General features: G+C 38.1%; 61 protein-coding genes (1 of these 61 only partly in view). 27 read left to right on the top strand and 34 right to left on the bottom strand.

From position 1 onward, the window contains the following. A protein-coding gene (locus ABS766_RS02680; protein ID WP_408083563.1) for an endonuclease III domain-containing protein crosses the window boundary here: on the bottom strand, nucleotides 1–136 show its 5' portion. 530 nt of this gene lie to the left of the window's left edge; 136 of the gene's 666 nt are visible here — the first part of the coding sequence; the start codon lies at nucleotides 134–136; its stop codon lies beyond the left edge, outside the window. Nucleotides 137–170: 34 nt separating this feature from the next. Between ABS766_RS02680 and bcp the strand changes: the two genes are divergently transcribed. Together bcp and ABS766_RS02670 are read left to right on the top strand one after the other, a co-directional pair. Then, nucleotides 171–623: a thioredoxin-dependent thiol peroxidase gene (gene bcp / locus ABS766_RS02675; RefSeq protein WP_408083562.1), complete on the top strand. Its 453-nt coding sequence runs from the start codon at nucleotides 171–173 to the stop codon at nucleotides 621–623. Nucleotides 624–705: 82 nt separating this feature from the next. After that, nucleotides 706–1509, top strand: coding sequence for a DUF1206 domain-containing protein (locus tag ABS766_RS02670; RefSeq protein ID WP_408083561.1), 804 nt, complete (start codon nucleotides 706–708; stop codon nucleotides 1507–1509). Nucleotide 1510: 1 nt separating this feature from the next. Here ABS766_RS02670 and ABS766_RS02665 read toward each other — a convergent pair whose 3' ends face one another. From ABS766_RS02665 to ABS766_RS02655, 3 genes are all read right to left on the bottom strand, one after another. Beyond that, nucleotides 1511–2080 carry a hypothetical protein gene (locus ABS766_RS02665; RefSeq protein WP_408083559.1) on the bottom strand — a complete coding sequence of 190 codons (570 nt, stop codon included), beginning with the start codon at nucleotides 2078–2080 and terminating at the stop codon, nucleotides 1511–1513. Nucleotide 2081: 1 nt separating this feature from the next. Then, nucleotides 2082–2546: a carboxypeptidase-like regulatory domain-containing protein gene (locus tag ABS766_RS02660; protein ID WP_408083558.1), complete on the bottom strand. Its 465-nt coding sequence runs from the start codon at nucleotides 2544–2546 to the stop codon at nucleotides 2082–2084. Nucleotides 2547–2634: 88 nt separating this feature from the next. Beyond that, nucleotides 2635–4110 carry a TonB-dependent receptor gene (locus ABS766_RS02655; protein WP_408083557.1) on the bottom strand — a complete coding sequence of 492 codons (1476 nt, stop codon included), beginning with the start codon at nucleotides 4108–4110 and terminating at the stop codon, nucleotides 2635–2637. 86 nt (nucleotides 4111–4196) lie between these two features. Here ABS766_RS02655 and ABS766_RS02650 point away from each other — a divergent pair, with 86 nt between their 5' ends. The 3 genes from ABS766_RS02650 to ABS766_RS02640 are packed head-to-tail and all read left to right on the top strand — an operon-like array spanning nucleotide 4197 to nucleotide 6001. Further along, on the top strand, nucleotides 4197–4961 hold the full coding sequence (locus ABS766_RS02650) for an MBL fold metallo-hydrolase (protein WP_408083556.1): 765 nt from the start codon (nucleotides 4197–4199) through the stop codon (nucleotides 4959–4961). A gap of 14 nt (nucleotides 4962–4975) precedes the next feature. After that, nucleotides 4976–5476, top strand: a complete 501-nt coding sequence (locus ABS766_RS02645) for a hypothetical protein (protein WP_408083555.1) — start codon at nucleotides 4976–4978, stop codon at nucleotides 5474–5476. Nucleotides 5477–5512: 36 nt separating this feature from the next. Beyond that, nucleotides 5513–6001 carry a hypothetical protein gene (locus tag ABS766_RS02640; RefSeq protein ID WP_408083554.1) on the top strand — a complete coding sequence of 163 codons (489 nt, stop codon included), beginning with the start codon at nucleotides 5513–5515 and terminating at the stop codon, nucleotides 5999–6001. 1 nt (nucleotide 6002) lies between these two features. Here the strand turns inward: ABS766_RS02640 and ABS766_RS02635 are convergent, their stop codons facing one another. Genes ABS766_RS02635 through ABS766_RS02610 form a run of 6 tightly spaced genes read right to left on the bottom strand, consistent with a single transcriptional unit; the run spans nucleotide 6003 to nucleotide 11381 of the window. Further along, nucleotides 6003–6647: an alpha/beta hydrolase gene (locus ABS766_RS02635; protein WP_408083552.1), complete on the bottom strand. Its 645-nt coding sequence runs from the start codon at nucleotides 6645–6647 to the stop codon at nucleotides 6003–6005. Nucleotides 6648–6653: 6 nt separating this feature from the next. After that, nucleotides 6654–6974, bottom strand: a complete 321-nt coding sequence (locus tag ABS766_RS02630; RefSeq protein ID WP_408083551.1) for a DUF4870 domain-containing protein — start codon at nucleotides 6972–6974, stop codon at nucleotides 6654–6656. 2 nt (nucleotides 6975–6976) lie between these two features. Continuing rightward, nucleotides 6977–7735 (bottom strand): NYN domain-containing protein, encoded by a 759-nt coding sequence (locus ABS766_RS02625; protein ID WP_408083550.1) that lies wholly within the window; start codon nucleotides 7733–7735, stop codon nucleotides 6977–6979. A gap of 21 nt (nucleotides 7736–7756) precedes the next feature. Beyond that, the gene (locus ABS766_RS02620; RefSeq protein WP_408083549.1) at nucleotides 7757–8206 is read right to left on the bottom strand and encodes a hypothetical protein; all 450 of its coding nucleotides are present in this window, start codon (nucleotides 8204–8206) and stop codon (nucleotides 7757–7759) included. Beyond that, nucleotides 8203–9462, bottom strand: a complete 1260-nt coding sequence (locus tag ABS766_RS02615; protein WP_408083548.1) for a dihydroorotase — start codon at nucleotides 9460–9462, stop codon at nucleotides 8203–8205. Before ABS766_RS02615 ends, ABS766_RS02620 begins: the two co-directional genes overlap by 4 nt. Beyond that, nucleotides 9459–11381, bottom strand: coding sequence for a BatA domain-containing protein (locus ABS766_RS02610; protein ID WP_408083547.1), 1923 nt, complete (start codon nucleotides 11379–11381; stop codon nucleotides 9459–9461). The genes ABS766_RS02615 and ABS766_RS02610 overlap by 4 nt, the downstream gene beginning before the upstream one ends. 118 nt (nucleotides 11382–11499) lie before the next feature. Here ABS766_RS02610 and ABS766_RS02605 point away from each other — a divergent pair, with 118 nt between their 5' ends. Beyond that, on the top strand, nucleotides 11500–12609 hold the full coding sequence (locus ABS766_RS02605; RefSeq protein ID WP_408083546.1) for a lactonase family protein: 1110 nt from the start codon (nucleotides 11500–11502) through the stop codon (nucleotides 12607–12609). Nucleotides 12610–12658: 49 nt separating this feature from the next. On the opposite strand, the gene ABS766_RS02600 is transcribed toward ABS766_RS02605, so the two are convergent. Continuing rightward, a complete protein-coding gene (locus ABS766_RS02600; protein WP_408083545.1) occupies nucleotides 12659–14005 on the bottom strand; it encodes a DEAD/DEAH box helicase in 1347 nt (448 codons plus the stop codon). A gap of 112 nt (nucleotides 14006–14117) precedes the next feature. Here ABS766_RS02600 and ABS766_RS02595 point away from each other — a divergent pair, with 112 nt between their 5' ends. The 5 genes from ABS766_RS02595 to ABS766_RS02575 all read left to right on the top strand — a co-directional run bounded on the left by ABS766_RS02595 (nucleotide 14118) and on the right by ABS766_RS02575 (nucleotide 16394). Beyond that, a complete protein-coding gene (locus ABS766_RS02595) occupies nucleotides 14118–14462 on the top strand; it encodes a DUF1622 domain-containing protein (protein ID WP_408083544.1) in 345 nt (114 codons plus the stop codon). Nucleotides 14463–14527: 65 nt separating this feature from the next. Then, nucleotides 14528–14782, top strand: coding sequence for a hypothetical protein (locus tag ABS766_RS02590; protein WP_408083543.1), 255 nt, complete (start codon nucleotides 14528–14530; stop codon nucleotides 14780–14782). A 337-nt stretch (nucleotides 14783–15119) separates the two neighbouring features. Then, entirely contained in the window at nucleotides 15120–15503 is a 384-nt protein-coding gene (locus ABS766_RS02585) for a helix-turn-helix domain-containing protein (protein ID WP_408083542.1), read from the top strand. 112 nt (nucleotides 15504–15615) lie between these two features. Continuing rightward, nucleotides 15616–15888: a hypothetical protein gene (locus tag ABS766_RS02580; protein ID WP_408083541.1), complete on the top strand. Its 273-nt coding sequence runs from the start codon at nucleotides 15616–15618 to the stop codon at nucleotides 15886–15888. An 11-nt stretch (nucleotides 15889–15899) separates the two neighbouring features. Further along, nucleotides 15900–16394 (top strand): hypothetical protein, encoded by a 495-nt coding sequence (locus ABS766_RS02575; RefSeq protein WP_408083540.1) that lies wholly within the window; start codon nucleotides 15900–15902, stop codon nucleotides 16392–16394. Nucleotides 16395–16688: 294 nt separating this feature from the next. On the opposite strand, the gene ABS766_RS02570 is transcribed toward ABS766_RS02575, so the two are convergent. Next, nucleotides 16689–17714, bottom strand: coding sequence for a M28 family metallopeptidase (locus ABS766_RS02570; RefSeq protein WP_408083539.1), 1026 nt, complete (start codon nucleotides 17712–17714; stop codon nucleotides 16689–16691). A 90-nt stretch (nucleotides 17715–17804) separates the two neighbouring features. Continuing rightward, a complete protein-coding gene (locus tag ABS766_RS02565) occupies nucleotides 17805–18566 on the bottom strand; it encodes a dienelactone hydrolase family protein (protein WP_408083538.1) in 762 nt (253 codons plus the stop codon). A 294-nt stretch (nucleotides 18567–18860) separates the two neighbouring features. Here ABS766_RS02565 and ABS766_RS02560 point away from each other — a divergent pair, with 294 nt between their 5' ends. Beyond that, nucleotides 18861–20348, top strand: coding sequence for a T9SS type A sorting domain-containing protein (locus ABS766_RS02560; RefSeq protein ID WP_408083537.1), 1488 nt, complete (start codon nucleotides 18861–18863; stop codon nucleotides 20346–20348). A gap of 78 nt (nucleotides 20349–20426) precedes the next feature. Here ABS766_RS02560 and ABS766_RS02555 read toward each other — a convergent pair whose 3' ends face one another. Further along, entirely contained in the window at nucleotides 20427–21485 is a 1059-nt protein-coding gene (locus ABS766_RS02555; protein ID WP_408083536.1) for a class I fructose-bisphosphate aldolase, read from the bottom strand. 181 nt (nucleotides 21486–21666) lie between these two features. Between ABS766_RS02555 and pyrR the strand changes: the two genes are divergently transcribed. The 4 genes from pyrR to ABS766_RS02535 all read left to right on the top strand — a co-directional run bounded on the left by pyrR (nucleotide 21667) and on the right by ABS766_RS02535 (nucleotide 24493). Further along, entirely contained in the window at nucleotides 21667–22203 is a 537-nt protein-coding gene (gene pyrR, locus ABS766_RS02550) for a bifunctional pyr operon transcriptional regulator/uracil phosphoribosyltransferase PyrR (RefSeq protein ID WP_408083535.1), read from the top strand. A 20-nt stretch (nucleotides 22204–22223) separates the two neighbouring features. Further along, nucleotides 22224–23153, top strand: coding sequence for an aspartate carbamoyltransferase catalytic subunit (locus ABS766_RS02545; protein WP_408083534.1), 930 nt, complete (start codon nucleotides 22224–22226; stop codon nucleotides 23151–23153). A gap of 77 nt (nucleotides 23154–23230) precedes the next feature. Further along, complete coding sequence (locus ABS766_RS02540; RefSeq protein WP_408083533.1) at nucleotides 23231–23563, top strand: ribonuclease Z; 333 nt, start codon at nucleotides 23231–23233, stop codon at nucleotides 23561–23563. Between the two features lie 24 nt (nucleotides 23564–23587). Beyond that, nucleotides 23588–24493, top strand: a complete 906-nt coding sequence (locus tag ABS766_RS02535) for a ribonuclease Z (protein WP_408083532.1) — start codon at nucleotides 23588–23590, stop codon at nucleotides 24491–24493. A 1-nt stretch (nucleotide 24494) separates the two neighbouring features. Here ABS766_RS02535 and ABS766_RS02530 read toward each other — a convergent pair whose 3' ends face one another. Genes ABS766_RS02530 through ABS766_RS02520 form a run of 3 tightly spaced genes read right to left on the bottom strand, consistent with a single transcriptional unit; the run spans nucleotide 24495 to nucleotide 28024 of the window. Then, complete coding sequence (locus ABS766_RS02530) at nucleotides 24495–25385, bottom strand: Ppx/GppA phosphatase family protein (RefSeq protein ID WP_408083531.1); 891 nt, start codon at nucleotides 25383–25385, stop codon at nucleotides 24495–24497. Nucleotides 25386–25413: 28 nt separating this feature from the next. Next, on the bottom strand, nucleotides 25414–27537 hold the full coding sequence (ppk1, locus tag ABS766_RS02525) for a polyphosphate kinase 1 (protein ID WP_408083530.1): 2124 nt from the start codon (nucleotides 27535–27537) through the stop codon (nucleotides 25414–25416). Next, nucleotides 27503–28024 (bottom strand): SixA phosphatase family protein, encoded by a 522-nt coding sequence (locus ABS766_RS02520; RefSeq protein WP_408083529.1) that lies wholly within the window; start codon nucleotides 28022–28024, stop codon nucleotides 27503–27505. The genes ppk1 and ABS766_RS02520 overlap by 35 nt, the downstream gene beginning before the upstream one ends. Nucleotides 28025–28172: 148 nt before the next feature. Here ABS766_RS02520 and ABS766_RS02515 point away from each other — a divergent pair, with 148 nt between their 5' ends. After that, on the top strand, nucleotides 28173–28607 hold the full coding sequence (locus tag ABS766_RS02515) for a hypothetical protein (protein ID WP_408083528.1): 435 nt from the start codon (nucleotides 28173–28175) through the stop codon (nucleotides 28605–28607). A gap of 87 nt (nucleotides 28608–28694) precedes the next feature. On the opposite strand, the gene pdxH is transcribed toward ABS766_RS02515, so the two are convergent. Together pdxH and ABS766_RS02505 are read right to left on the bottom strand one after the other, a co-directional pair. After that, the gene (pdxH, locus tag ABS766_RS02510) at nucleotides 28695–29342 is read right to left on the bottom strand and encodes a pyridoxamine 5'-phosphate oxidase (protein WP_408083527.1); all 648 of its coding nucleotides are present in this window, start codon (nucleotides 29340–29342) and stop codon (nucleotides 28695–28697) included. Between the two features lie 84 nt (nucleotides 29343–29426). Further along, nucleotides 29427–31601: a S9 family peptidase gene (locus ABS766_RS02505; RefSeq protein ID WP_408083525.1), complete on the bottom strand. Its 2175-nt coding sequence runs from the start codon at nucleotides 31599–31601 to the stop codon at nucleotides 29427–29429. A gap of 106 nt (nucleotides 31602–31707) precedes the next feature. On the opposite strand from ABS766_RS02505, the gene ABS766_RS02500 reads away from it, so the two are divergent. Then, nucleotides 31708–32088 carry a YidH family protein gene (locus tag ABS766_RS02500; RefSeq protein WP_408083524.1) on the top strand — a complete coding sequence of 127 codons (381 nt, stop codon included), beginning with the start codon at nucleotides 31708–31710 and terminating at the stop codon, nucleotides 32086–32088. On the opposite strand, the gene ABS766_RS02495 is transcribed toward ABS766_RS02500, so the two are convergent. Next, nucleotides 32081–33286 (bottom strand): aminotransferase class I/II-fold pyridoxal phosphate-dependent enzyme, encoded by a 1206-nt coding sequence (locus tag ABS766_RS02495; protein WP_408083523.1) that lies wholly within the window; start codon nucleotides 33284–33286, stop codon nucleotides 32081–32083. The genes ABS766_RS02500 and ABS766_RS02495 overlap by 8 nt on opposite strands. Nucleotides 33287–33441: 155 nt before the next feature. On the opposite strand from ABS766_RS02495, the gene ABS766_RS02490 reads away from it, so the two are divergent. The 6 genes from ABS766_RS02490 to ABS766_RS02465 all read left to right on the top strand — a co-directional run bounded on the left by ABS766_RS02490 (nucleotide 33442) and on the right by ABS766_RS02465 (nucleotide 41828). Next, nucleotides 33442–33900, top strand: a complete 459-nt coding sequence (locus ABS766_RS02490) for an Lrp/AsnC family transcriptional regulator (RefSeq protein ID WP_408083522.1) — start codon at nucleotides 33442–33444, stop codon at nucleotides 33898–33900. A 49-nt stretch (nucleotides 33901–33949) separates the two neighbouring features. Continuing rightward, on the top strand, nucleotides 33950–35590 hold the full coding sequence (locus tag ABS766_RS02485) for a carboxylesterase/lipase family protein (protein ID WP_408083521.1): 1641 nt from the start codon (nucleotides 33950–33952) through the stop codon (nucleotides 35588–35590). Between the two features lie 117 nt (nucleotides 35591–35707). After that, a complete protein-coding gene (gene lpdA, locus ABS766_RS02480) occupies nucleotides 35708–37114 on the top strand; it encodes a dihydrolipoyl dehydrogenase (protein WP_408083520.1) in 1407 nt (468 codons plus the stop codon). A gap of 83 nt (nucleotides 37115–37197) precedes the next feature. Beyond that, a complete protein-coding gene (locus ABS766_RS02475; RefSeq protein ID WP_408083519.1) occupies nucleotides 37198–38499 on the top strand; it encodes an anthranilate synthase component I family protein in 1302 nt (433 codons plus the stop codon). Nucleotides 38500–38520: 21 nt separating this feature from the next. Then, nucleotides 38521–39834: a tRNA lysidine(34) synthetase TilS gene (gene tilS / locus ABS766_RS02470; RefSeq protein ID WP_408083518.1), complete on the top strand. Its 1314-nt coding sequence runs from the start codon at nucleotides 38521–38523 to the stop codon at nucleotides 39832–39834. Beyond that, complete coding sequence (locus ABS766_RS02465; protein WP_408083517.1) at nucleotides 39831–41828, top strand: protein-disulfide reductase DsbD family protein; 1998 nt, start codon at nucleotides 39831–39833, stop codon at nucleotides 41826–41828. The genes tilS and ABS766_RS02465 overlap by 4 nt, the downstream gene beginning before the upstream one ends. Before the next feature lie 38 nt (nucleotides 41829–41866). On the opposite strand, the gene ABS766_RS02460 is transcribed toward ABS766_RS02465, so the two are convergent. From ABS766_RS02460 to ABS766_RS02450, 3 genes are read right to left on the bottom strand one after another with little or no spacing between them, the layout of a single operon-like run. Then, nucleotides 41867–42337 (bottom strand): hypothetical protein, encoded by a 471-nt coding sequence (locus tag ABS766_RS02460; RefSeq protein WP_408083516.1) that lies wholly within the window; start codon nucleotides 42335–42337, stop codon nucleotides 41867–41869. Nucleotides 42338–42384: 47 nt separating this feature from the next. After that, entirely contained in the window at nucleotides 42385–43749 is a 1365-nt protein-coding gene (locus ABS766_RS02455; RefSeq protein WP_408083515.1) for an FAD-dependent oxidoreductase, read from the bottom strand. Beyond that, entirely contained in the window at nucleotides 43733–44983 is a 1251-nt protein-coding gene (locus tag ABS766_RS02450) for a cation:proton antiporter (protein ID WP_408083514.1), read from the bottom strand. Before ABS766_RS02450 ends, ABS766_RS02455 begins: the two co-directional genes overlap by 17 nt. A 189-nt stretch (nucleotides 44984–45172) precedes the next feature. On the opposite strand from ABS766_RS02450, the gene ABS766_RS02445 reads away from it, so the two are divergent. Together ABS766_RS02445 and ABS766_RS02440 are read left to right on the top strand one after the other, a co-directional pair. Then, nucleotides 45173–46708: a YifB family Mg chelatase-like AAA ATPase gene (locus tag ABS766_RS02445; RefSeq protein WP_408083513.1), complete on the top strand. Its 1536-nt coding sequence runs from the start codon at nucleotides 45173–45175 to the stop codon at nucleotides 46706–46708. 21 nt (nucleotides 46709–46729) lie between these two features. Beyond that, nucleotides 46730–46960, top strand: a complete 231-nt coding sequence (locus ABS766_RS02440) for a hypothetical protein (protein WP_408083512.1) — start codon at nucleotides 46730–46732, stop codon at nucleotides 46958–46960. Here ABS766_RS02440 and ypfJ read toward each other — a convergent pair. The 11 genes from ypfJ to ABS766_RS02385 form a co-directional block, all read right to left on the bottom strand. Then, nucleotides 46957–47820 (bottom strand): KPN_02809 family neutral zinc metallopeptidase, encoded by an 864-nt coding sequence (ypfJ, locus tag ABS766_RS02435; protein WP_408083511.1) that lies wholly within the window; start codon nucleotides 47818–47820, stop codon nucleotides 46957–46959. The genes ABS766_RS02440 and ypfJ overlap by 4 nt on opposite strands. 81 nt (nucleotides 47821–47901) lie before the next feature. Next, nucleotides 47902–49245 (bottom strand): hypothetical protein, encoded by a 1344-nt coding sequence (locus ABS766_RS02430; protein WP_408083510.1) that lies wholly within the window; start codon nucleotides 49243–49245, stop codon nucleotides 47902–47904. Nucleotides 49246–49358: 113 nt separating this feature from the next. Beyond that, nucleotides 49359–50054, bottom strand: a complete 696-nt coding sequence (locus ABS766_RS02425; RefSeq protein ID WP_408083509.1) for an RluA family pseudouridine synthase — start codon at nucleotides 50052–50054, stop codon at nucleotides 49359–49361. 101 nt (nucleotides 50055–50155) lie between these two features. Continuing rightward, nucleotides 50156–50974 carry a 3-methyl-2-oxobutanoate hydroxymethyltransferase gene (gene panB / locus ABS766_RS02420; protein ID WP_408083508.1) on the bottom strand — a complete coding sequence of 273 codons (819 nt, stop codon included), beginning with the start codon at nucleotides 50972–50974 and terminating at the stop codon, nucleotides 50156–50158. Between the two features lie 151 nt (nucleotides 50975–51125). Further along, nucleotides 51126–51902, bottom strand: coding sequence for a TerC family protein (locus ABS766_RS02415; RefSeq protein ID WP_408083507.1), 777 nt, complete (start codon nucleotides 51900–51902; stop codon nucleotides 51126–51128). A 6-nt stretch (nucleotides 51903–51908) separates the two neighbouring features. Beyond that, nucleotides 51909–52283, bottom strand: a complete 375-nt coding sequence (locus ABS766_RS02410) for a DNA topoisomerase IV (RefSeq protein ID WP_408083506.1) — start codon at nucleotides 52281–52283, stop codon at nucleotides 51909–51911. Next, nucleotides 52283–52876, bottom strand: coding sequence for a DUF1572 family protein (locus ABS766_RS02405; protein ID WP_408083505.1), 594 nt, complete (start codon nucleotides 52874–52876; stop codon nucleotides 52283–52285). Before ABS766_RS02405 ends, ABS766_RS02410 begins: the two co-directional genes overlap by 1 nt. A gap of 10 nt (nucleotides 52877–52886) precedes the next feature. Continuing rightward, nucleotides 52887–53105 carry a DUF6095 family protein gene (locus tag ABS766_RS02400; protein WP_408083503.1) on the bottom strand — a complete coding sequence of 73 codons (219 nt, stop codon included), beginning with the start codon at nucleotides 53103–53105 and terminating at the stop codon, nucleotides 52887–52889. Next, complete coding sequence (gene murQ / locus ABS766_RS02395; protein WP_408083502.1) at nucleotides 53092–53907, bottom strand: N-acetylmuramic acid 6-phosphate etherase; 816 nt, start codon at nucleotides 53905–53907, stop codon at nucleotides 53092–53094. The genes ABS766_RS02400 and murQ overlap by 14 nt, the downstream gene beginning before the upstream one ends. Nucleotides 53908–53930: 23 nt before the next feature. Beyond that, nucleotides 53931–54665, bottom strand: a complete 735-nt coding sequence (locus ABS766_RS02390) for a ZIP family metal transporter (protein WP_408083501.1) — start codon at nucleotides 54663–54665, stop codon at nucleotides 53931–53933. A gap of 2 nt (nucleotides 54666–54667) precedes the next feature. Continuing rightward, nucleotides 54668–55399 (bottom strand): class I SAM-dependent methyltransferase, encoded by a 732-nt coding sequence (locus ABS766_RS02385; protein WP_408083500.1) that lies wholly within the window; start codon nucleotides 55397–55399, stop codon nucleotides 54668–54670. 197 nt (nucleotides 55400–55596) lie between these two features. Between ABS766_RS02385 and ABS766_RS02380 the strand changes: the two genes are divergently transcribed. Beyond that, entirely contained in the window at nucleotides 55597–56085 is a 489-nt protein-coding gene (locus ABS766_RS02380) for a hypothetical protein (RefSeq protein ID WP_408083499.1), read from the top strand. The last annotated feature ends 102 nt before the right edge of the window (nucleotides 56086–56187 follow it).

Raw genomic sequence — 56187 nt, 5'->3', positions numbered from 1 at the left:
CATCGGTGCTTTGTGCGCTCATTAATACCGCTATAAGCAGGGTATAAGGGTCTTTATGGTCTAATGGTATAGGTATAGTTGGGTATATATCATTTAAGGTTTTTATAACAAACCCTGCCTTTTCTGCCTTGGTCATTTTAACTAAATTTACAGTAAACAAATATACACTTATGAATACATTAAAAAAAGGAGACAAAGCACCCGATTTTACAGCGGTAGATGAAAAAGGTGAAGCACACAAACTATCTGATTATGCCGGAAAAAAACTGGTAGTATATTTTTACCCTAAAGCCAGTACACCCGGTTGTACTGCAGAGGCCTGTAACCTGCGCGATAATTATGAACGCTTTTTAGCCCAGGGGTATGAAATATTGGGTGTTAGCGCCGATGCCCCTAAAAAACTGCAAAATTTTAAAGAAAAGTACAACCTGCCTTTTACTCTTATTTCAGATGAGGACAAAAAAGTAATAAATGCTTTTGGCGTATGGGGGCCTAAAAAATTTATGGGCCGTGAATTTGATGGTATACACCGTACTACATTTATAATTAATGAAAAGGGAATTATAGAAGATGTAATCACTAAAGTTAATACCAAAGAGCATACTTCTCAGATACTGCAATAAGAAAATTTTAGGTTTTAATTATGCTTTTATATAGGCAGTACTTAATTACAGGCACTTAACTTAGAGGGTCTAAACTTTTATAATGGTATCAGTAAAAAAAAAGCATAAAAAACATTTTGCCCAGGTGGGGCTTGTAGCCAAGGGACTTATTTATTGTCTGTTAGGCTTACTTACTTTTATGGCAGGTTTTAATATTAACGGACAGTCTACAGAGAATGCCGATAAGTCTGGCGTGTTTGATTTTATTTATAAGCAATGGGGAGGGCAAATTATATTGGCGGTGCTGGTAGTGGGCCTGGTGTGTTATTGTATATGGCGGCTGCTAAAAGTTTTTGAAAAGCAGGATGATGGCGATGATAAAAAGAAAATTATAGGTAAAAAGATATACTATTTTTTCAGTGTTTCTGTATATGGTTCTTTAGCATACAGCATTGTTAAAAAATTGATTTATAGCGTGTCAGATTCAGGTGATAGTAAACAACATTTAGCGCAAACCCTTCTTAATAAGCCTTTTGGGCAGGTGCTGGCCATCTTAGCGGCACTTATATTTGCAGGTGTAGGTATATACCAGTTTTATTATTCCTTGTCTGAGAAATATAAAAAGCATGTTGATAAACAAGTAGGAAATGAAAAGGGCAGAAAAGCGGTAATGGCAGCTGGTAAAACCGGCTATATTGCCCGTGGCATAGTGTGGATGCTTATTGCCTTTTTGTTTTTGAAAGCCGCATTAAACAAAAATTCATCAAGTGCGGGTAATTCCTCCAAGGCTTTTGCTTTTTTAAGCGAGCAGGCATACGGAACATATTTGCTTGCCGCTATTGGCCTTGGGCTGGTTTGCTACGGTACCTTTAATTTTATAAGGGCGCGTTATGAAAATCTGATATAATTTATTCCGTTTTACTTTTCTCTTTAAATTGTTTCACAGAATCTCGTAACCATTTGTAAAAATCTTCGTGAAAAATACCTCCGATTAGACTCAAGAAAACAATTGATATTGGTTTTAAAGTAACCTCCTCATTTGTTAATATAGTAGGTATCGCATAAGAAATACCTAAAATAATAAACCCTATGCATGCACCCTGTATGAGCAAAAGTAATAAATTAGTTACATCTGCTATTTTAGTGTTATTTGTAATGCAATAATTTATAGTTTTTGCAAAAGTGCCTATAATACCAAATGAAATTGCAGTAATGATAAAATTTAAAAAAGTAGGTATATATACTACATAAGGATATATAGCCTCGGCAAGAAATTGATCTTTGGCTATTTCCGCAATTTTTTTATTATTAAAAGGAATGTTATTAATTACTACCGATTTTCCATCTGAAACTTTTTTATTTTTAACTGCTTCAGACTGGGCGTCTGAATATCGTTTTTCGAGCTCAAGGTAAATAAGTCCTCCAGTACCAAAGTATAAGGATCCTAAAATAAGAAGTATTGTAGCTGCTATTTTCATTTTAGTTAAAAATACATCCTTTAGTTTCTGCTAGTTCCTGTAATTCACTTCTTTTACTGGAGCAATGTATTTTTGTGTGATTTGTGCAGCAAAAAGTAATAATTCTTTGTTCAATATTTATTTTGGCATTTGAAGCTTCTTCAGCATTTAAAGAAAAGTTATCATACCCTAAATTGTTTATAGATATTTCAGAATCTTTAGGCACTAATAATTCAAATTTACCATTTATGTCGGTAATTACAGCTTCATCTGTACTCTCATCCATCAGTGTTACTCCGGGAACAGGCGCCCCTTCATTGTCTATAATGGTACCCCTAAAAGTTACAAATTCCTGTTCACCCGTACTGCTTTCACCTTGAGGGATACTGTCTGCTTGAGAGTCGCTTGTTTCTGCCTCTTTATTAGAACCACAGCTAACCAGTGCAAGCAGTAATTGTAGTGCTATTAATGTAATTATACTTCTCATATTAAAAGTTTTCTTAAAGGTAAACACTTTTAATAAAGTATAACATACCCAATATTAGGTAATTAAAATCTTTTAAAAAATAAGTTTTTTATTCCTGGTTTTGTTCTGCCAGTTGTTTTTTAGGGTCATACCCAAATAAATGATTTTGCTTGATAATTTCAGCAATACCTGCCGGCAGCATGGGTTCCCAGCCGCTTTTTCCTTTATTAATCATTTTAAGCACTTCACGAGAGAAAATATTAAGGTTGCTTTCATCAACATTTGGTATATCAACCACCTTGCCATTAAATTTAAAGAACTTATACAGCTCTTTCATACGTGGGTGTACCTTAAGGTTTTCAGAGTCTATTACTTCACCATTCTCATCTTTCATTGGATATAAAAACACTTTAAGGTCCCTGAAGAAGAGTTTACCAAAAGCCTCTAATATACCGCCACTCAGGTGTCTGTAGTATTTTTCGTCAAAAATATCAATCAGGTTGCTAACTCCCATGGCCAGCCCCATACGGGCCTTGGTATAGCTCGAAAAATATTCAACCACCTTATAATATTCCTGGAAATTAGATATCATTACATTTTGTCCCAGTGCACAAAGCAATTCGGCACGGTCTAAAAAGTCACGTTCGTTAATCTCACCTTCAGAGCGCAAGTTGCTAAGCGTTATTTCAAAAACTACCAGTGTTTTATCTTTGTCCACTTTGTTTTCCTCAATAAACATCTGGTAAGATTTCTCGTAAATATCAATATTTACCTTAGTAACCGGCCTAAAGCTACCACGTAGTGCCAGTATATTTTTTTTGTATAGTACAGCAGCGGGTAAAACATTGTGCCCGGACGGGTCAAACATTACCGCATCGGTCATGCCGTTTTTAACCAGTTGCAGGCTCATCAGCCTGTTATCAACGTCGGCAAAGCGTGGACCACTAAAATTAATGGTGTCTATTTCAATCTGGTCTTTATCCAGGTGGTCATACAGGTAACGCAGTATCTTTTTAGGGTCGTTATACTTATAAAAAGCGCCGTATACAAGGTTAACCCCCAGTATACCTAATGTTTCCTGCTGTAACCGGGCATCATTTTCCTTAAAGCGTATATGCAGTATAATTTCATTATAGTCTTCATCCGGCTCTACCTGGTATTTTATACCTACCCAGCCATGGCCTTTAAACTGTTTGGCAAAATCTATAGTAGCAACAGTATTGGCATAGCTAAAAAACAGTTTATTAGGATGTTTATCACGCTTCAGCCGTTCTTCGGTAATCTTTACTTCATGAGAAAGCATTTTTTTTAGCCTGCTTTCAGTTACATACCTTCCGTCATGTTCAACACCGTATATGGCATCACTAAAATCCTTATCATAGGCAGACATTGCTTTTGCTATAGTACCGGACGATCCTCCGGCCCGAAAAAAATGGCGAACAGTTTCCTGCCCGGCGCCAATTTCAGAAAAAGTGCCGTATATATTTTCATTCAGGTTAATGCGTAGTGTCTTATCTTTTATAGAGGGAACGTGCGCAATTATTTTGTCACCTTTTAATTTTATATCTTCTTCTGTTAATTTCATGAGGATAAATAATATACTGCAAAGTTAGGAAAACACTAATCTTTATAAAACAAATATTGCCTATTTTTGTCTAAAAATAAGGTATTTTGAAGGTTTGGTTTTTAGGCACAGGTACATCGCAGGGTATTCCCGTAATAGGGAGCACACATCCTGTTTGCCTTAGTAATGATGTAAGGGATAAGCGCCTTAGGGTATCGGTATGGGTACACTGGGAAGGCCATTCTTATGTAATAGACTGTGGCCCTGATTTCAGGCAGCAAATGCTTACCTGTGGCTGCACTAAAATAGATGGCATTTTATATACCCACGAACATGCCGACCACACTAATGGGTTGGATGATATTCGCCCATTTTTTTTCAGGCAGGGAGATATCCCTATATACGGGCATAAAAGGGTAATAAAAAATCTTAAGAAACGTTTTGATTATATTTTTGAGTCAGAAAACAAATATCCGGGGGCACCATCGGTAATTGTAAATGAAGTTACTGAAAATGATGTAATTAAATTGGGTAATATAAATGTAATACCCATTAAGGTGTACCATGGCGACCTTGAAATATTTGGCTACAGGATGGGTGATTTTGCTTATTTTACCGATGTAAAAACCATACCCGAGGATGAAATGCATAAGCTGAAAGATGTAAAGGTTTTGGTTGTAAATGCATTGCGTATTGAGCCGCACCGCAGCCACTTTAACCTTGAAGAAGCTGTTGCATTTATTAATACCGTAGCCCCGGAGCGGGCTTATATAACACATATAAGCCATTTACTAGGGTTTCATGCCGAAGTACAGGCGCAATTACCGGAGAATATTTTTCTTGCATACGACAATCTGGAAATAACTATATAAGAATAATTTATAAAATGAAAAAAAACATATACCTGTACCTGTTCATATTTTCGTTACTCATAAACATTTTTACCTATGTATATTTTACAAAAAAAGATGCCTTTACTACCAATACAATAACAAAACTGCAGGAAAAACAACAGGTGTTAAAAGACAGCCTTTTTACAACTAATTATAACCTTAAAAATTCAGATTATTTTTCACTGGAACATGATCCTGATGCTATAGCTTATTTTGAAACTGCCGATATACAGCCTATAGCCATAAAAATAAGGGATGGCATTTTTGCCAAAAATATAGAGCCTAATGGTAACCCACTGGTACAGTATCCGCCTATGGAAGGCAAGCCTTTTACCATAAGCAAAATAAAAATACTGAATAACCGTTGGGTAATTGCTGACTTTTATAACGGTACCCGCAGGGGGCAAGCGCTTATTCGCTATTTTATTGAAGAGAATGGTACCGTTACGTATGAAACGATGGAAACAACACTTTATAAGTTTATTCCATATTAATTTTTTGTATTTTAGCATTCTTTCAAATTATCTCATATGAGACCAGTAGTGTATCTTGCCTTTATGGCTATATGCCTTAGCTCCTGCAATTTTATCCTTAAGGAAAGGGCAGAAAAAGAGCCGGAGGTTAAACCTGATAAAAAGGTGGTTTTGGGTACTGATCAAGACTCACACGGGTGTGTTGCTTCTGCCGGATACAGATGGTGTGCCATGCGTAATGAATGCGTGCGTATTTTTGAGGAAGGCTACAGGTTAAACCCTGTTACAGAGCCACAGGAAGAGGGCATTGCAGAAAGTGCTTTTGTAATTTTTGAAGAAAATGGCGACCGCGCAGAACTCTACCTGCCGGACAGTATAAACAGTATTACTTTAAAACGCACCACCAAAGATGGCCCTTTTATAAGCGATCATTGGACATTGCATCCTGAAAATGGATACACGCTTAAAAAAGACGGTCAAACTGCTTTTGTTGCCGCAAAAATTGAGGAAAATAAAGTTACCGGAGATTACAATCAGCAAAGCTGATTTACTTTTGCAGCCAGCTTAGCAGGTCATAAAAATTTTGTGGCGCCACGCCATGCCCTACAGGGTATTCATGGTATTCCTGCTGTAAGCCCAACTCTTTTATAAATTCCGGCGCTTTACGCGCCCATTCAACAGGTATAACCTGGTCTGCTGTGCCGTGCGATATAAAATACTTCAGGTGCTTACTCTTTTCAGCCGCTATATTTTCAGGAACAATAGGGTAGTGCAGGTAGCCGCTAAGCGCGGCCACACGTACAATTTTCTCTGGGTAAGTTAATGATACCGCATAACTCAATATAGCGCCCTGGCTAAAGCCTATAAGCGTAATGTTTTCTTTATCAATAGGGTAGGCTGCTATGGCCTCATCAATAAAGGCAGCCACCAAATCACGTGATTGGGTAGCCTGTGCATCATCGGTAAATTTATTCATGCCGGCATCAAAATTAATAGTGTACCATGCAAAACCATATCCGGGTAATGTATAAGGCGCACGTACCGATATAATAAAATATTCATCAGGCAGTTGTTCAGCAAAACTAAATAAATCCTCTTCATTACTGCCATACCCGTGAAGGAGTAATAAAAGCGGGTTTTTATCTTTTTTATGTTTGGGTTCGCGTACTAAGTGGTGTAGAGATAATTCCATATTATATTACAGGCTTTTAAAAACTTTTTGAAACAGTGGCCCTAAAACAGGGATAAGATTTTTTTGCCCTGAAACCGCGCCAATAAATCCATATATCCACAATATAAAGAAAAAAAGGTAAAATGCCGATGAAACCATCCAACTGTCAAAATATCCAACGGGATATCCTAATGCTATAAATAAACAGATAAGCCCCAAGGCTTGGCGTATATGGAAAGAAGCAAAGTCATTTTTTCTTTCATTATTAAGTATTAATGCAATAATTGCCCCAATAAAGGTAAGGTAACTTATAATAGCGTGTGTTTTTCCTTCTTCAACGGTATTCATGGTTAATTTCTAATTTTAACGTAAATGTGTTTAATGTGTTTGTTTTCAACATTGCGCTCGTCAACCTCAAAATATTTCTGAAGCGATTTTATTAACGGTGTAAGTTTCAGGAAGCCGTAGTTCCTGGGGTCAAAGTCAGGCCGCTTTTTAATCAACAGGCTCCCAACTTCTGCCAGAAATGCCCATCCGTCATCATCCGCAAGGTCGTCAATAGTAATTTTTATAAGGTTGATAAGCTTTTTATCAATAGGGTCTGCCTGATTGGTTTCCGGCAGGGAATTTTTAGCAGGCTCATTTTTCTTTTCAATATTTTTTTCTGCTACTCCTATAATTTCAATATATATGAATTTATCACAGGCAACAATAAAAGGGTTGGGTGTCTTTTTTTGTCCCATGCCAATAACTAACATGCCCGATTCCCTTAATCTTATGGCCAGCCGCGTAAAATCGCTGTCGCTGGATATCAGGCAAAAGCCATCAACCTTTTCGCTATGCAATACATCCATAGCATCTATAATCATTGCAGAGTCAGTAGCATTTTTACCGGAAGTATAGCTGTATTGTTGTATAGGGGTAATGGCATGTTCTAAAAGCGCAGGTTTCCACCCCGAAACTGTGGGTTTTGTCCAGTCGCCATATATTCTTTTTATGGTGGGTATGCCAAATTTTGCAATTTCATCCAGCATCCCTTTTATGTTAGAGTAGGGTATATTATCGGCATCTATTAATACCGCCAGTTTTAAATCGTTATTTTTCTTCATGTGCGATATTAATCAGGTTCATTACTTAATTTCTATAGTACTTTTTACTTCAATATTTGTGCGCTCATTAAACAATACGTCATAATAATGAGCTTCGCCTGCTTTTGCGGTTACGGCTAATTGCTGCCTGCCAAATTCAAGCCCCTTTTTATCTTTTACCAAAAAAGTAAGGGTATCATTTAGTGGCTTATCGGTAATAAGGTATATAGTCAGTTTGTTGTTATTGCCTTTTTCACCATTGGCAATGTAATATTTACCCCTGTCAAGGCCTTTTTGTTTAAGCCTGTCAGAAATAACAATATTACAATCCAGCGTGCGTTCAACGCCTTCCGAAACACCCTCGGCAAATTCGGTAGCCATTTCACCCACAGCTTCGCCACCCTTGTTTAGGGTTTCTTTGGTTTTATCCTTTACTTTATTGCAGGACATGATAATTAAAGCTATAAAAATGGCTACTGTAAAGCGTTTCATTTGGCGGTATTTAAAATTAGTTTATCACGGTTATATATACCATAAGCCCTGCCGGTAAGTTCCTGCCCTAAAAATGCCGAATTTTTTGATTTTGAAAGTATATCACGGCGGGAAAAAGTCCAGTTCCCCCCGGGGTTAAACAGTGTAAAAGAAGCATTGACACCTTCGGTAATAGTATTACCGGCAAAGCCAAATACAGGGCCGGCAGCAGTAAGTTTATCTACTATAACCTCTAAAGGCAGCATTTTCATTAAAGCGCCAAAAGCGCTTTCAAAACCAAGTGTACCGTCTTTGGCTAAATCAAACTCCAGTTTTTTGTTTTCTATATCAACAGGATAATGGTCTGTAGTAATTATATCAATAGTGCCATCTAAAACGCCGTCAACTAAAGCTTTACGTTCAGCCTTAGTACGCAGGGGCGGGGCTACCTTATAGCGGCTGTCAAATTCTTCCAAAACATCGTCCGTCAGTAACAGGTTATGCACTGCAACGCTACAGGTTACAGTAAGCCCTTTTTGCTTTGCCTCTTTTATTAATTGTACAGACCGCGCTGTGCTTATGGTAGGTATGTGCAGTTTGCCGCCCGTATATTCCAACAGATACAGGTTTCGTGCAATCTGAAGCTCTTCGGCAAGTGCAGGTATGCCTTTTAACCCTAAACGGGTACTAACAATACCCTCATGCACTACGCCTTTGCCTTTTATTTTTTCATCTTGGGAAAAAGCAATTACCAGCCCGTCAAAATCCTGAACGTATTGCAGGGCAATTTTCATAAGGTTGGCATCGGCAAGCGGCTTATTGTAGTCGCCAAATGCTATTGCACCGGCATTTTTCATATCATATAATTCTGCCAGGTCTTTCCCGGCGCTTTCTTTGGTAAGTGCGCCAATAGGGTGCAGGGCAGTAGCAGTATGTTGTGCCTTATTTACTAAAAAAGCAATATCGGCCTGTTTATCGGCAACAGGGTTTGCTGTGGGCTGAAGGGCAACATCGGTAAAGCCGCTTTTAGCAGCCACATCAAGCCCGTTGGCTATGGTTTCACGGTCTTCATATCCCGGTTCTCCAAAATTTACAGAGCTGTCAAACCAGCCGGTTGATATATGAAGGTTGTTTAAGGATATTACCTCATAACCCACATCATTTATAACCGTATCAATTTTTTTAATAATGCCGTTTTCAACCTGAATGTCTTTTGCCTGCATGTTATACGGGCTGTTTTTATCTACAATAACGGCGTTTTTAAATATCAGGTTCATTTTACAAATTTTTGAATAAAAAGTTCAAGTAATAAAAATATCAGCGTACCAATAATAAACCATTTCCAAAGCTGCCCTGCAGTGCGTACAGAGGCAATATCATTATATACGGTGTCTATAGATGATGCTTTTGTATAGTCATCAAGTACATTTTTATTTTGTGCAGTAAGGTCACTTTCTGTACGGGCATAATTAAAGCTTATATTTTTCAGGTTTTCATTATCCTGGTATATACCATAGTTTCCGGCAGTTTCAGGATATTGCCCAAAAGAAATTTTTACTTTATCATTTAAAATCTGCTGCATGGGTATAAAGTCGCCCTCATTATTTTTTACGGTGATAACCTCGTCTTTAGAAAGAGCCGCATTTAGCAGTATACTCTGGTTTTGCCCAATATTTATGGCGTTTATACCTGTTTTATTACTGTTAAGGCCTATGCCATAAAATGTAGGCACTACCAGGTCTAAGTTTTGTTTAAAGTTGGATTTGGTTAACGGCGCAGCAAAAATATAGGCATTTCCTGCGTTGTTGTTTAATGAAGCAAGAAACGGCGTGCCGTCATCATACGTAAGCATTGGCAGTGCCATACCGGAAAGGGTATATGAGGCTGTAGCTTCCGGATACTGGAAGTTATCTACTTTTTTCTCAAAAATTTCCTGATATAACGGGTGGCTAAATGAAATTTTGTTGATTAGCCTTTTGGTTTGCGTTAGAGGTTTATACACTTCATTGCCAAGGCTGCCCAAAAGGTTATTAAGGTTTTGCAGCCCGCTAGTTTCGCCGGGTATAATAATAAGGTTCCCTCCGCGGGTATAAAAATCTTTAAGTGTGGCTACCAGTGCCTGAGATATTTCGGCAGGTTCGTTAAGTATAATAATGTCCTGCTTTTGCAGGCTGTTATAATCAAGGTTGCTTAAAGTGGTATTTATAAAGTTAAACTCATTATCAGTATAAATGCGTGACAGAAATTTATTATTCTCTTCTGTACCCACAGCAATAACATTTACCTTTTCAGGTTGTGATATACTAAAATAATAATAATTGTCATACGGCAGGCTGTTATCTTCTATAGCCACATATCCGTTAAATTCTTTTTTTGCAATGGTAAATGTAGCGCTCTGGCTTGCGGTAGTAAACTTAATTACTGATTTTGCTGTAAGGTTGCCATTATCATATAGGGCTACAGGTACATCATTATTAAAACTACCATATGTCTGTATATGAGCCTTAATTTCATAAAAATTGTCCATTACCTGAGAAATATACACACTGTCTACAGCAATATTATGGATGTTCTCCGCTTGTGGTATTATGGCATATACCGGCGTTTCAGGTTTAAAATTTATGTCCTTGGTTTCAAGGTTAACGGCATCGGTTATCAATACAATATCCTTGCCTTGCCCCGGGCTTTTGGCTTCTGCTTTGGTAAGCAAAAATTCCGGACGGAAAGGCGCATCGGTATACGTAATATTTTGGAGGTCTTTCTGTACCGATTTAATATCCGTATGCCACCAGGCATTAGTGTTTGTAATGAGCGAAAATTGCTTTTCATCTGGTATGTTTTCCAGCAGGTCCTGCACCGCACGTTTAAGTAGCTCGCCACGGTTGCCTTTAGCCTGCATAGAAAAAGAATTATCCAGTAAAATAACCATTTCATTAGCCGTATGCTCACTGTCTTCAGCTTTAAAAAAAGGCTGAGCAAAAGCTATTATAAGGCAGGCGAGTAAAAAAAGGCGGGTAAACAGCAGCAGCCATTTTTTTAATTGGGAGCTTTTGCGTGTTTGTATGCTGAGTTCTCTTAAAAAGCGTACGTTGGTAAAATATTCTTTTTTAAAACGGCGCAATTGAAACAAATGGACCAGGACAGGAATTACCAAAAGAAAAAGAAAGTAGAGAATTTCCGGGTGTTTAAACTGCATTCGTTTGAAAGTTTGTCAAAAATACTAATTTTTATTTTAAAGCAATGTGTTATTACAAGGTATAAATTTCACATAATATTTAAAAACTTTACCTTTGCCTACATTAAATTATACCTCAATGAAAATAATAAAAGCAGTATTGCTACTTGTATTTATGAATGCCGCAGCACAAACAAATTATAACCTTGTAATAGGTACCTATACCAATGCCTGCGAAAGTAAAGGTATATATGTATATGATTTTAATATAAATACGCTTGATTTTAAAGAGAAAGCAGCTACTACAGGCAATATAGTAAACCCAAGCTATGTAAGCGTTTCTGCCGATAATAAATTTCTTTATGCCGTAAACGAAGACGGTAAAAAAAGCACGGTTAGCGCTTTTGAATATAATGCAGATAAGGGCAAACTGAGCCTGCTTAATAAAAAAGATGCTGAAGGTGCAGACCCTTGTTATATTATTAATGACGATAAAAATGTCATAACTGCTAATTATAGCAGTGGCAGCATTACCGTTTTTGAGAAAAAAGCTGATGGAAGCCTGGGCGAGGTAAAGCAGGTTATAAAGCATACCGGCAGCGGCCCCGATAAAAGCAGGCAGGAGGCACCACATGTACACATGGTGCACTTTTCTCCCGACAAAAAATATGTATTTGTAAACGATTTGGGTACCGATAAAATGTACCGCTATACCTACGATGCCAACAACAAGAAAGAGGTGCTGAAACTTAAAGATGCCACAAGCGTAAAAGCCGGTAGCGGTCCACGCCATTTGGTGTTTAACCCCAATGGAGTGTTTGTGTATGTGTTACAAGAGTTAGACGGTACGTTAACAGCATTTAATTATGGAAACGATAAGCTTGAAAAAATACAAGAAGCTACCGTAGCGCCTGAAGATTTTAATGGTAAAAACGGTTCGGCAGATATACATTTTAGCAAAGACGGTAAATTTTTATATGCTACCAACCGTATGGATGCTAATACTATTTCGGTTTTTAAGGTGCATGCCAACGGCATGTTAGAAGCTGTGCAGCAAATAAGCACCCAGGGTGCTGGGCCACGCAATTTTACTATTGACCCTACTGATAACTATATTTTAGTGGCCAACCAAAACACTAACAATATTACGATTTTTAAAAGGGATAAAACTACAGGCATGCTGACCTATACCGGTAAAGAAATAAAACTTTGTTCTCCTGTTTGTCTGGTATTTACCCCAAATAAATAATGACAGAATAATTATCGCCTGCTTAGAAGTAAGGCATTTTGCATAATTACTATTTACCCCGTTTTCTTTTGGCAGCCTTTTTCTTTTCGGCACCACGGTTGCGGGGTTCTGTTTTTCTGGGTTTACGTTTACCGGGGCCACCCAGGTTTAACTTTTTGTTTTTATCTTTCTTTTCGTGAAACGCACTCCCGCCTTCCTGTTTAGGTTTTTTAAGCAGGACCTTAACTTTTTTACGGTCTTTTTCAAATTCCAGTTTACGCTCTTCTATAACAACATCTTCGGGTATTGGGCGTATTTCCAATTCTTTTTCCATAAGCACTTCGGCGCCAAACTGAATTTCTTCCTCATCCTTTGTTATAAAGCTAAGGGCAATACCGCTTTTATCGGCCCGTCCGGTACGGCCAATACGGTGCACATACTGCTCCGGTATTTCAGGAAATTCCATGTTTATAACGTGGCTTATATCTCTAATATCAAGCCCGCGTGCCATAATATCGGTAGTAACAATACCCCTAAGTTCGCCGTTTTGAAAAGCCGCCATGGTATTTAGCCTGTAATTTTGCGATTTGTTGGAGTGTATCACCCCAAACTGGTCATCAAAATTTTCTTCCAGGGCTTCAGCTACAAGATCAGCTGTTTTTTTATTATTGGTAAAAATAAGTATGCGTTCCAGTTTTTCATCCTGCAACAGGTTTTTCAACAGGTTTATTTTAGTAAGAAAGTTAGGAACATTATAACCTATCTGCGTTATTTTTTCTAAAGGTGTGCCGCTTGGCGCCAATGATACTTCTTCAGGAAAATCAAAAAAATCATTCAGCATTTCATCCACATCATCCGTCATAGTGGCAGAAAACAAAATGTTTTGCTTTTTTTCTTTCATCATAGAAAGAATAGAAGTTATTTGGAAACGAAAGCCCATATTGAGTATTTCATCAAATTCATCAATAATAAGCTTTTGCAGTGCATCAAAACGTACTACATTATCTAAAGCAAGGTCCATAAGCCTGCCGGGCGTGCCTACCAATATATCAACCCCCTCATATACTTGGTTCTTTTGGGTGTTAATATTAACACCGCCATAAACACCCAGCACGCGTACTGACATGTATTTTGTGAGCTTTTCTGCCTCTTCGGCTACCTGTACCACAAGTTCACGTGTTGGTACAATAATAACCACCCGGGGTGTTTCGGTAGCGGCAAACTTCCATTGCTTTAAAACAGGAAGCAGGTAGGCAAAGGTTTTTCCGGTACCTGTTTGGGCTATGCCTAAAACATCGCGCCCGGAAAGTACTACCGGCATGGCACGTTCCTGTATAGGGGTTGGGGTTTCAAAACCAAGGTCGTCTAACGCTTTTTGTAAAGATTTAGGCAGGTTAAAATCAGTAAATGTTGGCATAGCGCATTATTTGCTGCAAAGATACACATTTATGTAGTAGCATAGGTATGCGCACATTTAACCTTATTTTTAATGTAAAATTAAAGGGTAATTGTAACTTTATAATTAATTTATGGACGATATACGATTTTATATAGATTATGTAGCCCGTATTATTGAGGCTACCGGTATTGCAGCAATTCTTATTGGCACTGCATTGGCATTAACCAGGTTTATTTTTACAAAGCAGGGCATGACACCCCGGTCTTACCGTACTTTAAGGCAGGAATTAGGTAAAGCCATATTGCTTGGTCTGGAAATACTGGTAGCGGGAGACATAATATCAACCGTGGTAACAGAGCCAACTATGCAAAAGGTTTTAATTTTAGCAGTAATTGTTCTTATCCGTACTTTTTTAAGCATCTCAATAGAAGTTGAAATTGAAGGCCGGTTTCCATGGCAAAAGAAAAAAGACTGATTTAACAAAAGTTTTGATAAAAGCAATTTTGAGGATTTTACCTTCGTAATATAAATAAAAGTGTTATGTCAGAATTTGTATCAATAGGTTCCAAAATAACTGTAGCAAGCATTAGGGAATATCTTTTTGCAAACAAAATTGAAAAAGGGGATAGCCTTATAGTAAGCCCGGCTGATTATGAACATTTAATTGAAGATAGTAAACGTTCCGGGGAGCCTGTACAGGTGCCCTTAAATATATTAGGTGTTTTGCTGGTTAAAGATAATACAGGCAATGTACCGGTTGGTAAGCTCCGGATTGTTAAAAATGAGAAAATCTGAAGTTTAGTACTATGCTACTACTAGGTATGAGTAAGTCTATTTATTTTTTTTAAGGGGGCTGTTTGAGTATTTTTTATTATAAAGTATTTGTTCAATCGTTGAAACAGAAAGATTATTAAACTCACTGCTTATAATTTTTTTAGCATCTCTGGAGGCTATTTTTTGCGATTTAAGTTCGTGATATCGCGAAACGATTTTTAAATTTCTGTATTTTAAGAAATCACTTACATTCATTTTCTTATATCTTTACCAAAAAATCTTTATATTTATAAATATAAAGATACAAAATATTTTTGTAAAAACAATAATTATTACAACAAAAGCGATAATTTCTTATATGAAAAATTATATTGGATTAAATATTAAATATTTATGTGAAAATAATTTTTTATCGCAGGACGAATTTGGTGCAAAATTTGGACTTAAAAAAAGTGTTGTAGGCACTTATGTACGGGGTATATCTAATCCTAAAATAGAAGTTATTCAAAAAATTTGTACTGAATATAATCTTTCAATAGATGAATTTATTAATCATGATTTATATTTAAAAAACAAAGGCTATACAGCAGGCAAAACAGCGTCTGATGATATAAAAACATTAGCAGAGCCAGACACATTTTCTTATGAAGTAGAGAAAGATGCTTTACGAAAAACCATCGAGGCACAGCAGCAAACTATTGAGGCCATGAAGCTTACGATTGATACGCTGATGAAGAAATAAATATTAGGCTTTTTTTATGACCGGCTTTAAAAATATTGTAATACTTTGGAGTAAAGTTTTTAAAGCTTAAAAACTGGTACATTAACGCATTACTGCCGGAACTAAAACAGCTATGGATACAAAATATAAAATTATAAAAGATGCTTTTGAGCGTGAAGGGATAAAATATTCTAATGCCGAATTTAGCATTACCCAATATTCTTTAAATACTCCACTAAGTTTTAAATTTCAAAGTGCCGGGGATTTATTTGATTTTCTCAATATTACTCCTGATAAAGACAAAGATAAAACCGAGAACGTTAATGCCATGATAATGGATGCAGGCTTAGACCCAGAAAATTTTTTCTTTGTGAATTTTTATAAATCTAAAGTTGCAGAACTTTAACCCTCTTTTTTATGGACTTAAAAAGCTTAATAAACCGTATTGATGTTAGGGCAGAACATGATGATTTTGAAAAAAAATATGAGTATAAAAAAAAGGAAATTAAAAAAGCTGAAGTAAAAAATATTTTTGAAACCTTTAAAAAGTTTTTTAAAGAAAGCAAGCAATTTAAATTTAAGGAAAATGAGCATAGCATAACTGCTATGTACCGCAACCATACTATAAAGCTTGATATGGATATTTATAAAAATCTGGATAATCCTTCTTTTGAGCTTAATGGTATTATAAAAATGTTTGATCAAAAAATATACGATTTTACTGCAAAGGGCGTTTATACGGCAGAGCTTCCGTTACCCGAACAAGATACTGGTGAGTATGAACGTATAGTGCATGATACTACTTTTTTTAAAGATTTTATAAGTGGGAGTATATCATATTCTTTTGTATATATACTTGCCGGAAGTGACATTAAATATAATGACATGAAAAGTTTGTTAATGGCATTATAATACAGACTAACGTTTAATAACAAATAAAAGGATGAAGCTTTTTTCCTTAGTAATATCAATAATCGTTTTCTTTATTTCATTATATTATTTAGTACTTAAATTACCGGCTATTATAACTCTTGATGATACAATATATGTATGTTTATTAGTTATACTTATGGGTATATGTACCTGTGGTATTTTAATAAATGTTGATTTTTTCAAAAGAAAAAAAGGAGCAGTGTTTTTTAGCACAAATTCATTTTCTAAAAGAGTAAATAAAAAATAAGAGCTCCAGTAAGGAGCTCTTATTTTTTATTTACCGTCTTTATCAACTAAGGGGCGTTCTGCGCCGTTGGCCAGTTCCCAGGCTGTGGCAAATACAAGCTGTGCGCGTTTTGCCATCAGGCCATACTCAATTTTATCAGGCGTGTCGGTAGGCATATGGTAATCAGCATGTACCCCGTTAAAATAAAATATAATAGGTATTCCTTTCTTCGCAAAATTATAATGATCGCTCCTAAAGTAAAACTGGTTAGGATCGTTCCTGTCATTATAGGTATAATCCAAATCCAGGTGTGTATATTTTGCATTAGCCTGTTCATTAATATTATGCAGGTCGGTACTCAAACGGTCAGACCCTATAACATATATATAGTTCTCACTATTGGCATGCTCTTTATCGCGGCGTCCAACCATGTCAATATTAAGATCGGCAATAGTGCTGTCAATAGGGTATAGGGGGTGTTCAGAATAGTAGCGAGATCCGTGCAGGCCATGTTCCTCGCCTGTTACATGCAAAAATAATATAGAACGCTTAGGCCCATAGCCATCTTTCTTAGCCTTCATAAACGCTTCTGCTATTTGCAATACCGAAACCGTTCCGGAGCCATCATCATCCGCGCCATTATATACTTCACCATTTTTCATGCCTACATGGTCATAATGTGCCGAAATTATAAGTATTTCTTCTGGTTTTTCCTCGCCTTCTATAAAAGCCCATATATTTTCAGAATCATTAAGCTTTGGGCTAAAGGGGCGTACCATAAATTCTGATGGAACAGTCTGGTACCAGCCATCAGCCGCAGGCGGATAAGAAATACCATTAGCTTTATACTGGCTTATAAGGTAGCGGCCTGCCTTTTTTTGTCCTTCAGTACCGGTATCCCGCCCCTGCATAGAGTCAGATGCTATAATATAAAGGTTCTTTTGCAGGCTGGCCGGTGTAATGGTATTCAGGTATTTAGTAATATCTGCTGTGGCAGGGTCCTTACGTACATTTTTTGAGGGACCACAGGCAATAAAAAGGCTTAGAGCCGAAATAATTAATATCTTCTTCATCTAAACGGAATACAATTATATATGTGATATAGAAAACCTTGCTACTTTTTTTAAGAGTATAAAGCTATTAAAAAATAATAAAAGTCAGTGCTAAAATATTTCATCCAGAAAAAGTATAAAATGCTGCCATGAGCGTTTATCAGCTTTTTCATTATAAGCAGCCCCTTTACTGTTATCATTTCCTGCTTCTTTCTCGGTAAATGCATGTACAGCGTTGCCATAGTAAATCATCTGCCAGTCGGCTTTGCCGTCTTTCATTTCTTTTTGTACCGATTTTATATCGGCTTCCGGTGCGTATGGGTCATCTGCACCGTGCAATATTAATACTTTCGGAACTATCTTGTCATTTGGCCTTGAAGCATCTTTACCCAATCCACCGTGAAAAGATACTACACCTTTTACATTCATATTAGCACGGGCAGCCTCTAGTGCACCCGTACCTCCAAAACAATAACCAATAACTACAATATTATTTGCATCGGCACCAGCTTTAATAAGCTGGTCAAGCGCTGCCTGTATGCGTTTTTGATATTCTTTGTAGTTGTTTTTGTAATATCCGGCCTGTGTACCGGCCTCTTTAGTGTTTGTTGGATATTTACCTTCACCGTATATATCGGCTACAAACGCATAATACCCTTCATGTGCTAATTTTTCTGCTACTTCTTTAGAGTGGTTATTTATTCCCATCCAGGCAGGTAATATTAAAATACCGGCTTTTTGTTTTATAGGCTTGGCGGGTATGGCTGCAAAGCCGTTTAATTTTTGTCCGCCTTCGGTATACGATACCGGTTTTAACTGGGCATTGAGTTGTATAGAAGATACAATTACTAAAATTGAAAATATTTTTTTCATAAAATAAGTATTGATTAGCGCATATAAAGATACGCCTTAAACCTTACAAAATAAATAAATACTTGTTTCAAATATTTCAATTCTGTACATGTTTCAAAAACAATAAATACAGTAAAAATAATGCGCTTTGTACAATCATAAAACCATAATTGTAAGAATAATTCAAACATTTACAAGTATTTGGCTATAAATTTTGATGTTTAAATTCAATTCAATAGATTTGGTTACATCATTATTTTAGCTTGATTTTATCAGGTTTTTATTTACAAACCCCTTTTTAATAATCAACTTACAATGAAAAGAAAATTATTCCTAATACTTTCTGCTATAAGTTTTTCGGTTAGTGCCCAGATACCTATTGATGGCCTGGCTCCTGATTTTACAGCTACAGATATTGATGGCAACCAACACCATTTACAAGAGTATCTTAATGAGGGAAAAACGGTTATACTTGATTTTTTTGCCACTTGGTGCACCCCTTGTTGGGGCTACCACTCTTCACACGTTTTTTCTGATATGTATCAGGCTTATGGCCCTGATGGTTCTGATGAGCTTATAATACTAATGATTGAATGTGATCCGCAAACTAATATGGATGATTTAAAAGGGTTAACTGAAGTAAGCCGGGGAAACTGGCTTAAAGGCACGCCATATCCTGTTATTGATGATCATACTATAAAATATAATTTCCCTGTAAGCGGATATCCTGAATGGATTAAAATATGCCCGGATGGGTCTCAGTTCTACATTCAGGGGTCGGCATCAAATCCTGATGTCTATGGGCATTATACCAATCAAATGTCAGGCTGCAACGGACCGCTGACAGGAATTGAGAATCATGCGGAAATATCAGGCAGCAATATAAGAGTTTGTTCAGGTTCCGGAATAAATGATATTGATTTTGAAGTAATAAACTATGGTACTAATGATATGCAGAGTGTAACAGTGGCACTCAAAAAAAATGGTACGGTTATCCACTCAGAAACGTATGCCGATGAAACTTTTGAAATGTATTCCCGTTTTTCTGCTACACTCAGCAACATAGCATTTAATTCAGGTTATGAATATACCATCGAAGTAACTGAAATAAATGGCCAGCCTGCTTTTAACGGGGCTTTAGAGAGTAATATTATTACTATTGACCCTACACCGCAATCTGGTGGCGATTTAACCATTAAGGTATATACCGACTATTATCCTGCTGAAATAAGCTGGGACATTACCGATACAGAAGGTAATGTACTTATTGGCGATGGCCCTTATCAGGCAGGTAATGATAACATATCAGGCGGGGGTGGCCCCGACGGGCTGGCAGTAAAAAGCTATACGCTAACATTGCCCGAAGATTTGCAGGAATGTTACCATGTAAACCTTTATGATGAATTTGGGGATGGTTGGAACACTGTTCTCGAGTCAGATATTCATACCGGCCTGGAAATTATTTCGAATGGTAACCAGGTACTTTTTATAGACGGTATGACTATTGGCGAGGGAGTAAATGAAAAATATGCCTTTCAGGTTAATGGTAACTTAAGTGCTACCCAAACAATTGAAACTAATCCATTGGTTATTTATCCAAACCCGTCACAGGGTATTTTTAATTTTACTACCCAAAATCCTGTAAGCATCACCGTTATAGATGTTACAGGAAAAGTTGTTTATACTGCTTCAGGTATTAATAATAACGATGCTATTAACTTAAGTTCCCTGCAAAAAGGTATATATATTGCGAGAGTTAAGGGAACCGATAGCGAAAAGATTCAAAAACTGGTAATTAATTAATCTAGCTATATTTATTTAAAACAAAATCAGCGGGAATTCCCGCTGATTTTGTTGATATAAGCGGCAATAGAAATACTATTAAGCAATAGTAACTTCTTTTGATAAATATACATCCTGAATACCATTAAGCAATTGTATGCCTTCTTCAAACGGGCGTTGAAAAGCTTTGCGACCCAGTATCAGCCCGGTGCCGCCGGCACGTTTATTAATAACGGATGTTTTTATGGCATCGGCAAAATCTGATGCGCCTTTAGATTCTCCACCCGAATTTATAAGCCCGGCACGCCCGGCATAGCAGTTTAATACCTGATAGCGGCATAGGTCAACCGGGTGGTCAGATGATAATTCACTGTACATCTTTGGGTCGCTTTTTGCAAATTTAATGGCAGTAAAGCCACCGTTATTCACGGCCAGTTTTTGTTTAATAATATCCGCCTGTATGGTAACGCCCAAATGGTTAGCCTGTCCAGTAACATCTGCCGCAGTTTCATAATTTACGCTGTCTTTGGTATAATCGCTGTTACGGGTATAGCACCATAAAATAGTAGCCATACCCAGTTGATGGGCGCGTTCAAAAGCTTTAGCTACTTCAACAATCTGGCGGTTAGAGTTTTCAGAACCAAAATATATGGTGGCACCCACAGCCGTTGCCCCAAGGTTCCACGCATCATCTACACTGCCATACATAATCTGGTCATATTTGGTTGGGTAGGTAAGTAACTCATTGTGGTTTATCTTTACAATAAAAGGAATTTTGTGGGCATATTTTCTTGAAAGAAAGGCCAGCCCCCCAAAAGTGGTAGCTACAGCATTGCAACCGCCTTCAATAGCAAGTTTTATAATATTTTCGGGGTCAAAATAAATAGGGTTTGCTGCAAAGGCACTTCCGGCAGTATGTTCAATACCCTGATCAACCGGCAGTATAGAAATATATCCTGAACCTGCCAGCCTGCCGTGGTTATATAATGAGCTCAGGCTGCGCAGTACCTGCGGGCTGCGGTTACTCTGTGCAAATATATCGTCAATAAAGGTAGGTGAGGGGGTATGCAGTAAATCTTTGGGTATTTTGGGGCTGTTAAAACCCAACAGGCTTTCTGCTTCATTGCCCAAAGCCTGTTCTATATCTTTATAAGTCATCTTGTAAGTATTTAATTTACTATAAAGTTACGCATTAACTGCTAAAATAACTTTAAGCACATGTTAAACCTGTTGCATATACCATACTATAATCCGTAAATTTTAAAGGGTTTTTATTGCACGGCTCTTTTACTGCTATGCTTTTTTTCTGTATTTTTACACTCCAAACCAAATACGCATTATGAGCCAGAAAATATTGCTCACTTCAGGGGAAGTCAATATCATTTTACACCGTTTGGCCTGCCAGTTAATAGAAAAACACCTTGATTTTTCTGATACAGTACTTATTGGCCTTCAGCCCCGCGGACGCTTTTTGGCTGAACGCATTAAAGAAATACTGGAGAAAGAATATAATGTGAAGGAAGTAAAACTTGGGTTTTTAGATATCACATTTTTCAGGGATGATTTTCGCCGCGGCGATAAACCGCTTGAAGCCAATAAAACCGAAATTAATTTTTTGGTTGAAGGTAAAAAAGCGGTATTTATAGATGATGTATTGTACACCGGCCGCAGCATACGTGCCGCACTTACAGCCATACAATCATTCGGAAGGCCTTCATTAATAGAGTTAATGGTGTTGATAGACAGGCGTTTTAGCCGCCACCTGCCCATACAGCCCGATTATAGGGGGCGGCAGGTAGATGCCATTAATAACGAAAAGGTAAAGGTGCAGTGGCAGGGCCATGACGGAGAAGAAGACAGCGTATTTTTAGTATAAGAGTTTACAATTAAACACCAATGAAGCAACTAAGCGTTAATCACTTATTAGGCATAAAGTATATCAATAAAGAGGATATAGACCTTATATTTGAAACAGCCGACCAGTTTAAGGAGGTTATTAACCGGCCTATTAAAAAAGTTCCATCGCTGCGCGATATTACCATAGCAAATATATTTTTTGAGAACAGTACCCGTACACGCCTTTCTTTTGAGCTTGCACAAAAAAGGCTTTCAGCCGATGTGATAAGCTTTTCAGCAGCGCAATCGTCAGTTAAAAAAGGCGAAACACTTATAGATACAGTAAATAACATACTTTCTATGAAGGTAGATATGGTTGTAATGCGGCATGAAAAGCCGGGTGCTGCCCATTTTCTTTCTAAAAATGTAAATGCAAGTATAGTAAATGCGGGTGATGGTGCCCATGAACACCCTACGCAGGCTCTGTTGGACTCGTTTACAATAAGGCAGTCATTAGGCGGCGTTGAAGGAAAAAAAGTAGTTATAGTGGGAGATATATTACACTCACGCGTAGCGCTTTCTAATATATTTGCCTTACAGATGCAGGGCGCAGAAGTAAGGGTTTGCGGCCCTAAAACATTAATTCCGCGCTATATAGAATCGCTTGGGGTAAAGGTAGAACCCAATCTGCGCAAAGCAATGGAGTGGGCCGATGTAGCCAATATGCTAAGGGTACAAAATGAACGGCTTGATGTAAATTATTTTCCGTCAACCAGAGAATATACCCAGCAGTATGGCGTAGATAAAGCCTTTTTAGATTCGCTGGATAAAGAAATTGTAATTATGCACCCCGGCCCTATAAACCGCGGCGTAGAAATAACCAGTGATGTGGCCGACTCTCAGCAATCGGTAATTTTGGAGCAGGTAGAAAATGGTGTGGCAGTACGTATGGCTGTAATTTACCTTTTGGCATCAAAAATAAAACAATAAGTTTCCGTTCCTAATAAAAGCCATTGCTGGTTAACTTCCGGGTTAGTAATGCAGCATTAGCCTCTAAAAATAATTGTATGAAAGTTGATAAAAAAGGAGATACAGTAATACTCAGGCATACTAAAGGAGATGTACATTCCTTTTCAGAAAAGATAACCGGAGAATATAACTCATTTAAAGAAAGCCATATTATAATAGACCTTACGCATGATACAAGTGTGGGCCTTAGTGATGTGCTTTTATTCCTTACCCTTTCCAATAAGCACCGCAAGGCAAAAAAATCATTTGTTATTGTAGTAAATGACTTTGATTTTGATGAGGCACCGGAAGAAATGGTGCTGGTACCTACTTTGCTGGAAGCACATGATATTATACAAATGGAGGAGATTGAGAGAGACCTGGGCTTTTAACCCGTTAATGGATAATTACTTATAATGAAACTTACTATACTGGGCTGTTATGCGGCAACCCCGCGTTCTATGACAAATCCTACATCGCAGGTACTTGAAATTAAAAATAAAATGTTTTTGATTGATTGCGGCGAAGGTACACAGGTACAGCTCAGGAAAAACAAACTCAAGTTCTCCAAAATAAGCCATATTTTTATTTCGCACCTGCATGGCGACCATTTTTTCGGGCTTATTGGGCTTATATCCACATTTTCTTTATTAGGGCACCAGAAAGACCTGCACATATACGGTCCCAAAGGAATTAAAGAAGTCACGCTGCTGCAGTTAAAACTTTCTGCTTCCTGGACCAGCTATAACCTTTATTTTCATGAATTAGAATCACGCATGCCAGAAGTGGTGTATGAAGACAGTAAAGTAAAAGTAACCACTATACCCCTGAAACACCGGATATATACTAACGGCTACTTATTTGAGGAAAAACCCGCCGAACGAAAATTAAATATCGACGCAGCGCAGGAGTATGAGATAGATACCTGTTATTTTCAGAAAATAAAAAATGGTGCCGATATTACGCTTGATGATGGCCGGGTTATATCCAACAGCACACTTACTTTTGATCCTCCGGCACCACTTAGTTATGCTTTTTGTAGTGATACCCAGTATCTGGAAGATATTGTGCCACAATTACGCAATGTAGATGTGCTGTACCATGAAAGTACATTTTTAGAAAAAGAGGGGCATTTATGTGAGCGTACCATGCACAGCACTGCACAGCAAGCAGCAACCATTGCCAAACTGGCAAATGCCGGAAAACTAATCTTAGGGCATTTTTCTACCCGATATGAGGGTATAGAACCATTTAAAAGTGAAGCCATTGAGATATTTGCCAATACAGAACTGGCAGATGACGGCAAAGTTTTTGAATTTTAACCTATATTTTACCGTAATACATAGCCTTAACTATACCATCTGCAAGGCCAATTTTAGGTACATATATATGCCGTGCGCCGCTCCATTTCATGGCGTTAAGATAAATACGTGTTGCATATATAATCACATCGGCCCTGTCAGGGTTTAGCCCAAGGTCCGCCACGCGCTGCTCATAGGTCATGTTGTTGAGCATCTGGTACTGTGAGTTTACATAGAAATAGGTGAGAGGCTTATCCTGCTTTTTGCCGGAAAGCTTAAACAATTTATTAATGTTACCGCCAGACCCTATAAGGGTAATACCATCATAAGGCTCTGTTACCGTTTTTATCCATTTTTCTATTTCCAGCCACACCACATTGTTTACCATATTATTTAACAGGCGCACAGTACCGTTTTTAAATGATTTTGAAGCAACAATTTTACCTTTAGAAAATAAGGAGAACTCTGTACTGCCGCCACCAACATCTACAAATAAATAATTATGGTCTGGTTTAATAAATTCATGTAGGTCAGTCTCCGCAATAATCGAAGCTTCTTTTTTGCCGTCAATAATTTCAATCTTAATATCGGCTTCCTGTTGTATAATATCTATTATTTCCTTGCTGTTATAAGCCTCGCGCATTGCTGATGTGGCACAACCCATATACCTTTCTACTTTATGCACTTTCATCAGCAGCTTGTATGCTTTCATAGCATCAACCATGCGCTGTATATTTTCTTCGGTTATTTCTCCCACCGTAAAGGCATCCTGGCCCAGCCTTATAGGTACACGTACCAATGAACTTTTACTAAAATGGGTTTCTTTACCTTCCTGCTCAACAATATTAGTAACCAATAACCTTACAGCATTAGAGCCTATATCTATAGCAGCATATTTTTTTATATTAATCATTTATACATTTTACAGTATTCAAAAAAAATTATAGTTCCTCATAAATTACCTCCAGCTTATCCCGGTAGTAATTATAAGTTTCCAGTTGCGCCCGGAATACTTTTGCGTCCGATTTTTTACGGTATTTGTTTTCAAGGTTTTCAGAGTGCAGCCTTGCTTTTACATTTCCTTTCCACCCAATTTCAAAAGTATCAATAAGCTCCTGCTTTATTTCTTTATCATATATAGGGCAGGTTACCTCTACGCGGGAGTCAAGGTTACGGGTCATAAAATCAGCTGAAGATATAAATACATCCGGTTCTCCGCTGTTTGCAAAAATATATATACGTGAATGTTCAAGATAATTGTCAACAATACTTATAGCTTCTATATTTTCACTCATATCTTTTACCCCCGGTATAAGGCAGCACATACCTCTTATAATTAACTGAATCTGTACACCTTCGCGGCTTGCCTCATACAATTTATCAATCATTTTAAAATCGGTAAGGCTATTCATTTTCAGCTTGATATACGCTTCTTTTCCGGCTATGGCGTTGAGTATTTCCCTGTCTATAAGTTTATAAAATTTATTACGGGTATAATGGGGAGATACAAAAAGGTGTTTATAGCGATATACTTTATAATTTACATCAAAAAAGTCAAAAACACGGCTAATGTCTTTCATAATCTGCTGGTGGGCGGTAAGGAGCGTAACATCGGTATATATCTTGGCGGTAGACTCATTAAAGTTTCCAGTAGAAATAAAACCGTAGCGTTTAACCTTTCCGCTTTCAAGCCGTTCTACCAGGCAGATTTTACTGTGAATTTTAAGTCCCTTAATACCAAATATAAGGTTTATACCCTCCGTCTGCATCAGTTCGGAGTAATGAATGTTGCTGGCTTCATCAAAACGGGCCTGCAGCTCTATTTGTACGGTAACTTTTTTACCGTTTTTAGCAGCATTAATAAGCGAGCTTACAATTTGTGAATTGCGAGCCAGCCTGTACAGCGTAATTTTAATGGATATAACTTTGGGGTCCAGTGCAGCCTCCCGTAAAAACTTTATTACGTAGGAGAATGACTGGTAAGGTGCATATATTAGATAATCTTTTTTCTTTATTTTTTGTAATACGCTACCCTCTAAAGATAAACCTGTAACGGGTAGGGCTACATTATGCTCATAAAGCAAATCATACCGCCCAAGCGTTGGGAAACCCATGTAATCCCTGCGATTGTGGTAGCGCCCGCCGGGTATAATACTATCACTGGAATCTATTTGCAAATTGGTAAGAAAGTAATCAACCATTTCCTGCTCCATATCCTGGTCATACACAAAACGTACCGGCTCTCCAATACGGCGGTCTTTTACACTAAGCGATATTTTTTCCATAAGGCTTTTGCTTTGGTCTGTATCAAGTTCAAGCTGGGCATCACGGGTAATTTTAATCATGTAGGCGCTAATGCTTTCATAATTAAATATATTAAATATCTGGTGTAGGTTAAGCCTTATAACATCATCTAAAAGAATTACATACTGTTTTTTGTCTGTTGAAGGAAGTATTAAAAAACGGCTTACCGTTTTAGGCATTTCTATAATAGCATAGCGCTTAGGCTTAGATGAGAATAGTATGCTTTTATTACTGCTTTTTTCTGGTGCCTTTGTTTTCATTTCCAGTTTCACAGCCAAGTAACCTGAGGTATCTTTTAAAAGCGGAAATTCTTTAAGCTCATCAAGCATTATAGTTAACAGTTCCGGGGCAACCTTTTGTATAAAAAAATCTTTAACAAACAATTCCTGCTCTTTATTAAGCTCGGTTTCGTTTACCATAAAAATGTTTTCTTTTTCGAGTTCCCGCTCAATATTGCTTAATATCCTAAGGCTTTCAGATTGCTGCTCTATGGCTATATCTGTAATTTCCTTTAGCAATTCCTGCGCAGAGTTAGCTCTGGGGAGTTCTTCGCTTATAATGCCATCAAGTGCCTGCCTACGTATTGCAGCATAGCGCACCCTGAAAAATTCATCAAAATTGTTTGAAAATATACCTAAAAAGCGCAGCCTGTCTAATAATGGTACATTGGTATCGGCTGCTTCCTGAAGTACCCTGGCATTAAATGCCAGCCAGCTTTTTTCTCTGTCAATATACCTGTTTACCGGTGAGTGGTGGATCATATTTTTTTAAGTCACTTGGAAATAATACTTTTTCTGTCTTACCTCTGTTTATGGACTTCCAATCTTTTACATCAAAAGAAAGGTGTACAAAACCTGCCGTGGGCACATTTTTTAGGGCACGGCTCCCAAAGATATTAACAAAATTAGTAATAGCGTCATTATGTCCAAAAAGAATTAAGTTATCAAATTGGTCGTTACAGTTTCTTATTACTTTTTCCAGTGCTTTTTCATCAAAAGTATATAAGTCATCTTTTAGTATAATGCTTTCTGTAGGTATTAAAAGATTTTCTGCAAAAATATAAGCCGTATTTTTAGCTCTTAGCGCAGTACTGCTCCATACTATATAAGAAGCAGGCAGTTCCTCTTCTATATTTGCCGCCATTAAATGCGCATCGTTAATTCCCCTTGTAGAAAGGGGTCTTTCTTTATCGTTAACCGGTGCATCCCAGCTTGATTTTGCATGGCGGATGAGGATTAAATTTTTCATACCTTGAGATTTAATATTCCTGAAATTTAAATATCATAAAAAATAAGTCACAACGGTTTATAAAAAATGTTAATTTGGTATTAAAATTATATTTCGCCATTGGATTTTACTCTAAAGATATTAAGATAAGTAACCCTAATTAGAAAATATGAGCATTGAATTACAATGGACTATTGCCGGAGTATTAATTCCTATTATATTTTATCTTGTCGATAAATACCTTAATGCTAGTACAAGAGCTGCAAAAAAATATTTAATTTATAAATGGCTTGAAAATAAAAAGATAAATAAGAAACTTCAAAATACCATTTATGAATTTGCCATGAAATATGACGGATGGAATTATAAATCATTTACAGACTCAAATCTTACCTACAAAGATTTCTATAATAATCTTAAAGAAAAGTATGATTTAGAATATTCAGACGTGGCATATTCTGTATTAAAAAAGATGAAGTTGACTAAATATCAAATAGATGAGTTTATAGCTAAGCTTAAAATTCAAGAAGATAACTTAAACCTTTTACAAAACAGTATAGATGTAATCATTAAGAAATATGAACAGGAAAATACTCTTAAATAAATCTTAAAATAAAAAACTACCAAAAATTGATAGATTTATATTTATAAAAAACTATTGGTACAAAATTTCTATAGCTAATTAAAATTATCAGGGTGCCAGTCTTTCTGCTTTCCATGATAGATCTTCATTGACGGTATAGCGTATACGGTCGTGCAGGCGGTTGGGGCGTCCTTGCCAAAATTCCATTTCAACAGGCTTTACAATATAGCCTCCCCAGTGGGCAGGGCGGGGTACTTCTTTACCTTCATATTCATTTTCAAGTTGAGCGAGCTTTTCGTTAAGGTATTGACGTGACGGAATTACTTCACTTTGTGGGGAAACTACTGCACCAAGCTGGCTGCCGTGCGGGCGGCTCTCAAAATAACCGTCTGAATTGTTTTCAGTTACTTTTTCGGCTTTACCTTTTATAATAACCTGCCGCTCGGTTTCATACCAGAAAAAAGACAGGCACACATTGGGGTTGGCAGCAATAGCCCTTCCTTTTTCAGAATTATAATTGGTATAAAAAATAAAGCCTTCATAGGTAAATTGTTTAAGCAATACCACTCTTGATTTTGGATAACCATCAAGCCCTATTGTAGCAACAGTCATTGCGTTTACCTCGCTCGCACTTCCGTAAGCTTCGGTTTCTATAAACCAGTTCCTGAAAAGTGTTATAGGGTCTTCGGGAAGATTTTCTTCGGTAAGCTCACTTTTTTCATATACCCTTCGGTAATTACTTAAATCATTGTCCATAATAAATTGTATAAAAACAAAGTTACATATTGGGGCATATATTCCCTAATAAAAAAGAGGCTTACAAAGCCTCTTTTACAAATTTTACTTTTTTAAGTATGTATTAAAATATTCTGCTATTTTTTTATTGAGATGGTACCTGTCTTTACCACGCACATTATGCTCATGGGTTGGGTATAAAAAGTAATCTACCTGCTTGCCATTGGCAATACACGCCTGTATAAACTCCATACTATGCTGCTGAACCACCACGTTATCCTGTGCGCCATGTATTACCAGCAAATGGCCCTGTAATTTTGGTGCTTTATCAATTACGTTTGTTTCAGCATAGCCTTCAGGGTTTTCCTGAGGCATATCCATATAGCGTTCACCGTACATTACTTCATAATACTTCCAGTCACATACAGGGCCACCGGCCACACCAACTTTAAATGTATCGGCATGATCTAACATTAGGGAAGTTGTCATAAAACCACCAAAGCTCCAGCCATACACACCAATACGGTCAGCATCAACAAAAGATTTTGACTTAAGGAAATCAATACCCTTCATTTGGTCGGCCATTTCGTTAACCCCAAGCCTACGGTGTACTACATGCTCAAAATCACGTCCTCGTGCATCACTGCCGCGGTTATCAAGCGTAAATACCACATAACCGTTTTGAGCCATGTAATAATCAAAAAGGCGCGCACCGCCCAGCCAGTCGTTTGTAACAAGCTGTGCATGTGGGCCGCCATATACATATACCATAACCGGATATTTTTTTGACGCATCAAAATCTGCCGGATATATAATCCTGCCGTTTAGCGGTGTTTTACCATCAGCCGCCGTAAGGCTTACCAATTCCATTTTTGGCAGGTTTGTTTGTCCTGTAAAAGGGTTTTCTGCTTTAAAAAGGGTAGTGGCCTTGCCGTTTTTAGTAGTGATAATGCTTACATCATTTGGCGTAGTGGTATTACTAAAGCTGTCCTGTGCCAGTTCTCCGTCGCTGCTCACAATGTCGGTATGTGTGCCAGAGGTGGTAGTGATTTGTGTGGTTTTACCCGTCTTTAAATTTACTTTATACAACTGCCTGTCGAGTCCTGTATTGGCAGTGCCTGTATAAAACACATTTTTAGCATCTTTATCAAAGCTATGCAGGTTGATAATAACCACATTGCCAAACCCCAGGTTTTTTAAAAGTTTTCCATCTGTATTATAAAGATAAAGCTGCTCATAACCATCTTTTTCGCTACGATATAAAAACTGGTCGTTATGGCCGGGTACAAAAGTTAGGTCGTGTAACGGCTCAACATACGTTTTAGATTCTTCCTCAAAAAGCGTTCTAATAAAGTTGCCTGTAGCGGCATCATATTTATTTAATTTAAGATGATTTTGCTCCCGGTTTAGCACCCCAACATAAACATTTTTGCTGTCGGGCGACCATGTTACGCAGGTTAAAAATTGCTCTTTAGGCCCTTCGGTTTTAAGGGTAGTTTTTTGCTGAGTGGCTATATTATAAACAACCAGTGTAACTTCCTCGCTTTTCATACCTGCCATAGGGTATTTAATATCTTTAACTTCGGCAATGCGGGTATCCCACTGCACTAATGGGAAATCGGCTACCATAGTTTCAGCCTTGCGGTAATAGAGCAGGTTTTTACTGTCAGGGCTCCACCACATCCCTTTATCAATACCAAACTCCTGGCGATGTACATAATCGCTGCCGTTTACAATGCCTTTATCAGCATCATTGGTAACTTTAATGTCTTTTCCAGCATCGGCCGTAATAACAATATTGTTTTCCTGTAGCCAAGCCAGGTTTTTACCATCAGGTGATATATAATTTTGGGAATCTGAAACGTGGGCAAAAGCGTTTATAACAGTCTTAGTTCCAACATCAAAAAGCACAGCATAACTATTATCTTCTGAATCAGCTTCAAAAACAATGGTATTTTTATCTTTCCAGGAATAGCCATAAGGAAATATCTGTAACGCAAACTTTGTATTCGGATATTTTACCTTTAAGGCATTACCCAGGTCTTCCTTTGTTAAAAATGTCTTTTCTTCCCAATTTCCATTTTCACTGCGCCCTATTAATTTTTGGTATGTATCGTCAAGATAGGTCAGCGTATGGGTATCGGGCCTCCATTGTGGCGAAACAAGGCTTTTTGGTGCATATTGCTGATATTGTCCATAAGTGGCCTCTTCTATAGTAAGGTTGTGTTGTGCGGTAGCTGCTGCACCTGATAAAAGGAACAGCCATAAAAATTTTTTCATTATATCTGTATTGTTTCAACCGCTAAAATACAAATAACTGTTTTGTTTTAAAGCGGGTTTTTTAAACATCCTTTTTTAACGTACTTTGCAATAATAAAATCTGGTTATGGAAAAACAAAATGACCCTGAACTTTTAAGGGAGCACCTTGCAAATGAGCGTACCTTTTTGGCATGGTTACGCACCTCTATAGGTATTATGGCCTTTGGTTTTGTAGTGGTTAAATTTTCTCTTTTTGTAAAACAGATAGCTTTTAGCCTGGGTACCGATGCCGTAGTGCCCAACCGGGGCTATTCTGCCGCTATTGGTATATTGCTGGTTAGCGTAGGGGCATTAATGTGTTTGTTTTCTTTTATAAGATACAAACGTACCGAGAAACTTATACGTAACAGGGCATACCGCCACAATTCTGCTTTATTAATTGTAATAACGGCAGCGGTATTGCTCATGAGCGTTGCCCTGATATTGTATCTGATAGAAACTACTTAATAATCCCGAGTTCTGCCATGCACTGCCGCATCATACTATAGGTGCGCTCAATATCATTATCAAGCCCTATAGAAAAACGTATCAGTCCATCACTAAGGCCCATTTGTTTTTGTTCCTCTGCGGGTATTTCACTTGAGGTAGAGCTTCCGGGCGCGCTGAATAATGTTTTATAAAAACCGAGGCTCACGGCAAGGTAACCCAAATTGCGGTGCTGCATCAGCTCCATAAGCTCATTGGCTTTATCCAGGCTGCCTACATCTATGGTAAGTAAACCGCCAAAACCATATTCAGGGTTAATCATTCCCTTATATTTGTTATGTCCCCTGTGGCTTTCAAGGCCGGGGTAAACTACGGTAAGCCCATCCTGTTCAAAATGTTGTGCAAGGTGCAGTGCATTATAACTATGCTGTTTTATACGTATGTGCAGGGTACGCAGGTTTTTTAGTATACTGGCGGCCCGAAGGCTATCCATAGTAGGGCCAAGCAACATAGCAGCGCCTGCATTTACATTTCGAAGGTCATCAATAAACTGCTGAGTACCGCATATAACACCGCCAACGGTATCACTACTGCCGTTAATAAACTTGGTAAGGCTGTGTATTACCACATCTGCCCCCAGTTTGTATGGTGAAACCGACAGTGGAGAAAAAGTATTGTCAACCACCAGTGCCAGGTTGTGTTTTTTAGCAATACCAGCAAGTGTTTCAATATCGGCAATCTCTAACAGTGGATTGCTCACGGTTTCACAATATAATACTTTAGATGTGGGCGTTATGGCCGCTTCAACCGCTTCAGGGTTGGTAATATCCACAAAAGATGTGCTTATACCAAATCCCGGTAGAAAATTCTTCATAAAAGCATACGTGCCTCCATATACCGTTCGGCTGCTAATAATACTATCGCCGCCTTTGCAAAGCTGTAATAAAACAGAGGTTATAGCCCCCATGCCGGATGCTGTTACATTAGCAGCCTCAGTACCTTCCATAGCAGCCAGTGCCTGACCTAAATACAAGTTACTGGGCGAAGAGTGCCGCGAGTACAAGTAACAGCCTTCGGCGTTACCTTCAAATGTATCAAACATGGTTTTGGCAGAAAGAAAGGTATAGGTGGAAGAATCTGATATGGATGGGTTTACGCCTCCAAATTCGCCAAAATATTGTAAATCCTGAATGTTATCTGCGGGATTAAATTCTTTCATAATGTGTGTGTTTATTTATTACAAAATGATGTATTTTGGGCTGTATTATCAATAGTATGTATTTATAATAGTTTATTATACTATATTATAGTATAATTGTAGTTTTTTATTCTGTATTACTAGTTATGGTTTAATATTTAAAGAAAATTTTTCATATGGAATTAGACAGCACCGATAAAAAAATATTACAGTACTTGCAGGAAGACAGCACGCCCACCACAAAGGCTTTATCTCTAAAGCTGGACTTATCGGTTACTGCCGTTTATGAGCGCATAAAAAAACTGGAACGCAACGGTATTATTGATAAATATGTTGCTGTGCTTAATCCGGCCAAGGCAGGCAAAGGGTTTTTAGTATTTTGCCATCTTAAATTACTACAGCATACACGGGATTATTTGACTAAATTTGAAAAAGAAGTTATAAAGCTTGAAGAGGTATTGGAGTGTTATCATGTAAGTGGTGATTATGACTATATTTTAAAAATTGTAGTAGCTGATATGACAGCTTATCGCGAATTTATGGTAACAAAACTCACCACCCTGCAACATATAGGGAGCACCCACAGCACTTTTGTTATAAATGAAGTAAAAAACACAAACATCATTGTTTTATAATGAAGCAATAAAAAATAGTATATTTGATTTAATTAAAAACATTATAGTTATGAAAAAAACCAACCTGATTATGGTTTTATTGTTACAACTCACTATAAATGCTTTTGCCCAAAAAGCGCCACAAACCAAAGTAGCACAGGGCATTTTAGAGGGTATGGTGTTGCCTACGGGCATAGAAAACTATAGAGGTATACCCTTTGCACAGCCACCTGTAGGTAACCTGCGCTGGAAGGCTCCGCAACCACCACAAAATTGGGATGGAGTACGCAAGGCTACAACATTTGGCGCCAGCCCTATGCAAAAGCCCGTATATGGGGATATGATGTTTAGGGCACCAAAAATGAGCGAGGATTGCCTGTACCTTAATGTATGGACACCCGCTAAGAAAGCAAATGAAAAATTACCGGTATTGGTTTATTTTTATGGCGGGGGCTTTGTAGCAGGAGACGGATCTGAATATCGTTATGATGGTGAAAGCCTTGCGCAAAAAGGCATCGTAACTGTAACACTTAATTACAGGTTAGGTATATTTGGTTTTTTCAGTCACCCCGGGCTTACAAAAGAATCGCCCAACCACGCTTCGGGCAATTACGGTTTATTAGACCAGAATGCTGCACTAAAATGGGTAAAAGAAAACATAGCCTCCTTTGGTGGAGATCCCGATAAAATTACTATTGCCGGGGAGTCTGCCGGGTCTATTTCGGTGTGTGCCCAAATGGCTTCACCACTATCAAAAGGTTTATTTACACAGGCCATAGGGCAAAGCGGTGGTATGATTTCTCCAACTTTTGTACCAGTAGCCATGAAAGATAATGAAAAGCGGGGCGAAACTTTTGCTGAAAAAGCAGGAGTTTCCTCTTTAGAAGCGCTCAGGGCTATCCCCGCAGAAACATTACTTGATGAGGCATCTAAATGGGGGGCTTTCAACACTTCGGTTGTGATTGATGGCTATTTTTTACCAAAACCCCCGGAAGAGGTGTTTGCTGCGGGAGAGCAGGAAAAAGTGCCGCTGCTGGCAGGATGGACAAATGCAGAAATGCCTTATCAGGCCTTTATGATGGGGCAGTACCCTAATCCCGAAAATTATACAAAAATTGTTCAGGAACGCTTTGGTAAAGATCAGGCAGAAATCGTATTTGAGCTTTACCCAGGAGGTAATGAGCAAGAGGTAATACAATCGGCCACTGCACTGGCAAGTGATGGTTTTATAGTGCTGAGTACCTGGAAATGGCTCAACCTGCACCGCAAAACATCTGGAGAGCCTGTTTATGCCTATACCTTTAGTAAAGCAAGGCCACCAATGAGAGCCGAAATGGGAAATGCCAAAACCGGGCTTGCGGGTGGTATTATAAAAGATGACGGGGAGAAAAAAGAAGAAAATAAAATGCCGGAGGCCTTAAAGGGCGCTTCACATGCCAGTGATATTGAATATTTACTGGGAAACTTAGCTACAAATAAAGTATTTAGCTGGACGGAAGATGATTATACGGTTTCTAAATTTGGTGAAGAATACTTTGCTAATTTTATAAAAACAGGTAATCCTAATGGTAAAAAGCTTCCGGTTTGGCCTGCAAGCAGTGCAACCGGGCTTATGAATATTATGGATATTAATGTAGCTCCAAAAGCAGCTCCGGATGAAAATGAAAGCAGGTATTTATTTCTGGATAAATTTTATAAGTCAAAAAAATAGTTGTTTTGTTTGGTATTGAAAACGGGAAGAGGAATGTAAATTCCTCTTTTTTATTTGGGGCAATCTGAATGTTATTAACTAACTTTGCTTTACAAAATTAAAAACCATCATTACACTATGAGTTCATTTGACGTTGTCGTTATAGGCTCGGGTCCGGGCGGTTATGTGGCTGCCATCCGCGCTGCACAATTAGGCTTCAATACTGCAATTATAGAAAAATACCCAACCCTTGGCGGCACCTGCCTTAATGTAGGCTGTATTCCCAGCAAAGCGTTGTTAGACTCTTCACACCATTATCATGATGCCCATGCTACTTTTAAAGAGCACGGTATTGATATTGAAGGAGAAATAAAAGTAAATTTTGAGCAGATGATTGCCCGCAAACAGGGCGTTGTAGACCAAAATGTGAGTGGTATTAAATACCTGATGGATAAAAACAAGATTACTGTTTTAGAAGGTGTTGGCTCGTTTGAAGATGCTACCCATATAAAAGTTACCAAAAACGATGGGGCAGAGGAAACCATAGAGGCTAAATATACTATTATAGCTACAGGTTCTAAACCTTCTTCGTTACCTTTCATCAAAATAGATAAAGAAAAGATAATCACATCTACCGAAGCCTTAAAGCTTAAAGAAGTGCCTAAACACTTAATTGTAATTGGTGGTGGTGTTATTGGGCTTGAGCTTGGGCAGGTATACCTGCGCCTTGGGGCACAGGTAAGCGTTGTGGAGTATCTTGACCGTATTATACCGGGCATGGATGCCTCGCTGAGCAAAGAGCTTACCAAGGTGCTTAAAAAGCAGGGCATGAAGTTTTATACTTCACACAAAGTAAAATCTGTTGAGCGTGAAGGTGAAGGCGTAAAAGTTGAAGCAGAAAACAGTAAGGGAGAAACCATCACCCTTGATGGCGATTATGCTTTGGTGTCAGTAGGGCGCAGGCCTTTTACCGAAGGCCTTAATGCTGATAAAGCCGGGGTAAAAATCTCTGAAAGGGGACAGGTTGAGGTAAACGAACACCTGCAAACTAATGTGCCTAATATTTATGCTATTGGCGACGTTGTACGTGGTGCAATGCTTGCCCACAAAGCAGAAGAAGAAGGGGTTTTTGTTGCCGAAACTATTGCAGGCCAAAAACCACACATAGATTATAATCTCATACCGGGTGTAGTATATACCTGGCCAGAAGTAGCTGCAGTGGGTAAAACCGAAGAGCAGCTTAAAGAAGCTGGAATAGAGTATAAATCAGGTAGTTTCCCGTTTAAGGCACTTGGCCGTAGCCGTGCCAGTATGGATACTGATGGTTTTGTGAAAATTCTTGCCGATGCCAAAACAGATGAGGTTTTGGGTGTACACATGATTGGTGCCCGTACAGCCGACCTTATTGCCGAAGCGGTAACCGCTATGGAGTTCCGCGCTTCTGCTGAAGATATCTCAAGGATGAGCCATGCCCACCCAACCTATGCCGAAGCCGTTAAAGAAGCCGCACTTGCCGCTACTGATAACAGGCCAATACACTTATAATTCATTTAAATTTATATCACAAACCCGCTTTAAAGCGGGTTTGTGTTTATTGGTACTTTTTGTCTACCTGTTAATTTAATAATGTGAGAACAACAGTTATTCATACTATCCAGGATATAACATTGTTTAAAAACCAGCTGTTGCAGTGGTCGCAGCAGTTTCGCGAAGTTGTTTTTTTAGACAGTAATAACTATCATCAAAAATATAGTTCGTACGATGCGGTATTGGCTGTAGATGCCTTAACATCTTTACGTACAGACTACCATAATGCTTTTGAAGATTTACAAACATACCAGCAAACTACAAAAGACTGGCTTTTTGGCTATCTGGCTTATGACCTTAAAAATGATACGGAACAACTACAATCTTCTAATTTTGATGGTTTGGAGTTTCCTGACCTGTTTTTCTTTCAGCCTAAAAAACTTTTTTTTATAAAAGAAAACAGGCTTACGTTGAGTTACCTTGCTATGTGTGATGATGAAATAGAAGATGATATAAAGGAAATTACGGCTATAATACCTAATCATAATGGGCAGGTTAGTAGTAAACCGTTACACATACAGCAACGTGTTTCAAAACAGGATTATTTACATAAAGTAAATACTATGTTGGGGCATATTTTAAGGGGGGATATTTATGAGGCTAATTTCTGCATGGAATTTTATAATGCTACCGCAGATATAACCCCCTTAAATGTATACCAAAAATTAAATGCTATTTCTGAGCCGCCTTTTGCTGTTTATTTTAAAAATCATAACCATTATGTACTTTCGGCCTCGCCGGAACGTTACCTGCGTAAGGATGGCAGCAAGATAATTTCGCAACCCATAAAAGGTACCGCAAGAAGAAGTGATGATTTAAATGAAGATATTCAAATAAAAGATTTACTGCATAGTAACGAAAAAGAACGTGCTGAAAATATTATGATTGTAGATTTGGTGCGTAACGATCTTTCACATACTGCTGCTAAAGGCTCGGTTAAGGTAGAAGAGCTTTGTGAAGCCTATACTTTTAAGCAGGTTCACCATCTTATTTCTACTGTAGTATCGCATGTTGAAGATGGTATTTCGCCTGTAGAGGTCATAAAAACAACGTTCCCAATGGGAAGCATGACAGGAGCGCCGAAAATATCGGCCATGAAAATTATAGAGTCGCTTGAAGCAACTAAAAGGGGAGTGTACAGCGGTGCAATAGGATATTTTACCCCGGATGGCGATTTTGATTTTAATGTGGTTATACGCAGTATTTTGTATAACAGCCAAAACAAATACCTGTCTTTTTCGGTAGGAAGCGCCATTACGGCAGGTTCAGTGCCCGAAAGTGAGTATGCAGAGTGCCTGCTAAAAGCCAATGCCATGCATAAAGTACTTAATGCCGATGCATAAAAAAATTGCGTATTTTTGACCATGCTTTTACAATTTCAGCAACATCTTTCACAGCATTTCACTTTTTTAAAAGGCAAAAAGCTTTTTATAGCAGTGAGTGGCGGTATAGATAGTATGACCCTCTTACATTTGTTTATGCAACTGGATTATGAAATAGCTATACTTCACTGCAATTTTAACTTGCGTGGGGAAGAAAGTAATGGCGATGAGGCTTTTGTAAAACAGTATGCACAAAATAATAAAATTACCGTATATAACGAACATTTTGATACCGAAGCCTATGCGCAGGATTATAAAGTTTCTATACAAATAGCAGCGAGGGAACTACGCTACGAGTGGTTTTATGAACAATTGGAAGAAAAAGAATACGATTATATAATTACCGCACATAATGCCGATGATGTGCTGGAAACTTTTTTGATAAACCTTTCGCGCGGTACAGGTATAGAAGGGCTTACCGGAATTCCGGAAATAAACAACAAAATTGTAAGGCCATTGCTTGCTTTCAGCCGTAAGGATATTGAAGCGTATGCTAAAAAAAATAACATTAAATGGCGGGAAGACAGTAGCAATGCATCAGATAAATACCTGCGTAACAAAATTAGGCATCATATCAGTCCGGTTTTAAAAGAACTTAACCCTTCGTTTTTAGAAAGTTTTCAAAATACCCGCCAGCATTTAAAGCAGGTAAAATCTTTAGCCGATGATGCCGCTGTACTGGTTTATAAAAAGGTAGTTAATGACTTTGATGATAAAAAAATTATAAATATTAAAGAACTTACAAGGCTGCCCAATTATAAAGCCTACCTGTATACGTGGCTTAATCCGCTTGGTTTTACCGCTTGGACAGATATTTATAATCTTGTAATGGCACAACCGGGTAAATATGTATTGAGCAATGCATACAGGATATTAAAAGACAGGGACACGCTTATTATTGAGCAGCAAAAAGAGGTGGCGGGAGATGTTTACCCGGTATATGAAAATGACAATTTTATAGAAATCCCGCTAAAGCTAACCTTTACAACAGTAGGTAGCTTAGATAAAGATTTGATTAAAAATACTGTTTATGTTAATAAGGAATTAATAAAATTCCCGTTATTTGTTCGTAAATGGACGGAAGGTGATTATTTTTACCCTTTCGGAATGAAGGGGCAAAAAAAGAAGGTGTCTAAGTATTTTAAAGATGAAAAATTATCTTTAAGTGATAAAGAAAATGCCTGGCTACTTTGTTCCGGAAATGATATAATATGGGTTATAGGTCACAGGGCCGATGACCGCTTTAAAGTCACCACACAAACAACACAAATTTTAAAGATAGAAGTTGTAAAATGAAAAATTTTTTAACGCTGTTACTAACAGCATTTACTTTTGTTACTACCTATGCCCAGATACCTTCGGGCGAAGTTATGGAGCCTGTAAAATGGACGGCTAAAGTTGAAAAAGATTCTGAAACCGATTACACGCTGGTTTTTAATGCAACGATTGAGGACCACTGGCACATGTACAGCCAGTTTACAGCCGATGGGGGCTCACTACCTTTAGAGTTTATCTTTAATAATAATGAAGGTAATTATGAATTAGTAGGCAAAGCGGAAGAAAGTAAAACTGAAACTGCTTTTAATGAAACCTTTGGTGTTGAGGAAACTTTTTGGAGCCATACGGCGACGTTACGCCAGAAAATAAAAGTTACCAACCCTGATAATAATATAGTACAGGTAGAAGTAGGCTATCAGGTATGTAAAGAGGTATGCATTATGGGCAGTAACCTTTTTGAGTTCAACCTTAGCAGTCTTACTGCCAAAGAGGTAAAGGTATTTGAAGAAGTACTGTCAGGCTTTAAAAAAAAAAGTGAAAAACAGGCAGTAACAACACCGGACGACGAAAATGATACCGACCCGTTAACTATATTTTTTGGCACACTACTGGCTGGCCTTTTGGTTACTTTTACACCATGTGTATTCCCCATGATACCCATGACGGTTAGTTTTTTTATAAAACAAAACAGCAGTTCGGCAGCCAAAGGTAAATTTAATGCCATATTTTACGGTATATGTATTGTAGTTATTTATGTATTGCTATCATTGCCATTCCATATTTTTGAGGGTATAGACCGAAATATTTTTGCAGATATTTCTACCAATGTTTACCTGAATTTATTTTTCTTCATCATATTTATAACATTTGCCATTTCATTTTTTGGTGCTTTTGAAATTACCATACCCAACAGCCTGGCGAGCAAAGCAGATAATGCCAGTAACTCCGGTGGGCTTATTGGTATTTTCTTTATGGCATTAACGCTTATTATAGTATCATTTAGTTGTACCGGCCCTGCTTTAGGGTTTGTTTTTGGTACGGTACTATCGTCAGATGGTGGTGCAACATTGTTAAGCCTTGGTATGTTTGGTTTTGGCTTAGGGCTGGCTTTTCCTTTTATGATATTTGCTTTATTCCCAAGCCTTATGTCTAACCTTCCAAAATCAGGCGGCTGGCTTAATACGGTAAAAGTGGTATTTGGATTTATAGAGTTAGCGCTTGCATTTAAATTCCTTTCTAATGCCGACCTTGTGTTACAGTTACACCTTTTGGAGCGTGAAGTTTTTATAGCCATCTGGATAGCCGTATTTGCTGCATTAACTTTGTACCTGTTTGGTAAATTCTCTATGCCGCATGATAGCCCTGTGCCGTTTCTTTCAGTAGGGCGTATGTTGTTAGGGGTTTTATCATTAACCTTTACCATATACTTAGTACCCGGTTTGTGGGGGGCTCCCCTTAAGCTAATGAGTGGTGTATTGCCTCCGTCAACCTATAGTGAAGCCCCCATGGGCTTTGGCGGATCCGGAAGTACTGCTGCAATAAATAACAACGAGTTGACGGAAGGTGCCAAAGTATCGGTACATGGTATTATTGCTTTTGAAGATTATGATAAAGGCCTGGCTTATGCCAAAGAGGTGAATAAACCCGTGATGCTTGATTTTACCGGACATGTATGTACCAATTGCCGTAATATGGAAGAAAATGTATGGGTAAACCCTCAGGTACTCTCTATATTAAAAAATGATGTAGTACTGATTTCTCTTTATTGTGACGAACGTATTGATTTACCGGAATCTGAGCAGTTTATATCTGAATATAGTGGACGTAAAATAAATACAGTAGGGAAAAAATGGAGTGATTTTCAATTAGGCAGGTATGAGTCTAATGCAAGGCCTTACTATGTTTTGATAAACCTTGATGAAACAAACCTAAACGACCCGGTGGCTTATACTCCCGATATAGAAGAATATCTTGCCTGGCTAAAAGATGGATTAAGTAAATTTGAAAAATAATATCGTAATAAAAAAAATGGCGCTGCGGCGCCATTTTTTTATTCTTTATAATCATAGTCATTCAGAAATTGTTTTATTTTCCCTTTATCGTAAGCTGCTAACAGCTTTTTTAGTGAGCCTCTAATTTTTACATTATTGTCCTTGTTTTTAATGTATTCGGCTATTACTTTCCATATTTCAGTTTTAGTGTCATCATCAGGATCTTTAATTTTATGCTCTATCTGGTATTTAACCATTGCGGCAAAATATATCCCCATTAGTTTTGCATCGCTATCTAAAATAGTCATGGTATGGTCTACAGAAAAAATGTATTCAGATGTGTTATCCATCCATTTAAATAGATAGGCTCTTGCATCATCCCGGTAATCTTCCAGCACATTAATGGGTTTAGAAAGTAAAAAATCAGCGGCTTTTAAGGCATCATCAGCATTTTTAACTGAGGTAACCTGTGCCTTGGTTGCCATTGTGCCCAAAAGGCTGCAAAAAATAATAAAAACAAATTTTTTCATGTTGGTTGGTTTTTTGGTTCTTACAGCAACAAACATAATAAAACTTTTTAAATGTACTTTATTAATTTTCGGGCACAGGTTTGTACCGGGTCCCAAACAGGGGAGAAGGGTGGGGCATAGGACAAGTCCATATCAATAAGATTTTGCAGGGTTAAATTATGGGTTATAGCCACAGCCAGAACATCAATACGTTTGGCTGCATCTTCTTCACCCACAATTTGCCCGCCAAGCAGCCTTCCACTGTTTTTTTCTGCAAGTAATTTTACTGTAATTTTTTTATTTCCTGGAAAATAATCAGCACGGGTAGTGCTGTCTATAGTAGTAGCAACGTACTCAATATTCAGTTTTTTAAGTTCTTTTTCCTGCAAACCTGTACGCGCTACTTCATATTTACAAAGTTTACAAACCGCAGTGCCTACCACTCCCGGAAATGTTATTTTTTCACCGGCCAGGTTGGTTCCGGCTACAAGCCCTGTTTTATTAGCTACAGTACCCAGTGCAATATAAAATTGTTGCTTACTTACCAGGTTAAGTGTTTCGGTGCAATCACCTGCAGCCCATACATCTGGTATATTGGTCTGCATTTGTCCATTAACTTTTATAGCGCCTTTAACCCCAAGCGCTATACCGCTGTCTGCTAAAAATGTAGTATTTGGTGCAGACCCCATACCAAGTATTACTATATCTGCATCAATAGTATTGTTGGTAGTAACAACAGCATTAACTTTATCATTATCAAGCTCAAAATGCTTAAATTCTTCGTTAAGATATAAATTTATCCCAAGGCTTTTTATTGCATCAGATATTTTAATACCCATATCAGGATCTAATGTATCCATTACCTGGCTACCCCGTGTAACAATGCTTACTTTTAGCCCACGCATTAAAAGCGCTTCGGCCATTTCCAGGCCAATGTATCCGCCGCCAATAATTACGGCTTTTCCGGGTTTGTTTTCGCGTATGTATTTCTCAACCCGGATGCCACTTCTCAATGTAGATATACCAAATACATTTTCGGCACTGTTCCCTTTTACGTCAGGGCAATATGCCTTAGCCCCCGTAGCAATTAAAAGCTGGCCGTATTCCTGCCAGAATTCACGGTTATTCTCTGTATCATGTACCTTAATACGTTTATTGGCGGTATCAACTTTTGTTACCAAATGCTGTGTATGTACATCAATATTATACTTATTCCGAAATTCTTCAGGGCTGCGGCGTACCAGTGCATCACAATCTGTAATAGTACCCGATATAAAATAAGGGATACCACATGCAGAATAAGAAGTATAGCTCGTTTTTTCAAAAACTATTATTTTTCTGTCCGGCTGCACACGACGTACTTTAGAAGCCGCAGACATCCCTGCTGCATCGCCCCCAATTACTACTAAGCTATCGTCATTCAATCTGGTCATATCGTTTTATGTTTTTTTGTACCCAACGCGCTGTAATGCCATGTATGAGTACTGAATAAAAAATAGTGGCAGTTGTAGTAGCCACAAGTGTTTTAGGTTTTTCAAAACCAATAGCAGTTAATCCATAAGCCAGGTAATATAATGAACCTATTCCGCGTATGCCATAAAACGAAAGTACAAATTTTTGAAATGCATTGAGGTTTGTTTTTATAAGTGAAAGATATCCTACTACTGGCCGTACAACCAATACCATAAGTAAGGCAATAGCTATTATTTTAGGCTCAATTATCATTCTATAATGCATACCTATAAAAATACCTATAATTATAAAAAGTATAGCCACAACAAAACTTTCCAGCTCTTCATTAAAATCGTGCAGGCTGTTCATGTGTTTTTTGTGCTTTTCGTAACGGCTAAATACAGAAGCAGCAAAAAAAACAGCCAAGAAACCATAGCCGCCAACAATTTCGGCTATTGCATAGGGCAGAAGTATTAAGGCTAAAGATAAAATTCCTCGGCTTATACGACCCAGAGTATCATCTTTACTGCCTGTTGAAAATACTATTTTAAAAAGTAGCCATCCTGTTAGTAACCCAATGCCTATGCCTAATATAATTTTTATTAAAAAATCATGAAGAAACCAGTCGCCAATCCATTCTTTATAATTTAAGCCTTTTAAAGAAGCATGTATCGCAAAATATGTAAAGGGAAAAGCCAGGCCATCATTAATACCTGCTTCGGCAGTAAGCCCCAGTTTACTTACAGAATTATCTTTTTCACCCGGGGCAGAAGTTTGTAATTCTCCTGCAAGTACAGGGTCGGTGGGTGAAATAAGTGCACCGTACAGCATAGCTGTAGCCGGTGCAAACCCCATAACCCACCATCCTAAAAAAGTGGCAGCTATTATAGTAATGGGCATGGTGATTATTAATAGCCTTGAAGCATGTCGCCAGGTTTTCCATTTAAAGGGTTCATTAATCCTTAGCCCCGCATTGGCAAGTGCTACAAGTACCACAAATTCTGTTAAGCGTTTTAAAACTTCTAGATGTTTTAACGGATCAATTTGATAATGTAATATTATAAAATAACCAGCTATGCCTATTATGAGATAAAATATTGGTGCAGAAAAGTATTTATTACGAAATATAACCGGCACTATAGCTGCAAACAATGCTATAATACCTGCAAAAAGTAATACAAGGTCATAATATTCAATTTTAAAATAACGCTCCATAAGCATTAAGCCAATATTTTGCCTACTAATGTGATTATATTTTTAAATTTACTGATGTTTTATATCAGGTAAAAATCACAGGTTAAATTTTAAGTACATTTTGGGAAAACTGTTGTATTGGCAAACGTTTAAGTTTATAAGAAATATTACAATCATTTTCCGTATTTTCACGCCTCCAATCAAATATAAATGCTGATAAAAGTTTTTGGAAGCGCCGTTTTTGGCGTTGAAGCCACTACAATAACCGTAGAAGTTAATATAGATAAAGGCATAGGTTACCATCTTGTTGGCCTCCCGGATAATGCCGTAAAAGAAAGCAGCTACCGTATTGCTGCCGCACTTAAAAACAACGGCTACAGCCTGCCGGGTAAAAAAATTACTATAAATATGGCGCCTGCAGACCTTCGCAAAGAAGGGTCTGCTTATGATCTTACCCTGGCCGTAGGTATATTGGCGGCAAGCGGGCAGATAAAAGCAGATGAAGTTGCTAAATATATAATTATGGGCGAGCTGTCGTTAGACGGTTCTCTGCAACCCATAAAAGGTGTACTGCCTATTGCCATAAAGGCCAAGGAAGAAGGTTTTAAAGGTTTTTTCCTGCCGAAACAAAACGTAAAAGAGGCTGCTATTGTAGCAGGGTTAGAGTGTTACGGCCTGGAAAATATTAGCGAGGTTATAGATTTTTTTGAAGGCCGTGGTACTATTGAACCTACTTTAGTTAATACCCGTGAGGAATTTTATAAAAACCTTGAATTTCCTGAATTTGATTTTAATGATGTAAAAGGGCAGGAGGGCATTAAACGTTGTATGGAAATAGCGGCTGCCGGTGGCCATAATATTATTTTAATTGGCCCGCCCGGTGCAGGCAAAACTATGCTGGCCAAGCGGCTGCCCAGTATATTGCCTCCCATGACCTTGCGTGAGGCTTTAGAAACTACCAAAATACACAGTGTTGCCGGAAAGATAAAAAACATTGGCTTAATGAATCAGCGCCCTTTTCGTAGCCCGCACCACTCAGCGAGTTCAGTATCGCTGGTGGGTGGGGGAAGTTTTCCGCAGCCCGGAGAAATAAGCCTGGCCCATAATGGTGTGCTTTTTCTGGATGAGTTGCCGGAATTTAAACGTGAAGTGTTGGAGGTAATGCGGCAACCGCTGGAAGACCGTGAGGTTACCATAAGCCGTGCACGCTTTACTATAACATTCCCTTCCAGTTTTATGCTGGTAGCCAGTATGAATCCCAGCCCGGGAGGCTATTTTAATGACCCTGATGCGCCGGTAACTTCTTCGCCTCACGAAATGCAACGCTATATGAGCAAAATAAGTGGCCCACTGTTAGACAGGATTGATATACATATTGAAGTTACCCCCGTGCCTTTTGATAAACTAAGCGATACCCGAAAATCAGAAAGCAGTGTAGAAATCAGAAAACGTGTTACTAAGGCACGTGAGATACAAACACAGCGGTTTGAAGAATATGAACATGTACATTACAATGCGCAAATGAGCTCCAGGCAGATACGCGAATATTGCAAACTTGATGATGCTTCACTGCAATTATTAAAAACAGCAATGGAGCGGCTAAACCTTTCGGCCAGGGCGTATGACAGAATACTTAAAGTTTCACGTACCATTGCCGACCTTGATGCCGCCATAAATATTTCTCCACAACATATTAGCGAAGCGATACAATACCGAAGCCTTGACCGTGAAGGATGGCTGGGATAATATAAATTTTGAATTATAATTATGCTTAGAGAAGAATTACAAGAACTTTTTGATGCCATGCCTTTGTTTGTGCAGAAAAAATTGGAGCCAGTTACAATCAATTTGCTGGAACGCGCTGCCGAACTGGATAGCGAGAAAGATAAATCATCTGACTACTATGCAGAAGAGCATGAGGATATCATGAAAGAGGTAAACAAAGTAAAATATATAAATGACCAGTGGAAGATTATGAATGCCAGAGATACTAACTAATTAAGTCCTAATTCAGAAAAAGTATCTCCCTTATTTATATCGCCGGTCTCAAAGCCTTTTTTAAACCAATACGTACGCTGTTGTGAGGTACCGTGTGTAAAAGAGTCTGGCACTACACGGCCCTGTGCTTTTCTTTGTATGGCATCATCACCAACTGCGCTTGCAGCGCTAAGCGCTTCATCTATATCGCCTTCTTCCAGTACATTGTTCATTTCTTCATTATAATGTGCCCAAATACCGGCATAAAAATCGGCTTGTAACTCTAATGCTACCGAAAACCTGTTGGCTTCAGTTTCACCAAGGCGTTGTTGCTTGCGCCGCACTTTTTCTGAAGTACCTAATAAAGTTTGTACATGGTGCCCAATCTCATGTGCTATAACATAAGCTATGGCAAAATCGCCGCCCTTTGCACCAAAACGTGTTTGAAGTTCATTAAAAAAACTAAGATCCATATATACTTTATGGTCTGCCGGGCAATAAAAAGGTCCTGTAGCTGATGATGCCCCACCGCATGCTGTTTGTACAGCATCGCGGAACAATACCAGCTTCGGCTGATTGTATGTGAGGTCATTTTCCTGAAATATTTTTCCCCAGACATCTTCGGTGTCAGCCAGTACAGTAGCTACAAACTCACCCATTTCTTTATCTTCTTCGGTAAGTTCTGTGGTTTCAGAATAGGGCGATGATTGCTGTATCTGGTTTTGTATATCGTTTATAACAGCAGTATTATCTCCGCCCATAAACATATTTATGAGTAGTACAATAACGCCTATTATACCACCACCAACAGCTACTTGTCCGCCAGAAACACCCCTGCGGTCTTCTACATTATTACTTTGTCTTCTGCCACGCCACTTCATATAATTTTTTTTAATAAAATGAAATTACAGATAATAACGTGTACTGGAATCTACTTTATAAAGATTTTATGATTTTTACGGCTAAAACCCAACCCGGAATCCTATATAGGCATCGGCCTGGTCAGTATCTGTTACTGTAGCAGAAAGCAATGATGACGAGCCTATAAAGAAACCACCCAAACGGAAACCAATACCAGCAGTAAAGCCCGATATTTCGTTGCTGGCCAATGGCATATATGCTTCAAAAAAGCCTGAAGAGTAGCGGGGTGTTACAGAATATATGTTAGGTACGGTTATTTGGTTGTTATTATTGCTATCGCCTGTTTTTTGCTGTACTAAGGCTGTGGCATACCACCTGCGGTGAATTTTAATATCGGCATATACAGAAAGGTAGGAGGGAAGCTTAACTTTAAAGTCCTGTTGCGATTTTTGTATGGTGGCAAAACCACTTGAAACAAAAATATCTTCTATTTCTTCCACGCTTTCCACTCCCTCAAACTGGTTTAGGTTAAAATACTGTCCCTCGGGAATATTGAGGCTGTAATTATTAGTAGTGTTGTTATCATCTTTAAAGGTAAGGTTCCCGAGGTTTTTAAAAGAAATACCTGCGTTAACCCTATAACCGTCTTGATTATTATCTTTAAGCTGGTAATTTATACCCAGGTCGGCACAAAAGCCATTTAAGCCACCTGCAAAGAACTCAGTAAAACTACCGGAATCAGAATAATCATCTGCAAGTGGACCTGAATACGCAAAGTTAACTTCGGCCTGGGCGTCAGTTAAATATACATTTCCTAAATCATTAACAATGGTTCCATTAAGTTTACCCGCTCCCATGTTGGCATAAGTGTTTGGAAACAGCAGTTTAAAGGTAAGTCCTGCAGATAGTTTATGTTGGTTATCCTGATAAAACTCGCGGGCTGCCGAAAAGCCTATTTCGCCCCATGATGTGCCCACAACCCTTTGATTCTCTGATTGTAATATAGGGTATACCTGTGTAATATTGTCAATACCCCCATTGGTAACAGCCCTGCCCAATGTTGTATTAATATCAATAAAATTTGCCTTGACATGTGCACCTGTAGAAATGGCAAATCCCCATTTATCTTTTTTAAACCCAAATGCAGGTCCCAATATAGCTACATCGGCAGAAAGATTTGCGGCCTCATTACCCGAAAAAATCATTTCCTCAAAGTCATTATCGCTATGTAACAGGTCTGCAAACGTTATTTTATTATTTGCTACGCCTGCGCTAAAATTAAAAATATTTACTTCGTAGGTGTTTTGAAGGTTTACAAGCTCTGCAGGGTTAAGGTCTGCATTTAAAAGCCCTGTACGTTTTGAGGTTGCTATGCCCGAAAAATGTTCCTGGGCAAATAATCCGTTTGCAAACAAACAGTATATGAATAAGGTAACTTTTTTCATAATTGAGGTATTTAATATACTAATATAGTGAATTATTAAAAATCTTACTGATAAAATAGTAAAAGTGCATAAACTATATTTTTATGATAATAAATACCTAATTGTGTGTATTTCTATAACGCTACAGCAGACCATACAGCATCTTTAGGTACCGGTGCTGTAATAGCTATTAGTTCTTTATTTACAGGATGGATAAAAGATAAATGGCGGGCATGAAGACTTATACTGCCATCTGGGTTACTGCGTTCAGCACCATATTTAAGGTCGCCTTTTATTGGGGAGCCAATAAAAGAAAGCTGCGCACGTATCTGGTGGTGGCGGCCTGTATGCAGGTTTACTTCAAGAAGTGTATAGGTGTTGAGCTTTTGTAAAACGGTATACTCAAGGCTGGCTTTTTTGCTGCCGGGTACCTCTTTTATATGTGCTTTACTGGTATTATTTTTTTCGTTCCGTTTCAGGTAATGTACCAAAGTGGCTTTTTCATCCTGAGGCATATTTTTTACGAGTGCCCAATAGGTTTTTTGAGTTTCGCGGTTTTTAAAAAGGTCATTAAGGCGGGTTAACGCTTTGCTGGTGCGTGCAAAAACCACTATACCGGTAGTAGGGCGGTCTAAACGGTGTACTACCCCCAAAAATACAGCCCCGGGTTTGTTGTATTTATCTTTTATGTACTCTTTTACAACCTCACTAAGCGGTTTATCTCCTGTTTTATCACCCTGCACGATATCGCCAGCACCTTTGTTAACCACAATAATATGGTTGTCTTCATACAATACCTGAAGGTTATTTTTGTCAGATAATATCTTCACTTATGTAATTTGAAAATTTGAAGATGTGCCAATTTGAAAATTGTTTTTTAGTCAATGTGTAATTTCCTAATTATCAAACTGTCATATTGGTACATTAACATTTAATACTGCTCTTTTTCGTTAGGGAAATCAGATGATTTAACATCTGCTGAATATTGGCCTATGGCAGTGGTCATATCTTCAAATAGATTAAGGTAACGGCGTAAAAAGCGGGGGCTGAACTCATTGTTCATACCCAGCATATCATGTATTACAAGTACCTGTCCGTCTACACCGCCGCCGGCACCAATGCCAATGACAGGAATGGTAAGGCTCTCGGCTACTTTTTTGGCAAGTGCAGCAGGAATTTTTTCCAGTACCACTGCAAAACATCCAAGGTTTTCAAGCAACATTGCATCTTCCAGAAGTTTTTCCGCTTCGGCATCTTCTTTGGCGCGGACTGTATAAGAACCAAACTTATAAATAGATTGGGGGGTTAAGCCCAAATGTCCCATAACGGGTATACCTGCATGGAGCAGTTTTTTAACGGAGTCTTTTATTTCTTTACCACCCTCCATTTTTACGGCATGGCCACCGCTTTCTTTCATAATGCGGATAGCCGAACGCAATGCCTCTTTCGGGTCGCTTTGGTAGGTACCAAAAGGAAGGTCTACTACTACAAGGGCACGCTCTACACCGCGCACAACCGATGAGGCATGGTAGATCATTTGGTCCAGCGTAATGGGGAGGGTAGTTTCGTGGCCTGCCATAACATTACTAGCAGAATCGCCTACCAATATCACATCAACCCCGGCAGTATCTACAATTTTTGCCATAGTGAAATCATAAGCCGTGAGCATAGAAATTTTTTCGCCCTGCGATTTCATTTCTATAAGCGATTTTGTAGTTATCCTTTTATAATCTTTTTTAGCGACTGACATTTTTCAAAATTTTAGGATGGTAAAAGTACTAATTTGTGATTATAGAAGTGTTTAAAATATAGTTTTTCTTGATAGGTAAGCTAATTTTGAAATTAAATTTGACCTTTATTCTATCAATTTTTTGTAAGCGCGATCAAAGTATTATACTGCTTCACACCTTGTTTTTCTTACGCATTTTCATGTTTAAAAATTCTACCGCAAGAGAAAAGGCAATGGCAAAATAGAGGTAACCTTTGGGTACTTCACCTACATGCTGGCCGGCAAGCTGCGCGTCAGAAAGGTGCATGCTTTCGGTTATAAGCATAAAACCAATAAGTATTAAAAATGCCAACCCAAGTATTTGTATTGAGGGGTTTGCGTTAACAAAATTACCTACCGGCACCGCAAATAACATCATTATACCCACCGAAATTACTACTGCGGTTATCATTATATATAATGCGCCTTCAAGACCGCTGGTCATACCTACGGCGGTGAGTATAGAATCTATCGAAAAAATAAGGTCTATTAGCAGTATCTGGGCAATTGTGCCTGCAAAAGATTTCGCAGCGCTGGTTTTTAGTTCTTTTTCATGCGCTCCTTTTATATCTACTTTTTCATGAATTTCTTTGGTACTTTTATAGATAAGGAAAAGCCCTCCGGCCAATAATATTAATGCCTGGCCGGTAAATTGAGCACTAAACCAGCCCCAGTCAAAACCAAAAAGGGGCTTTTTCATCCGTGTTAATACAGTAATGCCAAATAACAGGCCAATACGTAAAAACATGGCAAGAAACAAACCCACCCGCGTAGCTTTTTTTCTTTCAGCCTGGGGTAATTTTCCTGTTACTATAGATATAAAAATAATATTATCTATACCCAATACAATCTCCAGAAAGGTTAGGGTTAATAAAGCTATCCAGGCATCAGGGTTGGATAAAAATTCCATATACAATTAGTTAATTTTAGTTGCTATTCCTTTTAATTTTTGTTTATCTCCCACTATAGAAAACTCATAGGTGTATGTATCGCCGTTTGTTGTTAATATTTTCATATCAACTGCTTTTTCTTCCTGCATGTTTTTGGGATTCATTTTTCGGAGTACATATTCACAATCGTTTACCCAGCGTACGGTTGCGGTATCAGTTTTGCCCTCATAGGTTTCAATTTCAAGGCTGTCAGTACGTATAAACACAGTGGTTTTCTTTTCGCCGTCTATAATATATTCCGACTCAAATTTCCCGGTTTTAAAATTGGTGCAGTTACGCTCCTGGTTATAACAGGACATTAAAAGCACGGTAAGAATAAACAGGTATAAAACTTTTTTCATTATTTGTTATGTTCAGAATCAGATAATTTCTTCAGTTCACTCTCAGTAAAATGTTTTACCGATTTTTCCACGGCAAATTTATCTGAGTTATATTGCCCGGATTTATTTTTAGGGATGCTAAGGCTCTCCCATGGTGTTTTCTTTATCATTTTAGCAAAAAATACAATTTGCCCAACATGGTAGGGGTAGTGTGCCAATTGCCGGTTTATGGCCTCCATAACCGTATGCCCCTCATTCCGGATATAAATAATATCGTTAAGGTTATCTGGTGTAACAGTATTAAGTGCGGTAAACAGGCAACTCCAACCTGATTCCCAGTCACATAATAGGGCTTCTTTATTTATATAGGTGTTTTCAAACTCATCATCACGATTGCGCCATTCTTTTTCTCCGTCAGTAGTTAAAAAATCTGTCCAACGGCTCATCATATTGCCATACATGTGCTTTACAATAATAGCAATACTGTTGGTGTCTTCATCCGGAGAATAAAAAAGCTGCTCCGGCTCTAATTGCGCCATAGCTTTATCAGCTAACGTTTTGTAGTATAAAAACTGTTTTTTTACACTTTGAATATAATCTTCTGCTGCTTTCATGGCTAATAGATTAATCGGTCATACTTTTCATTATTGTACGTATGCCCATAAACATAAACCACATGCCGGTAAGGCAGCAAATAATACCGAGGCCAATAACAGGAATAAATAGGGGGTGCCCCTGGTTTTTAAAAGAGCTGAAAATTACTACAGGCCCAATAAAAAACAAAGGGAGCGCAAAAAACAGGTACCGTAGCCCCCGCATTAATATTTTTTTATCTGTTGGCATGGGCTTCTATGGCTTTACGTACGTTTTTATATTTTTCTAACAGGGCAATGGCTTCTTCTTCCGGTATATTAAGTTCATCCATTATCATTTTTACACCCCGGCCTACCAGTTTATGGTTACTCAGTTGCATATCTACCATTTTATTGCCCTTTACACGCCCCAGCTGAATCATGGCAGCAGTACTTATCATATTGAGTACTAATTTTTGGGCTGTCCCGGCTTTCATGCGGCTGCTTCCGGTTACAAATTCAGAGCCAACTACCACTTCAACCGGGTTTTGTGCCACCTGTGCCAGTGGGCTGCCCTGATTACAGGTTATACAACCTGTAGCAATTCCGGCATTATTGCATTTTTCGAGACCGCCAATAACATAAGGCGTAGTACCCGATGCTGCAATACCTATTACCACATCATTGGTAGTAATGTTATATTCAGAAAGGTCTTTCCATGCCTGTTCTCGGTCATCTTCTGCAAATTCTACAGCCCGCCTTATAGCAGTATCACCTCCTGCAATAAGACCGATAACCAAATCAAACGGTACACCAAAAGTGGGCGGGCATTCACTCGCATCTACTATTCCCAGCCTTCCACTGGTGCCTGCGCCAATATAAAACAACCTACCGCCAGATTTTAAGCATGATACCACAACCTGTGTTAATTGCTCTATTTGGGGTAGCGCTTTTTCTACCGCAAGGGGCACTGTTTTATCTTCGTTATTAATATTACGGAGCAAATCACCCACCGGCATTTTTTCAAGATGCTCATATTTAGATGCCTGCTCGGTAGTTTTTATGAAGGACATGATAAATTATATTTCAGGTAAATTTAAAGAAAATAAGCCATAATAACCCCGAGAATGATAACCAGTAATTTTGCGAGGTTAAATTTATGGTTCTCTGCCGATTCAAAAATTATAGTAGACGATATGTGGAACAGTATACCCACTACCACGGCAGAAATTTCTGTAAAATAATCTTCTATAAAATGCAGGTTTTCGCTTAATAGTGTGCCCAGGGGTGTCATTACAGAAAAAGCCAACATAAAAAGGGTAATGGGTGTTTTTCCTAAACCTGAATTAATAAAAAAAGCAGTTAAAATAATAGCGATAGGGAAGTGGTGAATGGCTATTCCCCAAGCCAGGTCGTTATGATGGCTTACCGGCATACCCTCTAACAAGGCATGTATACAAAGGCTTATAAAAAGCAACCAAGGCATGGGCGCATAATGATCGTGGCTGTGGTCATGATGTTTTCCAGGCCCGTGAACGTGCCCGTGTTCTGCACCGTGCGAAAAATACTCAAGTATTATCTGGAAAATAATACCTGCCATAATAAACAGGCCTATGGGGCTATTATGTCCGTGCTCATGCCCCTGGTGGTCATGGTGATGGGCAGTAGCGCCTTCATATACTTCCGGTAACAGATGCATTACAGTAAGCGAAAGCAAAAAAGAACCGCTAAATGCGAGTAACAGTTTTAAATTCTGCCGTTTAGAAGGTTTAATAAAAACAGCTACGGCATAGCCGAGTATTACAGACAAAAAAGGTAATATATATGCCATTGTTATTTAAAAATCATTATCAATCGTTCTGATTCGTTTTTTTTGAATTTATGTAGCCTGTAATCGCCAAAAACATCCAGCAGGTAAATACCGGCCTCGTCCATCAACTGTTCAAAATTATCCAGTGTAAGCGCCTCTACTTTTTCTGTAAAGTGGTAATGCCTGCCACCCTCTTCAAAATCTATCTCTTTAATAATATGGTTGTCTTCTACATAACGCTTAATATGAAAATCTATACCTTCTACAGTTTTTACATCATGCGGTACAAGGTTTTTAATTACGTGTGGCACATTCATAAAATCAATTACAGCAAAACCATCGTCTTTCAGGCTTTTGCATATCGATTTTAAGGTAGCCATGTTATCTTTATCTTCATCAAAATAGCCAAAACTGGTAAACAGGTTAAAAATTGCATCGTATTTTTCGGGAAAAGGTTCACGCATATCGTGTACCATAAAATGCAGTTTTTCATTAGCAAATTCAGAAGCCTGCTTAATGCTGTTTTCACTCAGGTCGGCCCCGGTAACGTCATATCCAAGCTGATTTAAGTATATAGAATGACGGCCTTTTCCACAGGCAAGGTCTAATACTTTAGCATTATCGGGCAGGTTTAGGTAACTGGTAAGGTTATCCATAAAAAGCCTGGCCTCTTTATAGTTGCGGTCTTTATACAGTATATGATAATAAGGTGTATCAAACCATGAAGTATACCAGTCGCTTTTATTTGTATGCATAGTTTGCCCTGTAAAAAAGTGCTGCAAATTTATACTATTATATGCAATTGTAGTGCATTAGCAGCAAAAATGTAACAAAAGGACTAAATAAGCTTAAATGTTAAGTTTTTAACAGCATTTTAATTAATAACATTTATTTTATAAGTAAATTTAGCGTGTAGTAATACACTGATGAAATTAATCTTAAAACAAAAAGCATGGAACAAAAAGTAGCCGTATTTAACTCCTATAAAGAGGCATTAGAAGCGCTAAAAGAATTAAAACAACATGATTTTCCTATGAAAGATGTATCTTTAGTAGGAAAGGCCGGTATAGTTGATGATGAACATATACACCTTGATGAAGTAGATAAAGCTACTAATATACCTGCTTATGTAGGTATGGGAGCTGGTACGGTAGTAGGGCTTTTAACCGGGTTAGGAGTATTTGCCATACCTGGATTTGGTATGTTATATGGTGCCGGTGCCCTGGTAGGCGCAATTGCCGGTGTAGATGTTGGTATGATAGGCGGAGGGTTTGCCTCGCTGGTAGCCAAACTTTTTACAAATGATAAACATGTTGAAAATATTAAAGAACATATAGAAGCAGGAAAATTTGTACTGGTAGTAAGCGGGGATAAAGATGAAATTGCCGTTGCAAAAGAAATTTTAAGTTCTAAAAACCTGCACTCACATTTTTATGAGTAAAAAGGAAAAGATCAGATTTATTAACGGGGCTGTCTCAAAAGTGAGTCAGCCCTATTTTTTTTAAACAAATAAGGGAGCCCGCGGGTTCCCTTTATTCTGCAA

The sequence above is a fragment of the Flavobacterium rhizosphaerae genome, from assembly GCF_046000445.1.
GTDB lineage: Bacteria > Bacteroidota > Bacteroidia > Flavobacteriales > Flavobacteriaceae > Flavobacterium > Flavobacterium rhizosphaerae.
Note: the sequence above shows the minus strand (reverse complement) of the source record. Positions and strands in the feature narration are given on the sequence as shown.

What these genes read in the sequence shown, in the direction of transcription:
- ABS766_RS02450 (WP_408083514.1), bottom strand. Translation starts at nt 44,983, where the DNA reads ATGGAGCGTTATTTTAAAATTGAATATTATGACCTTGTATTACTTTTT.
- ABS766_RS02500 (WP_408083524.1), top strand. Translation starts at nt 31,708, where the DNA reads ATGGAAAAACAAAATGACCCTGAACTTTTAAGGGAGCACCTTGCAAAT.
- pyrR (WP_408083535.1), top strand. Translation starts at nt 21,667, where the DNA reads ATGAGCCAGAAAATATTGCTCACTTCAGGGGAAGTCAATATCATTTTA.
- ABS766_RS02505 (WP_408083525.1), bottom strand. Translation starts at nt 31,601, where the DNA reads ATGAAAAAATTTTTATGGCTGTTCCTTTTATCAGGTGCAGCAGCTACC.
- ABS766_RS02545 (WP_408083534.1), top strand. Translation starts at nt 22,224, where the DNA reads ATGAAGCAACTAAGCGTTAATCACTTATTAGGCATAAAGTATATCAAT.
- ABS766_RS02665 (WP_408083559.1), bottom strand. Translation starts at nt 2,080, where the DNA reads ATGAAAATAGCAGCTACAATACTTCTTATTTTAGGATCCTTATACTTT.
- ABS766_RS02380 (WP_408083499.1), top strand. Translation starts at nt 55,597, where the DNA reads ATGGAACAAAAAGTAGCCGTATTTAACTCCTATAAAGAGGCATTAGAA.
- ABS766_RS02430 (WP_408083510.1), bottom strand. Translation starts at nt 49,245, where the DNA reads ATGAAAAAAGTTACCTTATTCATATACTGTTTGTTTGCAAACGGATTA.
- ypfJ (WP_408083511.1), bottom strand. Translation starts at nt 47,820, where the DNA reads ATGAAGTGGCGTGGCAGAAGACAAAGTAATAATGTAGAAGACCGCAGG.
- ABS766_RS02620 (WP_408083549.1), bottom strand. Translation starts at nt 8,206, where the DNA reads ATGAAACGCTTTACAGTAGCCATTTTTATAGCTTTAATTATCATGTCC.
- ABS766_RS02385 (WP_408083500.1), bottom strand. Translation starts at nt 55,399, where the DNA reads ATGCATACAAATAAAAGCGACTGGTATACTTCATGGTTTGATACACCT.
- ABS766_RS02495 (WP_408083523.1), bottom strand. Translation starts at nt 33,286, where the DNA reads ATGAAAGAATTTAATCCCGCAGATAACATTCAGGATTTACAATATTTT.
- ABS766_RS02655 (WP_408083557.1), bottom strand. Translation starts at nt 4,110, where the DNA reads ATGAAATTAACAGAAGAAGATATAAAATTAAAAGGTGACAAAATAATT.
- ABS766_RS02610 (WP_408083547.1), bottom strand. Translation starts at nt 11,381, where the DNA reads ATGCAGTTTAAACACCCGGAAATTCTCTACTTTCTTTTTCTTTTGGTA.
- ABS766_RS02540 (WP_408083533.1), top strand. Translation starts at nt 23,231, where the DNA reads ATGAAAGTTGATAAAAAAGGAGATACAGTAATACTCAGGCATACTAAA.
- ABS766_RS02520 (WP_408083529.1), bottom strand. Translation starts at nt 28,024, where the DNA reads ATGAAAAATTTAATCCTCATCCGCCATGCAAAATCAAGCTGGGATGCA.
- ABS766_RS02625 (WP_408083550.1), bottom strand. Translation starts at nt 7,735, where the DNA reads ATGAAGAAAAATAACGATTTAAAACTGGCGGTATTAATAGATGCCGAT.
- ABS766_RS02405 (WP_408083505.1), bottom strand. Translation starts at nt 52,876, where the DNA reads ATGAAAGCAGCAGAAGATTATATTCAAAGTGTAAAAAAACAGTTTTTA.
- ABS766_RS02485 (WP_408083521.1), top strand. Translation starts at nt 33,950, where the DNA reads ATGAAAAAAACCAACCTGATTATGGTTTTATTGTTACAACTCACTATA.
- ABS766_RS02490 (WP_408083522.1), top strand. Translation starts at nt 33,442, where the DNA reads ATGGAATTAGACAGCACCGATAAAAAAATATTACAGTACTTGCAGGAA.
- ABS766_RS02535 (WP_408083532.1), top strand. Translation starts at nt 23,588, where the DNA reads ATGAAACTTACTATACTGGGCTGTTATGCGGCAACCCCGCGTTCTATG.
- ABS766_RS02565 (WP_408083538.1), bottom strand. Translation starts at nt 18,566, where the DNA reads ATGAAAAAAATATTTTCAATTTTAGTAATTGTATCTTCTATACAACTC.
- ABS766_RS02660 (WP_408083558.1), bottom strand. Translation starts at nt 2,546, where the DNA reads ATGAGAAGTATAATTACATTAATAGCACTACAATTACTGCTTGCACTG.
- ABS766_RS02455 (WP_408083515.1), bottom strand. Translation starts at nt 43,749, where the DNA reads ATGACCAGATTGAATGACGATAGCTTAGTAGTAATTGGGGGCGATGCA.
- ABS766_RS02635 (WP_408083552.1), bottom strand. Translation starts at nt 6,647, where the DNA reads ATGGAATTATCTCTACACCACTTAGTACGCGAACCCAAACATAAAAAA.
- ABS766_RS02555 (WP_408083536.1), bottom strand. Translation starts at nt 21,485, where the DNA reads ATGACTTATAAAGATATAGAACAGGCTTTGGGCAATGAAGCAGAAAGC.
- ABS766_RS02460 (WP_408083516.1), bottom strand. Translation starts at nt 42,337, where the DNA reads ATGAAAAAATTTGTTTTTATTATTTTTTGCAGCCTTTTGGGCACAATG.
- ABS766_RS02615 (WP_408083548.1), bottom strand. Translation starts at nt 9,462, where the DNA reads ATGAACCTGATATTTAAAAACGCCGTTATTGTAGATAAAAACAGCCCG.
- ABS766_RS02400 (WP_408083503.1), bottom strand. Translation starts at nt 53,105, where the DNA reads ATGCCAACAGATAAAAAAATATTAATGCGGGGGCTACGGTACCTGTTT.
- ABS766_RS02445 (WP_408083513.1), top strand. Translation starts at nt 45,173, where the DNA reads ATGCTGATAAAAGTTTTTGGAAGCGCCGTTTTTGGCGTTGAAGCCACT.
- pdxH (WP_408083527.1), bottom strand. Translation starts at nt 29,342, where the DNA reads ATGGACAATGATTTAAGTAATTACCGAAGGGTATATGAAAAAAGTGAG.
- lpdA (WP_408083520.1), top strand. Translation starts at nt 35,708, where the DNA reads ATGAGTTCATTTGACGTTGTCGTTATAGGCTCGGGTCCGGGCGGTTAT.
- ABS766_RS02515 (WP_408083528.1), top strand. Translation starts at nt 28,173, where the DNA reads ATGAGCATTGAATTACAATGGACTATTGCCGGAGTATTAATTCCTATT.
- ABS766_RS02600 (WP_408083545.1), bottom strand. Translation starts at nt 14,005, where the DNA reads ATGCCAACATTTACTGATTTTAACCTGCCTAAATCTTTACAAAAAGCG.
- ABS766_RS02570 (WP_408083539.1), bottom strand. Translation starts at nt 17,714, where the DNA reads ATGAAGAAGATATTAATTATTTCGGCTCTAAGCCTTTTTATTGCCTGT.
- murQ (WP_408083502.1), bottom strand. Translation starts at nt 53,907, where the DNA reads ATGTCCTTCATAAAAACTACCGAGCAGGCATCTAAATATGAGCATCTT.
- ABS766_RS02640 (WP_408083554.1), top strand. Translation starts at nt 5,513, where the DNA reads ATGAGACCAGTAGTGTATCTTGCCTTTATGGCTATATGCCTTAGCTCC.
- ABS766_RS02595 (WP_408083544.1), top strand. Translation starts at nt 14,118, where the DNA reads ATGGACGATATACGATTTTATATAGATTATGTAGCCCGTATTATTGAG.
- ABS766_RS02590 (WP_408083543.1), top strand. Translation starts at nt 14,528, where the DNA reads ATGTCAGAATTTGTATCAATAGGTTCCAAAATAACTGTAGCAAGCATT.
- ABS766_RS02440 (WP_408083512.1), top strand. Translation starts at nt 46,730, where the DNA reads ATGCTTAGAGAAGAATTACAAGAACTTTTTGATGCCATGCCTTTGTTT.
- panB (WP_408083508.1), bottom strand. Translation starts at nt 50,974, where the DNA reads ATGTCAGTCGCTAAAAAAGATTATAAAAGGATAACTACAAAATCGCTT.
- ABS766_RS02410 (WP_408083506.1), bottom strand. Translation starts at nt 52,283, where the DNA reads ATGAAAAAAGTTTTATACCTGTTTATTCTTACCGTGCTTTTAATGTCC.
- ABS766_RS02390 (WP_408083501.1), bottom strand. Translation starts at nt 54,665, where the DNA reads ATGGCATATATATTACCTTTTTTGTCTGTAATACTCGGCTATGCCGTA.
- ABS766_RS02465 (WP_408083517.1), top strand. Translation starts at nt 39,831, where the DNA reads ATGAAAAATTTTTTAACGCTGTTACTAACAGCATTTACTTTTGTTACT.
- ABS766_RS02560 (WP_408083537.1), top strand. Translation starts at nt 18,861, where the DNA reads ATGAAAAGAAAATTATTCCTAATACTTTCTGCTATAAGTTTTTCGGTT.
- ppk1 (WP_408083530.1), bottom strand. Translation starts at nt 27,537, where the DNA reads ATGATCCACCACTCACCGGTAAACAGGTATATTGACAGAGAAAAAAGC.
- bcp (WP_408083562.1), top strand. Translation starts at nt 171, where the DNA reads ATGAATACATTAAAAAAAGGAGACAAAGCACCCGATTTTACAGCGGTA.
- ABS766_RS02670 (WP_408083561.1), top strand. Translation starts at nt 706, where the DNA reads ATGGTATCAGTAAAAAAAAAGCATAAAAAACATTTTGCCCAGGTGGGG.
- tilS (WP_408083518.1), top strand. Translation starts at nt 38,521, where the DNA reads ATGCTTTTACAATTTCAGCAACATCTTTCACAGCATTTCACTTTTTTA.
- ABS766_RS02605 (WP_408083546.1), top strand. Translation starts at nt 11,500, where the DNA reads ATGAAAATAATAAAAGCAGTATTGCTACTTGTATTTATGAATGCCGCA.
- ABS766_RS02575 (WP_408083540.1), top strand. Translation starts at nt 15,900, where the DNA reads ATGGACTTAAAAAGCTTAATAAACCGTATTGATGTTAGGGCAGAACAT.
- ABS766_RS02645 (WP_408083555.1), top strand. Translation starts at nt 4,976, where the DNA reads ATGAAAAAAAACATATACCTGTACCTGTTCATATTTTCGTTACTCATA.
- ABS766_RS02580 (WP_408083541.1), top strand. Translation starts at nt 15,616, where the DNA reads ATGGATACAAAATATAAAATTATAAAAGATGCTTTTGAGCGTGAAGGG.
- ABS766_RS02415 (WP_408083507.1), bottom strand. Translation starts at nt 51,902, where the DNA reads ATGGAATTTTTATCCAACCCTGATGCCTGGATAGCTTTATTAACCCTA.
- ABS766_RS02530 (WP_408083531.1), bottom strand. Translation starts at nt 25,385, where the DNA reads ATGATTAATATAAAAAAATATGCTGCTATAGATATAGGCTCTAATGCT.
- ABS766_RS02630 (WP_408083551.1), bottom strand. Translation starts at nt 6,974, where the DNA reads ATGAATACCGTTGAAGAAGGAAAAACACACGCTATTATAAGTTACCTT.
- ABS766_RS02585 (WP_408083542.1), top strand. Translation starts at nt 15,120, where the DNA reads ATGAAAAATTATATTGGATTAAATATTAAATATTTATGTGAAAATAAT.